Consider the following 56,757-nt stretch of genomic DNA (forward strand, 5'->3'; position numbering starts at 1 on the left):
TGATGGATACTGCGGGTATCGAAAAAATCGTGCCGCTGGTGATTCAGGAGTGCCAGCAGGCACCCAAGGCGACTTTCTGGAGCAAGGTTAAGGCCAGTTGGGCCAAGGTCAAGGCCAGTATGTAAGTGTTTAAAGAGCCGGCGGTGTCCGGCTCTTTAAACTTCAAGCTGCGATGAAATGCGCAGCCTTGTCATTCAAATGCGCGCCATGCTGCGCTTGGGCTTTATGCTTGCTATTTTGTGCCGGCTCATCCGATGAGCGTGCCGGCGACATCGGCCGCGAAATTCGGCCCCTTATCCATTTTTCTGCTGGGGCTGAACACCACCATAGGTTCGGGCATATTCCTGTTGCCAGGTGCCGCCTATGCCGCATTAGGGCCATCCAGTCTGTTGCTGATTATCGCCGGTGCCCTGCTGATGTTGTCGCTGGCACTGTGTTATGCCGAGGCAGCCAGCAAGTTTGATCGTAATGGCTCTTCTTATCTTTATGTGCGCTACGCCTTTGGCGACTATGCCGGCTTTATTGTCGGGCTCTATGGCTGGCTGGGGCTGACCATAGGTATCGCCGCCGGCGTTGCCGGTATTCTGACCGCCCTCAAACCGCTGTTGCCGGTACTAGTCCGCTCGCAACCTTATTACTGGGCCGGCCTGCTAGTTTTGTGCGCCCTATTCGCGATCAGCTTTTTCGGCATCCGGCTGTCGCGCCGCTTCAATGACCTGACCAGCTGGGCCAAGTTGCTGCCCTTGTTGCTGTTTGTCCTGTTCGGGTTGTCATCCATCATTCCCGGTCATTTTCAACCCTTTGTGCCGCCGGCCGAGCATACGCTGCCGCTCTGGAGTGAGCACTTTGGCCATGTATTCGCGACCTTGTTTTTTGCCTATGTCGGCTTTGAGACCGTGCCTATTGCCGCCGCGCATATGCGCGAACCGGAACGCAATCTGCCGCGCACCCTGATTGCGGTGGTGGCTTGCTGTGCCCTGCTTTATCTGCTGGTCACGCTGGTCACGATAGGCGTATTGGGTCCGGCATTAAGTCATAGCAGCACGCCGGTGGCACAGGCGGCGGCAAGGCTATGGGGGGCGCAGGCCTATGTGCTGGTTTCACTTGCAACGGTGGTGTCGATTACCGGTGCGACCTTTGTCGGCGTATTCAAGGCGCCGATACTGGCAGCCGCTCTTGCCCAGAACGGTATCTTTCCTGCGTGGGCAGGCCGTATCAACCGCCATGGCAGTGCCGGCTACGCCCTGGGCGCCACGGCAAGCCTGGCTGCGCTATTGTTTCTGAGTGGCGGCTATCTGTTTTTGGTATCGGTAATGGTGGTTGCGGTGTTCGTGCAATACATTCCGGTGGCGCTGGCCATTCCTCGCCTGCGTCGGGACCCCGGGCTGCCTCAGGGCTGGCGCATGCCGCTTGGGCGGTTTGTTCCGCACTTTGCCGTACTGTTTTCACTGGCGATGCTGGCGCAAGCCGGGTGGCGTACTCTGGCTATTGGCTTGGCCGGTCTTGTGCTGGGTTCGCTGGTGTATTTTGTGCGTCAGCGTTCTTGATTTGAATGGTATGGCGCGTCCTTGTTTTAAGGTGCGCAGGCCTCAGGCCTCAGGCTTCGGGTAGGCGTATATCCATATCTTCGCTGCCCACCGACACATGGCAAGCCAGTCGCCAGGTGTCTGGCCTGTCTGGCCAGACAGGCTCGGTGCTTGCGGCAAAGCCAAAGCGTTTGAGTACATTACGCTCGCGTGCGCAGGGCGTGAACAGGGCGGGTTGCTGAGTGTGTTCGAGCAAAATGCGGCAGGTGCCGCAAGTGCCCTGCCCGCAGCGCCAGTGCAGCGGTAAATCGTGGGAACGTGCCACGTCCAGCAGCAAGGTGCCCGGCATGGCTTCCACACAGGCGAATGCTTCGTCTTGTAGCGCGCGGAAAAAGCGTATGCGAACCATATCCCCTCCTTTGGGCCGCTTAGTCGGCATCCGGCCAGTCAAGCTGGCGTGTGCTGCTGAAGCATTGGGTTTTGCCGCTATAAGGGTCGGTAAAGCGGATGGCGCGAGCCAGGAGCTGTAAAGGAGCTGAAAAATCGTCTGCGGCCTTGTCGTCCAGCAAGTGGGGATACCATGGATCATTGCGTATGGGAATGCCGAGTGCGGCCAGGTGCGCGCGCAACTGGTGCTTGCGCCCGGTGTGCGGTAGCAAGCGGTAGCGCCCCCACTGTCCATGCTGCGCCAGAAGTTCAATACGGGTTTCACTATTGGGTGTGCCCGCGATCTCGCGCATGACAAACCCGCCGGGTTCTTCGCGCAGCAAGCTTTGATGGGTGCGCGGCAAAGCAAGGTTTTGATCAAAGCGGGCAATGGCTTCGTATTCCTTTGCTACCTGCCGGCTTTGAAATAGCGTCTGGTAGCCAGCGCGACAGCCCGGATCGGCGCAAAACAGCATGACGCCGGCCGTTTCCCTGTCCAGACGGTGAATGGGGGTGAGTGCCGGCAGGTCCAGCTGGCTACGCAAACGGGTCAACAAGGTTTGCTGGACATGGCGTCCGCCCGGGATGCAGGCCAAAAAGTGAGGTTTGTCCGCCACCACCAGGCGTGCATCGCGGTAGAGGATGTCCGCTTCGAATGGCACCTCCACTTCCTGCTCGGTTTCGCGGTAATACCAGATGCGGCGATTGGCCGGATAAGGGCTGTCAAGGGTGTGCGGGCAGCCCCGATGGTCAAATACCTCGCCCTTCTCCAGGCGTGAACGCCATGTCTTGGTCGGGATATGTGCAAAGCGTGCACATAAAAAGCTGAGTAAATCAGGCCAGTCGCCGGCGGGCAGTTGCAGAAAACTGGGGGTGACGCCGTGGCGCGCAGGAATGGGAGCAGTGCGTTGGCTCATCATTAACTTTCAGAATGAACCCGTCGATTTTGCCATAAGAAAGCCCGCGCCAAACCATAGGCCGGTCATCATGACTTTCTCGATAAATTTGCCGTTGAAAAAAGTTACCGGCGCCCGGAAGCGGTGTTTGATTGGCCAGAGCAAGGGTACGCCGTAGGGCGTCAACCAGTCACCGATAATATGCGAGGCATAACCCACGCATAAGCCTAAAGCCAAAGGCATCCATAGATCATGGTATGGGCCATCGGCATTCAGGCACATCACACTGAGATAGAAAACGCCGGCCAGTGCCAGCAAACTATGGGTGATGCCCCGGTGACCAAAGACCATGGAAATGGGGGTGGAGATCAGGCGTAAACGCCGTCCCAGCCAGCTTTGCGGGTGGTCGATATCCGGCAGCAAAGAGCCCAGCATGCTGCCCACCAGCAATAAAATGGTGGCAGTCAGTGGTGACTTCAATAGTAAGGCTGCACCCACGCCACTACAGGCGCCGGCGGCAATATGTGTTCCGACCTTCATCTGAGTGCGTATCCTGCCGGAAATGTTAAACGGGCAGGGTTCTGGTTTTGCTTGATGCTCACGCGACGTCTTTCAGCTATTCATTGCGGGTCTGTTGCCCGCGTTCGCAGTTAAGCACCGATTGTAAAAACAAATGGGTATTTTATGTGGGTTTGTAATAAATAATTCGACACAAAAACTAAAGGGCAGGCGTAAAAAAGCCCCGCCAGGCGGGGCTTTTTGAGGCTACATGCAGCGCTGAATTACAGCGGCTGGATGTTGGTTGCCTGTGGGCCTTTTTGGCCCATGCCGGACTCGTAGCTTACTTTCTGGCCTTCTTGCAGGGACTTGAAGCCGCTGGCGCGAATTTCAGAGAAGTGGGCGAACAGATCGTTGCCGCCTGCATCAGGAGTGATGAAGCCAAAGCCTTTAGCGTCGTTGAACCACTTAACGGTACCGGTTTCCATAATGAATTCCTTTAAGATTTTTTAAAAAAGCGGGCGATTGCCCCTATGCATGACGATCAAGGAATAGAGCATGGAACATTACGATGTCGCTATGGTTCTGCTGCTTGAAAATCCTGCAGCGGCGTTTATACGGCACGCACCCTGTTTGGTCAAGCTTTTTATCGGTCGCATGATGCAGTCGCTCACATCGCATGCTAAAAACAGCTCACTTGCCTATGTGTCGTTGAAAGACAGCGCCGACATAGCGACAAGCTGGCGTGAAGATGAACCCGTCGCTGCGCCTTATCTACTCTGCCGGAGCCTGTTATGCCGAAAAAACACAGCCATCCCCTTCCTGAAAACACGGAAGACGAGCCCGAGGTGCCCGTGGTGGCCGCCTACCAGCGCTTCGAAAGCCAGATTACGCTGCGGCAGATTTCCTACTACCTGTCGGGTGAAATCGTAGAGCCTTGCCATTACAGCGAGATGTTTTACGCCTTGAGGACGGCCACCGAGAACGATGTGATCTTTCTGCACCTGAATACGCCGGGCGGGGACTTTGATACCGGTTTGCAGATCATCAACAATTTGCTGGCAACGCGTGCGCGTGTGGTCACCATCTTGGAGGCGCGCGCCTACTCTATGGGTGCGCTGCTGTTTCTGGTCGGAGACGAATTGATCGTGCACGACAATTGCCAGCTCATGTTTCACAACTACACCTCGGCCTTGATCGGTAAAGGCAATGAGCAGCAAGCGCAGGTGTTTGCCATCGGCAAATGGTTCGAGAAGGTGATGCAAAATATCTGCAAGCCATTTTTGACGGTGAGCGAGTTATCGCGCATCTTGCGTGGCGAGGATATCTGGATGGAGTCGGATGAAATCCGGCGCCGCCTGAACCGGATGAACCAGAGTGAGAAGCCGGCCAGCCCCAAGGGCAAGGCGCGTAAAGCCTTGCCCGGTGATTGATGCTCAGGCGATATGCTGCAGGTAAATCTGCAGTTCTTTGCGCCCTTGCCACTCATTCGCCACAATCTGGTACACGGCCTCGATCTCATCGGCCAGCCAGTCGGCGTGATTGAAGTACATGGCGTCAAATTCGGCGCCCTCTTTCCATAACCTGAGCTTCAGGTGCTTTCCACCCAGCACGCGCTGGCTCAGCACCCGGAACCGGTCGCAGAACGCCGGAGCAGGAAAGCCCTGCCCCCACACCAGCGCACCCAACTGCTCGGCAAAATCCAGATCCAGGCAGTCCAGCGGCAGACTGCCGTCGGTTTCTATCTGGCGCGTCAGCTGGGAGGGATCGAGTAATTCATGTGCCACGGTTTCAAAGGCCTGAGTAAACTCATCCAGCCTTAGCTCATCTAGCGTCAGCCCTGCCGCCATGGCGTGACCGCCAAACTTGAGGATTAAGCCCGGATGGCGCTTGAAGACCAGATCCAGCGCGTCGCGTAAGTGAAAGCCGGCAATCGAGCGCCCCGAGCCCTTGATCTGGCCGGCGTCGCCGGGCGCAAATACAATTGTCGGCCGGTGAAAACGCTCTTTCAGCCGCGATGCCACAATGCCGACCACACCCTGATGCCAGTCATCGCGATATAAGGCCAGGGTGTAGCGGTCCGCCGGGTCGATGGCCGACAAGCCCGCCAGCGCCTCTTCCTGCATGCCCGCCTCTATTGTGCGCCGCTCGCGGTTTAAATGATCCAGCTCGCCGGCCAGACGCGCTGCCTGCTCGTCATCGCTAGCCAAGAGGCAGGCAATGCCGACACTCATATCATCCAGACGGCCGGCCGCATTCAGGCGTGGCCCCAGCGTGAAGCCCAAGTCGAAAGTCGTCGCCTTGTGGGAGGCCCGCCCTGCCACGCGAAACAGGGCGGCGATGCCGGGCGCCATACGCCCGGCCCGCATGCGCTTGATGCCGTTCTCGACCAGGATGCGATTATTCTGGTCCAGCCTGACTACATCGGACACGGTGCCCAAAGCGACATAGTCGAGCAGCTCGGCCAAATTGGGTTCATGGCCGGCGGCAAAATCGCCACGCTCGCGCATGCGTGCGCGCAGCGCCATCAGCACATAAAACATCACCCCAACGCCCGCCAGATTTTTGGACGGAAATTCGCAGCCCGGCTGATTGGGGTTCACGATCAGCGCATCCGGCAGCGTATCGCCGGGCAAGTGGTGATCGGTCACCAAAACCTCGATGCCGCGCTTTTTCGCTTCCTCTACCCCGGCTACGCTGGCAATGCCGTTATCGACGGTGATGATAATGCCCGGGCTAAGCTGGGCGGCCAGCGCGACAATCTCGGGCGAGAGCCCGTAGCCGTATTCAAAGCGGTTGGGAACGATAAAGTCGACTACAGCGCCTAGCGCGGCCAAGCCCTTAACCGCGACGGCACAGGCGGTTGCGCCATCTGCGTCGTAATCGGCCACAATCAGCAGTTTTTCCTTGCCGGCGATAGCTTGTGCCAGGCGTTCGGCCATCGCGTCAATATTCTTGAGCAGGCGATAAGGCAGTAAAGCTTTCAGGCTGTAATCCAGCTCGGCGCGCTGGCGGATGCCTCGGGCGGCATACAGGCGTGACAATACGGGATGAATGCCGGCAGCGCTTAGCGTATTGCTTGCTTCTTGCGAAGGCGTACGGGTCAGAATAATCGACATGCTTGCCTTGGTTTGCTCTTTAGTTTTCGTTCAGAAGTTTTTCTAGCGCACATGGCCGGCGCCAGAATTTCCAGGTGTCAGCCCGGCTTAGCTTTGCCTCGAAGCCATTAGGGCCATCCGTTATCAAGCTCAGTTCAGACAGCAGCCCCGAGCGCAGTGCGGCCCATAGCGGCGCAAACCAGTCGGCTTCAAGTTGCTGCACGGCTTCGCGCCAGCCCCATGCGTCGCGATAGCGAGCGGGGGCGAGCAGGCGCTCCAGATGGACTTCAACCCTATTCTGGGCGCAGATCTCCAGTAGAGCTGACCAAGTGTAAGGCACTGCGTCGCAAGGCATGGCCGCATGGCTGGCCATGGCCTGCATTAACGCGTCATCGCTAAACAACAGGTCAATATCACAGAATGCCGGCTTTTGGTCATCGCCCTCGCCCCATAGCCACAGGCTGTTCAGCGCAGGTTCTCCCCGCGCTTCGCGCGCATCATTCACAGGGTGGGCATACAGCAGCATCTGCAACTCATTTAATAAGCGGCACCAGATCAGCCCTTTTTCGCCGCTGGGCAGCAGGCGATTGACATCTTCACCGATCGCGTCCGCCAAAGGAGTAAACGAGGCGGCGGCAGGTGCCGGCATATGCAGGAACCAGCGCGCCGGATGGGGTGCGTAGAGGCGCATTCCATCCTCTTGCAGCAGCGCATTTAAACTGCTCAATAAGGCATCGGCTTCGCTTTGCGTCAAATTCATGATGCCAGAATCAGCCAGATGAGCGCGATCGCGATTCACTCTAAGGTGTGCAGGGTCAGCCAGCAACCAATGCCCCGTGCTCGAGTCCAGTCCATAATCGGCAGCCAGCCAGCGCGCAGGGGCGAGCGAAGACAGGCCGGCGCGCGTGGCCTGAATGCTGGAGAGAGGCTTATTTTTTGCCGTGCGTCTGGCTGCCCCCAGTAATGAAGAAAGCGCAGGCAGGCTCAGACCGCTTAGGACTTCGAGCGCATCATGACGGTCTGGCCAAAATAGCGAAGGGATCAACAGGGTCAGTTTCATGAGGTCATCGGCTATTCAGGCAAAGATGGATAAGTTAACAAAAGCAGGGGATTTGAACGTAAATAAAACCTGCTTCAGACAGGCAAAGTTGCCATCCCATTGTTTTAACTAGGAATTAAGCTTTCGAATAAATTATTTTTTTGATAGCATGACCCACTTTGATACGTGCAGGCTGCCGCAAGTTAGGCTGCCAGCCAGAGATGACAGCGCTTGGCGCACGGAATGCAAGACATGGATTATCACAAACTGCGCGCTTTACCGCAAAAAATGACCCGTTTTTTCATGAGTCACAAATTAGCCTGGATGGGCGCGGCGGCGGCATTGCCGCTATTTGGCATCGTGACCACGGTGGCCGTTGCGGCAGGCCCAGGCAATAACACCGAACCGAGCATTACGGTTGAACAGGTTAGCGAGCGCTTAAGCCTGCCTGAGTTCAAACGCACCAGCATCGATAAGACGCCCTACTGGCGCGAAGCCCAGATGCAACGCGGTGATACCTTGGGCCATGTACTGAGCCGTCTGGGCATTCAGGATGGCGAAGCGCGTAAATTCCTTTACTCCAGCCCCCTGTCCAAGGATTTGCTCAAGCTGAAAGCCGGTGCCACCTTGTCGGTGCAGACCAACGACAACGGCGATCTCTTTACCCTGCGCTTTCTGAACGACGATGAAAACGGCGAGCAGGTACTGGTGTTGCTGGAACAGGTCAATGGTGTGTGGCAGGCTAGCGCTGACCCGTTGCCAACAGAGACGATACAGACCATACGCTCAGCCTCGGTCAGGACCAGTGCGACGGGGGCCTTGGCTCAGGCGGGTGTACCGGTCGAAGTACGGGCGCAACTGGCCGATATTTTCGCCGATCAGTTTGACCTTGATGCCTTGCGCCGCGACGACAAGATCAATCTGGTGTACCAGACTTTGCTGTTTAACGGCATGCCTATCTCCACCGGCAATATCGAAGCGGTTGAGATCATCAAGGACGGCGTCAGCCATCAGGCCTTTTACTTTGCTTTCGACAATGAGTCCGGTGCTTATTTTGATGCGCAAGGCTTGCCGCTGAAAAAAGGCTTCTCGGTACAGGCCGTCAAGAATGCCCGCATCAGCTCGGGCTACGGTTTCCGCTTTCACCCCATACTCAAGCGCATGCGCATGCATAAGGGTATCGATTACGCGGCCGGTAGCGGCACGCCTATCTATGCGCCTTCTGATGCCCGCGTATTGAGCGTCGAGCGTCAAAGTGGTTACGGCAATGTGGTCAAACTGGCTCACAGCCAGAAAATTACTACGCTTTATGCACATATGAGCCGCTTTGCCACAGGCTTGCGTGCCGGCCAGCAAGTCAAGGCGGGCGATGTGATCGGCTATGTGGGCAGCACCGGCCGTTCGACCGGCCCGCACCTGCATATGGAAGTCATGATTGCCGGGCAGACCGTCAACCCATCTACCACGACCTTGCCTGCCCGTGGCCTGAGTGCGGCACAACGCCAATCATTTAAGCGCGACAGCAGTCAACTGGCGATGAACCTTAAGCTGCTGCGCAGCTTGCCGGTCAATGTCGCTCAGCTGGATTAAGCCCTGAGCCAAGGACAAGCCTCGAATATGAGTGAACGCTTTATCGGCCTGATGTCGGGCACCAGTCTGGATGGCGTCGATGCGGTGCTGGTCGCCTTCGATGCCGAAGGCAGGCTTGCGGTACAGGCGGATTTTTTTCTGCCTTATCCGCTTGAAGTGCGAACACAAGTCTTGGCTTTGCAGCCTGCCGGCGCAAACGAACTGGATCGCGCTGCGCGGCTGGGCTGTGTGCTGGCCGGTTACTATGCCGAGGCGGTCAATGGCTTGTTAAACGCTCAGCAACTGGCGCCGGATGCTATTTGTGCCATTGGTTGCCATGGACAGACCATACGCCATGCGCCGCAGGCGGGTTATACCCTGCAAATCGGCAATCTGGCCCGCCTGGCCGAACTCACCGGCATTGATGTGGCCGGTGATTTTCGCAGCCGCGATATTGCGGCCGGTGGCCAGGGGGCGCCGCTGGTGCCCGCCTTTCATCAGCAGCTGTTTGCCGACCCTGATAAGGCGCGCGCCATTGTCAATATTGGCGGCATCAGCAATCTGACGCGCTTGACGCCGGGCGAAGCGGTCGTCGGTTTTGATTGCGGGCCGGGCAATATGCTGATGGATGCCTGGATACGCCGCCATCAGGGCCTTGTTTACGATAAGGATGGCGCTTGGGCGGCACAGGGCAAGGTGAATCCGTCCTTGCTGGCGGCGATGCTGGCAGAGCCTTATTTCGCGGCGCCTATTCCGAAAAGCACCGGGCGTGATCTGTTTGATCTTGACTGGCTGGATGCACTATTGGTCAAGCACCCTACCCTGGCGGTCGATGTGCAAGCGACTTTGCTGGAGCTCACGGCGGCCACCATTGCCGGGGCTTGCCTGCAATACGCCCCTGCCAGTCGCGAACTGTATCTGTGTGGCGGCGGTGCATTCAACCGGGTTTTACGCGAGCGCCTGGCCGTATTATTGCCTGCTGTGTCAGTTAGCGACACGTCGACGCTGGGTTTGCCGGTGCATCAGGTGGAGGCTGCGGCCTTTGCCTGGCTGGCCAGACAGCTGCTACGCCGGCAAAACGGCAGCCTGCCGGAGGTGACCGGTGCCGCCGGTGCGCGGGTGTTGGGTGCACTCTATCCTCGCTGAGATGCAACTTGCCGTTATAATTGCTTCCATAAACGAAACATGATTATTGGAAGATGCGTCTCCTTAAGCGTAAAGCAGCTGTTAAAAACCAGAATACTCCCTTACCCCCTCATCTGACCGGCTTGTTACGCGAAGCATGGTGGCTGTTGATGGCCGCCGCCGCCGTGTATCTGGTGATTGCGCTGGCGAGCTACTCGCCGGCGGATCCTTCCTGGTCGCATAGTACCGAATCAAGCACGCTGCAAAACTATGGCGGCGCTTTTGGCGCTTGGCTATCCGATATTTTGCTCTATCTCTGGGGCTATAGCGCATGGTGGCTGGTGCCGTTCTGCCTGTGTGGCATTGTCTGGGGCTATCGCAAACTCTCCGCCAGCAAGTCGGTGCCGACACCGGTTGCGGGTGCCGCTATCGGCGGCTTCAGTTTGCTGATGCTGGGTAGTGCCGGACTTGAAGCCATGCTGCTGGAAGGCAAGGAGCTGGCATTGCCGCTGGCCGGTGGCGGCTTATTCGGCAAGCTGATCGGCGGTGGGCTTAGCCATGCGCTGGGCCTGACCGGCGGCGGTTTGCTGCTGGTCGTGCTGTTTGCCGCCGGCGTTTCCCTTTCGACCGGATTATCCTGGCTGGAGTTATCCGAAAAGGTCGGCACGGGTCTGGAAAAAGCTGCTTTACGGCTGTGGCACTGGCTATTGGCGCAACAAGCAAGCTTGAGCCGTCGTCAGGCCTCCCGTAAAGCCGAGCCTCAATTGGCGACCCCGCCGGCGGATAAGGACCGTGGCCTGACTCAAGCTGTTCGTGCGCCATCGCCGGTGAGCGCCGCTTCAGCCTCGCCTGCGCCATCCGCGCCAGTTGTCCCCACTTTGGCTGTCGAACCACCGGTGCTGGATATGGCGCTAAGCGAAACGCCGCCCCTCCCCCCTCCCCCTCAAGCCCGGCCGCTACAGCCTTCCTTGTTTTCCGCCGGTGCACACGGAGAGCTACCGGGGTTGGCCTTGCTGGAAGCACCCAAGAGTCTGCAGGAGCCGGTTTCGGCCGAGACGGTTGAATTCAATTCGCGCCTGATCGAGCGCAAGCTTGCCGATTTTGGTGTTGAAGTCAAAGTTATTGCCGCCTATCCGGGGCCGGTCATTACCCGTTACGAGATCGAACCGGCCGTAGGCGTGAAAGGCGCGCAAATCGTCAACCTGATGAAAGATTTGGCTCGTGCCTTGTCGCTGGTCTCGATACGCGTGGTCGAAACCATTCCGGGTAAAACCTATATGGGTCTGGAGCTGCCCAATCCTAAGCGTCAGATTGTGCGCCTGTCCGAAATTATCGGCGCCGATGCCTACCAGAACTCGCCCTCCAAGCTGATCATGGCCATGGGCAAGGATATTTCCGGCCAGCCGGTGGTGGCCGATCTGGCCAAAATGCCGCATATGCTGGTGGCCGGCACCACTGGCTCGGGCAAATCGGTGGCCATCAACGCCATGATTTTGTCGCTGCTCTATAAGGCAACACCGCAGGAAGTCCGCCTGATTATGGTCGACCCCAAAATGCTGGAGCTGTCGATTTACGAAGACATCCCGCATCTGCTGGCTCCGGTCGTGACTGATATGAAGCATGCGGCCAATGCCTTGAACTGGTGCGTGGGCGAGATGGAAAAACGCTACCGCCTGATGTCCAAGCTTGGCGTGCGTAACCTTGCCGGTTACAACCAGAAGGTTAAGGACGCGGAAAAATCCGGCACCAAGCTCAGTAACCCCTTTTCGCTGACGCCGGAAACGCCAGAGCCGCTGGAACATCTGCCGCATATCGTGGTGGTGATAGACGAGTTGGCCGACCTGATGATGGTTGCCGGTAAAAAAATCGAAGAGTTGATTGCGCGTCTGGCACAAAAGGCGCGCGCCGCCGGCATCCACCTCATTCTGGCGACCCAGCGCCCGTCGGTGGATGTGATTACCGGCCTGATCAAGGCCAATATTCCGACCCGGGTGGCTTTCCAGGTTTCCAGCAAGATAGACAGCCGCACCATTCTGGATCAGATGGGGGCGGAAAGCCTGCTGGGTATGGGCGATATGCTGTTTTTGCCGCCGGGTACCGGCTACCCCAATCGCGTGCATGGCGCTTTTGTGGCCGACGATGAGGTACACCATGTAGTCGAATTCCTTAAGACGACCGGTGAGCCTGATTACGTTGAGGGCATGCTGACCGGTGAAAGCGAGGCCGGGGCTGACGGGGGCGAATTTGGCAGTACCGGTAGCGGTGACAGCGAACAGGACGCCTTATACGACGACGCCGTCGCCATTGTGCTTAAGACCCGTAAAGCCTCCATCTCTTCGGTGCAGCGCCATTTGCGCATCGGCTATAACCGCGCGGCGCGCCTGATCGAGCAGATGGAAGCCTCGGGTCTGGTGTCCGCCATGGAAACCAACGGTAACCGTTCGGTACTGGTGCCGGCACGCGAAGACTAAAGGCCGGCGGGGCATGGCGCTATCCGGCAAAACTGCCGGCGCAGCCTGCCCTCTTTTTTCACTCCTGACTCTGCCATCGCCATGATCACCCACTCCCTGCCAGAACCTGCATTTCGTCACGACCAAAGCGCCAAAACCGGTGTATTGCTGATCAATCTGGGTACGCCGGACGCGCCGACCGCCAAGGCCGTCCGTCCCTACCTCAAGCAGTTTTTGTCCGATCCGCGAGTGGTCGAGATCCCGCGCCTGCTGTGGTGGCCGATTTTGAACGGCATCATTCTCAATACCCGGCCCAAAAAGTCGGCCGAAAAATACGCCTCCATCTGGACTAAAGACGGCTCTCCGCTGCTGCTGCACACTCAAAAACAGTGCAAACTGGTCAAGGGGCTGTTGGGCGAGCGCGGGCAGCAGAATCTGGTTGTCGACTACGCCATGCGCTATGGCAATCCTTCGGTGGAAAGCGTGATCTGCCAGATGCGCGAGCGCGGCGTCGACCGTCTGCTGGTGGTGCCGCTATATCCGCAGTATGCCGCCTCCTCCAGCGGTACGGCGCTGGACGCGGTATTCACGACGCTGCTCAAGCAAAGAAATATGGTGGAAGTGCGTACGGTACGTCATTTTCATGACCACCCCGGCTATATCGCCGCATTGGCGCAGCGCGTGTCTTCGTTCTGGCGCCAGAATGGCCGGCCGGACAAGCTGGTCATGAGTTTTCATGGTGTTCCCAAGGCGACGCTCAGCAAGGGCGACCCTTATCACTGCGAATGTCTGAAAACCGGTCGCCTGCTGGCCGAAGCGCTCGAACTTGGTGCAGACGACTATATCGTGACCTTCCAGAGCCGTTTCGGCCGCGCCGAATGGCTGCAGCCCTATACCGCCCCTACCCTTAAAGCATTGGGTAAGGCGGCGACCCGGCGTGTCGATGTGGTATGCCCCGGTTTTGTCGGTGACTGTCTGGAAACGCTGGAAGAAATCGCCATGGAGGGCAAAGAAGACTTCCTGATGGCCGGCGGTGGCGAGTACCGCTATATCGAATGCCTGAACGAAAGTCCGGTCTGGATAGATGCGCTGGCAGACATTATTTGCCACAACTTGCAGGGATGGGAAAGATTCGACGATTTAACTAGCAAAATGCGCATTAATATGGCAAAGGCACTAGGTGCTGCGCAATAATATATTTATACGCCATCCCCTTGAAAGGCAAAGATAAACGGCATTGACAGTGCATAGCTCGTTATCATAATCTTTTGCCATCTGCCGGCAGCTTTATGCGTGGCGGCAGTGACCAAAAGTCTAACTCAGGGGAAACACCAATATGAACCATGTAGCTCGCCTCAGCCTGATTGCAGCAGCCGTAATGTCCTTGGCTGCATGTGGCAAACAAGAAGAAAAAGCGCCGGCCGATGCTTCGGCACCTGCGGTTGCCAGTGGTGAAGTTGTGGTCAAGATCGGCCAGGTTTCGCCGATGACTGGCCCGATTGCCCACTTGGGCAAGGATAATGAAGCCGGTGCCATCCTCGCCATCGAAGACCTGAATGCACAGGGCACTGAAATTGGCGGGCAGAAGATTAAATTCGAACTGGTATCCGAAGATGACCAAGCCGATCCGAAAATCGGCACCCAGGTTGCCCAGCGTCTGGTTGATGCGGGCGTGGTGGGTGTGGTCGGTCACCTGAACTCGGGTACGACGATTCCTGCATCCAAGATCTACTCCGATGCCGGCATTCCGCAGATCTCCCCGTCTGCGACCAACCCTGACTACACCAAGCAGGGCTTTAAGACCACCTTCCGCGTTATTGCCAATGACGTACAGCAAGGCAAGGCACTGGGCGAGTTTGCCGTGGATGGCCTGAAAGCGAAGAAAGTCGCCATCATCGACGATCGTACCGCTTACGGTCAGGGTCTGGCTGACCAGTTCGAAGGTGCCGTTAAAGCCAAGGGCGGCCAGGTGGTCAAGCGCGAATTCACCACCAATACCGCGACCGACTTCAATGCCATTCTGACTTCGATCAAGGGTGCGCAGCCTGATGTGATCTTCTATGGCGGCATGGATGCACAAGCAGGCCCGCTGGCCAAGCAGATGCAGCGCTTGGGCATCAAGGCCAAGCTGATGGGTGGCGATGGCTGGCAGACTCCCGAGTTTGTCAAACTGGCCGGCGAATCGGCTGAAGGCCAGTATGCCGCAAGCCCGGGCCAGCCTAAGGAGAAGCTGCCAGGCTTCGCTTCGTTCAACGACAAGTTCAAGAAGCGTTTCAATGGCCAGGAAATCCAGATTTACGCACCGTATGAATACGATGCGGTAATGGTGCTGGTGGATGCGATGAAGCGTGCCGGTTCGACCGATCCTAAAGTCTACCTGCCGGAAGTGGGCAAAACCCAGCATAAGGGCGTGACCGGCGATGTATCGTTCGATCCGCAAGGCGATGTCAACAACGGCTCGGTGACCGTGTATCAGGTCAAGAATGGCAAGTGGGATGTGCTGACCACGGTAGGCGGCGCCCCTGCTGCTGCGCCAGCTGCCAGCGCTGCCCAGTAAGCAACGCTGCGATGCCTGCAGAAGCGACCCGCTTGGGTCGCTTTTTTATTTTCTCCAGGTTTTAGTGCGTAGACAACATTCAATATCAGGCGTTAACGCAATGTTTTTATTGTAAAAATAATAAAATACCTGCAATAAAATGCCAATAGGGTCTTGACGGGCGGTTTGGCTGCGATAATATGACATTGTCTGTATCTCGATTGTATCCAGTCGATCGTACACAGGCTGCATACTCACCCGCATGTGGCCGACCTGAATGACCAAAAGGCATTTTTGGTGCATGACCCTGGAAAAGTATTTTTAAATCATAATAAAGGGCATCCCATGCAGTTCTTCCGTCTTAGCCTGATCGCAGCCTCCATCATGACCCTCGCCGCTTGTGGCAAGGAGGGTGCAACCCAAAGCGCGGACGCCTCGGCGCCTGCTGCTGAAAGCGAACTGATCGTCAAAATTGGTTCGGCCAATCCGCTGACCGGCCCGTTTGCACACTGGGGGCGCGATAGCGACAATGGCGTGATTCTGGCCGTTGAAGAAGCCAATGCCGAGGGCGTGACTTTAGGTGGGAAAAAAGTCCGCTTCGAAGTGGTATCAGAAGATGACCAGGCCGACCCGAAAACCGCCACCCAAGTCGCCCAGCGTTTTCTTGATGCCGGCGTAAACGGCATTGTCGGTCACCTGACTTCCGGTGCGACCATCCCGGCATCGCGCATTTATTCGGATGCCGGCCTGCCCATGGTGGCGGCCTCGGTCACCAGCCCCAAGTTCACCCAGCAAGGCTATAGCAATACCTTCCGCATTATCGCCAACGATACCCAGCAAGGTGATGCGCTGGCCAAATTTGCGGTTGTCGATCTTAAAGCCAAGAATATTGCCATTATCGACGACCGTACGACTTATGGTCAGGGTCTGGCCGATGACTTTGCCAAAGCAGTGGAAGCGGCAGGCGGCAAGGTGGTTAAGCGCGAATACACCACCAATAGCGCCAGTGATTTCATGGCGATTCTGACCGCCATCAAAGGTGCCAAACCGGATCTGGTGTTCTATGGCGGCATGGATGCGCAAGCCGGTCCCATGGTCAAACAGATGCAGAAAATCGGCATCAAGGCCCCATTTATGGGGGCTGATGGCGTGAATACCGCCGAGTTTATCAAGCTGGCCGGTACTGCCGCCGAGGGGGTTTATTCTTCCAGTGCCGGTGCTTCCAAGGATGTGATGCCAGGCTATGCCAACTTTAATGAGCGCTTTAACGCCCGTTTCAAGGGTGAGGTGCAGGCTTATGCGCCCTACACTTATGACGCAACCCGTGTGCTGATCAGTGCGATGAAGCGTGCGGATTCTGCCGAGCCGGCCAAGTATTTGCCGGAGTTGCCAAAAACCCAGCTTGATGGTGTAACCGGTGCGATCGCCTTCGATGCCAAGGGTGACATCAAGCAGGGCTTGGTTACCTTGTATCAGTTGAAAGGGGGTAAATGGCAGACGGTGGCCACCCCTGTCAAGCCCGCAGCCTCTGCCGCCCAGTAAGCTTACTCTGGCGTCCAGGCTAGCCCTGCCTGTGTTCAGGCAGGGCTTTTTTCATTTTCCCTCCCGTGGCTGCTTCTCCATGGCAGCAATAATTTCCAGAATATGGCGTCCTGTTTCCAGCGGGTGCTCCAGTGGAAACAGGTGTGAACCGGCTTGATGCTCGATACTCAGGCCAAAATGGCGTTGTATCCAGTGCAGGTCACCACGCTTTAATACGCCGGACTGGGTGCCGGCCACAAATACCCCGGGTACTTTAAGCTGGCCGCGATAACGCGGGTGATCGTGTGGCAAGGTCGTGTAAATGGCGTGTTCTATAGCCGGGCGAAATTTCAGCCTCACCCCGCCCTTGTCATGGGCTTCGCTGCCGTGGCGCGCATAATCGGCCAGACATTCCGGATCCCAGCGGGCAAACAAGGTCTTGCGCGCGAAGTAGTCGTACATCATGTCGGATTCGGCCCAGTTATCGCGGCGTTGCAAGGTATTTTTCCCCGGGGTCAGCTTATGGATAAAGCCCAGTTTTTTGGCTAGCCAAATACCGCGTGAGCGCAAGGGCCCCATTAGTGGTGAATCCAGAATCACGATGCCCTTGAATAAATCCGGCCGGGCAATGGCGGCATAAAACAGTAAAAATCCGCCTAGTGAATGGCCCACGCCATAGACGGCCTCCGCATAGTGCTCCTCTATATAGGCAATGGTTTCGCGTACTAAATGCGGCCAGCAGTCGCTAACTGGAAACAGCGGGTTGTGCCCTATCGTATCCAGATAACCGACGTGGTGGTCTTGCTCGAGTACGGCCAGCATTTTGCGGTAAATACTGGCTGGAAAGCTGTTGGCATGAGCAAAGTGTAGGGCTGGCAGAATGATGTCCTTGGTTGTGATGTCGAAGTAGAGATTAATCTATTTACTCATAGTGCATGGCAATGCAAATAAATTTATAATGCGTGGATAGCTCGCCATCCAGACTCGGAAAATTCATGCTTCAAGCCTCAGCCAATACGTCTTCGGCTACCCGATCAAGATTTCATGGTGTACGCGGCAAGATGCTTGCCGTCGCTATCTTGCTCGCACTGGTCATTCTGGCGCTGACGCTAGGGTTTGGTGCATTGCTGATGGAGCGGGTACGCGTACATTTTGCCACCTCTTATATCAGCGGCCACGTCGAATTGAAGCGGCTAAACCTGTTGATTCCTGTCCAGCGCGAGCTGGTTCTGGCGCAAAAAATGGCCGACTCGCCAAGTACCCGTGCATTTCTGCGCGACGATGGCAACCCCGTGCTAAAAAAGCCTTTTTTTGCCGAAGCGGAGTCCTTTCGCAAGCTGTTTAGCGATCATTCTTATTTTGTCAGCAGCGCACAGTCCAAGCACTTCTTTTTTAATGATGGCATCAAGCCTTTTAGCGCAGAACCGCGCTACCAACTCTCCGCGACGACACCCGCCGACTCATGGTTTTTTTCCAGTCTGAAACGAAGCGATGCGCTCAATCTGAATGTAAATCATGATGAGCATATGAAGGTGACCAAGGTCTGGATCAATGTTATGGCCACCGAGGGTGGGCAGCATTTGGGAATCGTCGGTACCGGGCTCGATTTGACCCGGTTTTTACATGATTATGTGCGAAATAGCTTGCCTGGCGTCAGTAGCATCATTATCGACCGTCAGGGGGCGATTCTGGCGCATGCCAACCCTGCGCGCATTGCTTACAACCTTGCCGGCAAAAAGGCGCTGGACAGGCAAACCCTCGCGCATTATCTGACCGGCGATGGCGATATACCGGCGCTGAGCATGGCATTGCAGCGTTTGCAGGCAGGTAGCGCCAAGCTGGTGACCTTACCGGTCACCCTGGATGGCAAGCCGCAGGTTCTGGCACTGGCCATGCTGCCCGAGCTGGGATGGTTCACCGTGTCCGCGATCGACCCGATGGCCGGCCACCTGATCGATAGCAAGCTGCTATGGGGAATGGCGACCGCCATTTTGCTACTGGTGTTGCTGACATTGTTGCTGCTGATGTTGGGTGTGGATCATCTGGTACTCAAACCCATTGCCCGGCTGACCGGCAATGTCAGGCAATTGGCTGCCGGCAATTATGATGTCAAATCTGCCATGGTGCGCAATGACGAGATTGGCGAGCTGGCGCATGTTTTTGACGAGATGGCCCGGCAAGTCCGCACCCATACGCTGGAACTTGAGGACAAAGTCAGCGAGCGCACCTTGCTGCTTAGCCGTGCCAATAGTGAAATGGCCGAGGCACATAAAAAAATCAGCGACAATATCCGTTATGCCAGCCTGATCCAGCATGGCATTTTGCCCGATCGTGCGCTGCAGCAGACTTTGCCTGAGCGGCATGCACTGTTGTGGCTGCCGCGCGATGTTGTCAGTGGCGATTTATATGTGTTTGTGCCGACCCGAAGCGGCTACCTGTTCGGCCTGATCGATTGTGCCGGCCATGGTGTCTCTGCCGCCTTAATGACCATGCTGGCGCATGCCGCTTTTCAAAATGCGCTGGTCGATGCTTCGGCCGATGATCCGGCAGGCCTGTTGATGCGCATGGATGCTTTAGCACGTACGCGCTTCAGTAGCGATGCGGTTGCCACACGCATCAGCAGCACCATGGATGCCGCTTTTTGCCATATAGATAGGCAGGCCGGCAGCCTGACTTTTGCCGGCGCGCATATGGATCTTTATTGCGTCGATGCTTGCGGCGTGCATGTCGTGCGCGGCGCCCGCCGGGCGCTGGGTGAAAAGCGTGTGGTCGAGGCCGTCAACCATACCCTGCCGCTTAGCGCGGGGCTTTCTCTTTACCTGAGCAGTGACGGGCTGCTTGACCAGAATGGCGGCGAAGCAGGCTATGGTTTTGGCCGCCGTCGCTTCGAGGCTGTGCTGGCCCAGTTGCAGGCCCTGCCTTGGGGCGAGCGCAGTACTTATTTGCAAACGGTATTGACTGATTATCAACAGGCCTTGCCGCAAATTGATGATATTGCCGTTTTTGGCGTTGATGCGAGCCTGCCCCTGCCCTTTAAGGACGAAAAATGAAGCCACAAGACCTGCTTGCACTACGCGCGACATTCGATAGCAACGCTATCTTATTGAGTTTTAACGGACTGTTTTCTGCCACATTGATCGAAGAAATCGGTCAGGCGCTGCGCCGCCATCTTGAGGCGCTGGAGGCTTCGTCCTCTTCCATTGCCGATGTATTCAGCATTTACATCGAGCTGACCCAGAATATACGCCACTATTCGCGGCAAAAAGGTCTGCCCGACGCCATGGCCAGCGGCACGGTAGTGATCTCGCATCGCAGCGACGGACACTATGAAGTCTGTGCCGGCAATGTCATCCATCTTGCCGATGGTGAGGCGCTGTGCCGCCATATCGAACAATTGGCCGGCATGGATAAGGCAGAACTGAAAGCCGCTTACAAGTTGCAACTGCGTGCACCACGCGAAGCGGGTGCGACGACCGGCGCAGGACTCGGCCTGATCGATATGGCACGCAAATCCAGCCAGCCGCCGGCAGCGGCCTTGCAAGTGCTGGATGAGCACTATGGTTTTTTCAGCTTGCAGATCGTTATTTGAAACAGGACGGTGATTCATATGCTCGATCTTAATATCCCCGCCACGACATCGACGCCGTGCATCCGTACCGACACCGCCCGTGGCGTGCTGCATATGTCGGGGGATTCTTATCCGGAAAATGCATTCGAATTTTTCCAGCCGGTTCTTGACTGGGTTCAAACCTATCTCGGCGAAAGCAGCCTGCCTTTGCAACTGGATATCGGTTTGCTCTACCTCAATACCAGCAGCATTCGCATCATGATGGATATTTTCGATAGCGCCGAAGAGGCATTTGTCGCCGGACGCGATATCCGTCTGGTCTGGCATTATCAGCCGGACAACGAGCGGGTGGCCGAACTGGCGGAGGAATTCAGCGAAGACTGCAGCTTTCCTTTCGAAATCATGGCGTACACAGGATAAACATCATGGCCAAACCGGCCGATCTGGACGACACCATCCGCGCTTTGCTCGCGGATCCGCAATGGCAGGGTCATCCGCTTTATCAGGCGCTGGATGGACTGTATGGCCTTTACTGCGACCATACCGAGCAGCTGGAGCGGATGACGCGTATTTCCGACCGCTACCAAAAAGCCGAGCACGACCGAGGCATGAGCTACGCCGCGCGCCACGAGCAACAAATGAAGCGGTTGGAGCGCTTGCTGCGCATTTCGGATCGCTACCAGCAGTCGCTGCAGCAGCTGAATGAAGAGTTGCGCCAGCAATCCGAACAGGACGAGCTGACGGGGCTTTATAACCGCCGCTATATGCAGGCGCGGCTACGCGACGAGTTGGCCCGCCAGCAGCGCGGCGGGCGGCCATTTTGCGTAGTACTGGGGGATGTCGACCATTTCAAGCGCATCAATGATGCTGCCGGCCATGAAGCGGGTGATCTTGTGCTGCAGCGGGTGGCCGATTTGCTGCTGTCGCGCCTGCGTCAAACCGATTGCTGCGCCCGCTGGGGTGGCGAGGAGTTTCTGTTGCTCTTGCCTGTGACCAAGGCTGCGGAGGCAGACGTACTGGTGCGCAACATCATGCAAAAAATGGCGGGGATGCACATCACAGGCATGCCGGACGGCACCGTTTTATCGATGAGCTTCGGTATTGCCCAGTCCGACTCGTCCGCCGTTTCAAATGTCGAGTCGTTGATTGCCCTCGCGGATGCGGCTATGTATGCCGCCAAAAATGCAGGGCGCAACCAGTTATTCCATGCCGATTAATGCGCTTGCAAGATAGTCCTCTCAACGAGACAATGCGCGCATGCAAATCTCTCTTTTTTTCCGCCGTTGGCAAGCATTTTTCTTTGCCCTGATTGTTGTGCTGGGCAGCTTGTTCAGCCTGCCCGCCCATGCGCTAAGTCAGGATGATCTGCTTAGTCAGGAAAAGGCCTTTGCGCTCAAAGCCGAGCGTCAGGGCGGCGTGGTCACGCTTAATTTCACCGTGGCACCCGGCTACTACCTGTATCGCGAGCGTATTTCAGTCGCCAGCGAGCCGCCCGGCCTGATCGGTGCGGCGATATTTCCCGATGGCAAGCTCAAGGATGATCCTTATTTTGGCTTGCAGCGCATTTATACCGGCAAAGTTGCGGTCACCGTGCCGCTATTGGCCCATGCGCCCGAAGCGCTGACGCTTAAGGTCAAACTGCAAGGCTGCGCCGATGTCGGTGTGTGTTACCCGCCGGACACGCGCACCATCAAGCTGGGGCAGTCCCTGCTGCCCGACTGGCTGACCAAACCCCAGAGCCCGCCGCCGGCCGACATGGCCGATCAGGATCTGTCGGCGCAAGGCTGGCTGGCGACGCTGTCCATGTTTTTTATCGCGGGACTGGGCATGGCACTGACTGCCTGCATGTATCCGCTGTTGCCGATTATCTCGTCGCTGATTGCCGGCCAGGGCCATACGCTGACCCGAAAGCGCGGCTTTATCCTGTCCTTCGCTTATGTACAGGGTTTGGCGCTGACCTACACCGTGATCGGCGTGATTGCCGGGCTGACCGGTTCGCTGCTGACCGTCTGGCTGCAACAACCGGCGGTGATTTTAAGCGCCAGCTTACTGCTGGTGGCGTTTGCCTTGTCCATGTTTGACCTTTATTCCATCCAGCTGCCTGCTGCCTGGCAAAGCCGCCTAGCCAGCACATCCAACCAGCTGAGCGGCGGCCAACTGGCCACCGTTACGCTGATGGGCATGCTGTCGGCGCTACTGATCGGGCCTTGCGTCGCACCGCCGCTGGCGCTGGCGCTGGGCTATATCGGCGCCAGCGGCGATGCGCTGCTAGGCGGTGCCGCGCTCTATATGATGGCTTTGGGGCTGGGCTTGCCCTTGGTGCTGATCGGCACCTTTGGTGGTCACATTCTGCCGCGCGCAGGCGCATGGATGAAAGCGGTCAAGGCCGGTTTTGGCGTGCTGATGCTGGCCTTGGCGCTTTATCTGGCCACGCCTTTTCTGCCGGCGTTTTTGGTGTTGGGGCTATGGGGGGCGCTGGCCATCGGGTGCGCAGTCTTTCTTAAGACCTTCGAGAGCCTGCCGCCTAATGCCGGCCACCGCAGCAAGCTGGGCAAGGCTCTAGGTATCGTGCTGTTTCTCTTGGGCGCAGCCCAGCTTGTCGGCATGCTGGCAGGCGCCAGCGATCCGCGCCAGCCTCTGGGCTTTCTCGCAGGGCAACAGGCCGCTGCCGCGCCTGCCCAGCCTTGGCAAGCGATTGCCAGCGTGGGCGCGCTGGATCAGGCTCTGGCGGAGGCTCGCCTTGCCGGCAAGCCGGTGATTGTCGACTTTTACGCCGACTGGTGCGTCAGCTGCAAAGAGCTGGAAGAAGTCACCTTTAAAGATCCTGCCGTGGTCGCGAAACTGGCCGGTTTTATGCGCTTGCGCGCCGATGTCACCACCAATAATGCCGAGCATCAGGCTCTGCTTAAGCGCTTTGGCCTGTTCGGCCCGCCGGCACTGATAGTCTTCGATGCCAAAGGCACACAGCAGCCGCTTATCGTTGGTTTTATCGACGGCCCTGCCCTATTGCAGCGTCTACCTTAAGCGGCATGCCGGCCTAGCGAGAACCGGACTTCACATGTCCGGTTTTTTTCTTGCCTGCGTGCCATGATAAATTCATTCCCGATCTGAGCTTGACTGCCATGAATCCCGACAAACAAAGCTTCAATGTGATGGCGGCCATCCGTATTGCCGCGGTACTGCTGCTACTGGCTGCCTGCCTTAAGGTGATCCAGCCTTTTCTTGGTGCGCTGATCTGGGCATCCATCATTTCCATTGCCACCTGGCCTTACTATCGTTGGCTGGCCAGGCATATGGGCCAGCGCGACAAACTGGCTGCCATCGCCATTGTGTTGATACTGATGATTGCCATTGCCGCGCCTATTAGTGTCATGGCGGTCAAGCTGGCGCATAGCCTGCCCGATACCCAGACGCTGGAAACCTTGAGCCACTATCCGGTACCACATGCCCCGGCCTGGTTGGACAGCATTCCGCTGGTTGGCCACAAGCTCAATGCCTTCTGGCTCTCGGTGCAGGCCGATGTGCCCGGCTTTATCGAAAAACTGCGCCCGACCGCCAATAAAGCCGCGTTGTGGATACTGGAGCAAGGCGCCAGCATCGGCTTTAGCCTGCTGGAAATCATTTTGGCCATCCTTATTTCCGGCCTTTTGCTGATTAATGGCGACAAGCTGTGGGATGGCGCCAACTTGACCTTGCATAAGTTGGGCGGCGCCCCGGCCGATGGCCTGGCTGAGGTCATTGCCCGTACCGTGCGCGGCGTATCCAATGGTGTAGTCGGAACGGCGCTGGCTCAAACCATCTTGTGCGTGATCGGCCTGTTGATCGCCGGCGTGCCCGGCGCGCTGGCGCTGGGTTTTCTGTGTTTCGTGTTCGCCGTAGCCCAGCTGCCGACGCTTCTGGTATGGCTGCCGGCCGCTGGCTGGCTGTTTTACATGGGCGACAACAATTACGGCATTTTCCTGTTGCTGTGGGGCTTCTTGCTGGTCAATACCGTCGACAATGTCTTGCGCCCCTTGCTGATCAGCCAGGGCGCCCAAATGCCCTTGTTCGTTATCTTTATGGGCGTGATGGGGGGGCTGCTGGCCTGGGGTGTGATCGGGCTCTTTATCGGGCCGACCCTGCTTGCCGTTGCGCTGACTATCTATCGCCACTGGTTGGGTGAGAGCGACTGATGTTTTTTATGGAAGGTAGCCTATGCGCCCTGTTTACATGGCGTGCTGCGGTATCTTTAGTGATTATTTAAATAAAAACTTCACAATAATACGTCCATTAGATATCATTAGATTAATGATGCTAATTATTGATACCGCAAGTTGTTTTAGGTATTTACACACAACGCCCAAATATATGGGCGTTTTTCTTGTACCTTGCCGGTAGGGCGTCATTCATTAAGCAGGCATGCCCTGCCGTTTTTTTCCAATCAGAAGAGTCGCCTATGAAGACGCTCCCTTTCATTTTTGCCAGCACGCTGGCTCTTGTTGCATGTTCAGGTGGAGGCGGCGGCAGCGACAGTACCGCCAAACCCGCTGCCGCGATGCAGGAGATTTCACCTGAAGCCATCACGCCCCTGCCTGATGAGCCTTCGTCCGTATCTGCCGCACCACAGCCCCAGTCACAGGCAGCGATACACCACGAAAACGGCTTGCCAGCCGTGATCGAGCAGTTCTGAACCTTATAAAAATACGCACGATTCGACCGTGTAAACGCCCGACTAACAGGATATTGCTTTGACCTCTCCAACCCAATTTACCTGCCTGACTATTGCCGGCCTGCTACTGACTGGCAGTGTTTTTGCTCATGGTTATATTTCCGCCCCTGCCGCTCGCGGCTATCTGTGCAAGATTGGAGGCAATAGCCAGTGCGGCGCCGCTCAGTGGGAACCGCAAAGCCTGGAGGCACCATCCGGCTTTCCCGCTGCCGGCCCGGCCGATGGCAAGATTGCCAGCGCCGGCCATATTCAATTTTCCGAACTGGATGCACAAACGGCTGACCGCTGGACCAAGCGCGATATGGAAGCCGGCGAGCAAAGTTTCAGCTGGTTTTTTACCGCGAACCATAAAACTCGCAACTGGCGCTATTACATCACGCGACAGGACTGGGACTCTAACCAGCCGCTTACCCGTGCCGCCTTTGATTTGACTCCTTTTTGCACTGTGGATGGCAGTATGGTTCAACCGCCAAAACAGGTGACGCATCGCTGCATGGTGCCTAAGCGTACCGGTTACCAGGTGATTCTGGGTGTATGGGAAGTGGGCGATACCGTCAATAGTTTTTATAACGTCGTCGATGTGATGTTCAGTGGTGATGGCCAGCCTACACCTCCATGGAGTCAGGGCGGCATGATTCATCCATCGGTGGATCTGAAAGCCGGAGACCGGGTGTACACCCGCGTTTTCGATGCCAGTGGCGAGCGCACCTCTTTGCGTACGACCTTGCAAATAGCCAGCAGTACGCAGGGCCTGCGCAATAATTGGACTCACGCATTGGCTAGCAAGATCAACAAGGAGCAAGCAGATATCCGCGCCGGGCAAAAAGCCGCAGATGGCCAGTTTGGTCCTGCTTACGGGCTCAACCCGATTTATTTGCGCAAAGCCAGTGGTCTGACAAGGGTGGAAATCCAGATCGAACAGCAACAGCCACCGATTCAGAACAGCATTAGCGTGAGCCGCTTGTCGGATAGCTATGTGATCAACCAGGGTAAGGTTGAGCTTGAGTTCAGTGTCGCGGCCCAGGGTAATTTGCTGGTCAGTAATACCGTCTACAACCATGATGGCATTGCTCAGGGTCATGCCGAGGCGCAGCTCAACAATAGCAGCCAGACTTTCCGTATGGCCATTGCTAATGCCAAAGCGGGTCATCATCAGCTTGTCGTCAAGGGAAGCCCCAAAGAAGGTCATGCTGCACCGGTACAGCAGACATTCGACATGATGTTCAAGCAGGCAGGCACGACGCCAGCTTATGACTATATTCACCCTCAGTCGCTCAAATCCTATCAGGCCGGCAGCAGGGTGCTGCAAAGCAAAAATGGCAAGGTTTACCGTTGCAAGCCATTCCCTTATAGCGGTTACTGCAGCCAGTGGTCCGCTTCTGCGACCCATTACGAACCCGGTGTCGGTTCGCACTGGGCTTCGGCATGGGACGAAGTGAAGTAAGCGTTCTTTCTGCATGATGCTAAACAGCCCGGATTTTTCCGGGCTGTTTTTTTATGTCTATGCGCCCGCATGGTGTGGCATCAGCTGAATATTGATCTGCGAAGTGAAGTCTTTTTATAACAAAGCACAAGCGGTCAGTATCTGCACTAGGCATTTCACGCCAATGTGCATGAAACCTAGTTGATAAGACTTAAACGCCTTGTGCTGCTTATCGGTCAGGTTTCAGGTCGGAGAGGTGCGCACGGCGAATATCAAGATTGAGCCTCGACAATGGACTGTTGCCGCTTACCCAAACCATCCCGAGCGAAGAAGTGTGGGGAGCGGCGAATGGATATCCAATTGTCTAGGACCCGACAACTAGGATGGTCGTGCCGGGTGCGGCCAGCCCGGCACTGGCGCAGGTTCGCAAGGTGATGCTGCCAGCGCCTGCTGTAGGGCTTTAATTGCATACGGCATCGCCTCGGGGCTTTCACCCAGCCCGCGCACCACGCACACCGCAGCCGGCCCTGCGCCTGCCGCCCAGCGCACATCGCCCGGCGTCAGCAAGCCGCCAATGGCCACGACCGGTGCCGGCGCATGCGCGACCCACCACGCCAGATTGTCCAGCCCTTGCGCTTGCCACGGCATGGTCTTGGTCGTCGTGGGTTTGACCGGCCCGCAGGCGATATAGCTTGCGCCGCAGCCGGCGCCACGCGCCAGCTCCCACGGGCAATGGCTGGACAAGCCCAGCAGCAAACGCCGTCCTTTTGCCTTAAGCGCCGCCATAGCTGTCGCAGGCAGCGCCGCCAGATCTTCCTGACCCAGATGCAGGCCGGGATGCGCGTCTTCTGTTTCGATGGCTAATAGCGCAGGCCAGTCATCGTTAATCAGCAGTTGGGCACCATGTTTTGCTGCCAGCGCCAGCGCCTGCATCAGTTCCTGCTCTGCCAGGGGGCGCTTGGCACGCAACTGTACCAGGCGCAGGCCAGCGGCCAGTGCGCTTTGCAAACTGTCTGTGTCGGCCACAATGCCGTAAAGCGCACCTTGCGCGCTAAAGGGGGCGAAACGCACGCCCTCGCACGTCCAAGGCAAGGCTTCGCCCAGGCCCAGCTGCGGCAAGCGCCCGCGCACGCTTAGCGAAGCCAGCACCGCCGCATCGGCCATGCCATGCCCCGCCGCCCTTGCCTGTAAAAAAGCACCTTGTAGCGTCTTGATTGTGCCGCCGGCACCTGCGACCAGATAGCCGCTGGCCTCGGGCGTTTGCAGCCAGTCCTGTCCGTTTGCCGTATCGATTAGCCACAGCGCCCTGCCCTGTCGCCTGGCCCAGACAGGCAGCGCTTGTGTTGCTGTCTGCCGTCTGGCCTCGCTCATCTCCAGTATTTGCATGGCTATCCAATCAGGAAGGGGCGGCCGGTGACCGGGGTGCTGGCGACCGCCATCGCCTGTGGCGCCATGATGCCGGCGCGGTAGCCGGCACGCGCCCCCGCTACCACCTGACCGAAAGCCTGTGCCATCAAGGCCGGGTCGGAAGCGTGGGCGACGGCCGAATTCAATAGCACCGCATCGAAGCCCAGCTCCATCGCTGCGGCGGCATGCGAAGGCGCACCGATGCCGGCATCCACGATCAGCACCGTGTCCGGCAGGCGCTCGCGCAAGGTACGCAAGGCCCAGGGATTGAGCAGGCCCTGCCCCGAACCTATCGGTGCGCCCCAGGGCATCAGCACTTCACAGCCGGCATCCAGCAGCCGCTGGCAGGACACCAAGTCGTCGGTGCAATAGGGAAACACTTGGAAGCCTTCCGCGATCAGGATGGTCGCCGCTTCCAGCAGCTGCCACGGGTCAGGCTGCAGCGTGTATTCATCCCCTACTACTTCCAGCTTGATCCAGCGCGTGTCGTAGAGTTCGCGCGCCATGCGCGCAAGCTGGACTGCTTCGCGCGCGCTGCGGCAGCCGGCGGTATTGGGCAGCAAGCGCGCCCCTTGCGCGCGCAGCGTCTGCAGCACGCCTTGCAAAAAGCCGTTATCGCCATCGCCGGCCAGGGTGCGTTTGAGTCCGACGGTCACCACCTGGGTGGCGGAGGCGACAATCGCCTCGGCAAGTACACTGGGCGAAGGGTAGCCGGCGCTGCCGAGCAACAGCCGGCTGTGAAGGTGTGTTCCGTAAAGATGCAGGGTATCCATTCAGCCTCCGACGATGGGCATAAATAAAGTGATTTCGTCGCCGTCGGCCAGCAGACAGGCGCTGCGCGCCGAGCGGGCGACAAATTCGCCATTGCGCGCGCTGGCCATACTGTCTGCGGCGATGTTACGGGACGCCAGTAGTGCGTCTAAGGAACTGCCACGGGCGACTTCGAGCGCCTCGCCATTGAGGCGCACGCTGATTTGATCGGGTTTCATCATGTCCTTTGTGTTTACAGTCCGGCCGCCGCGATCGCATCGTCGACCAGCGCCGGTGCCATCAGCCAGCCATGGCGAAACAGGCCGTTAAGCCTGATCAGGCCCGGCTCGATGTGGGTAAGCGGCAGGTTGTCGGGCAAGGCCGGGCGCAGATTGGTTTCCAGATGCAGAATGCGCGCCTCGGCCAGTGCCGGCATCGCACTGTGGGCCGCGGCCATCAGCTCGACCGCACTTCTAAGACTGACTGGCGAGCGGTCGGCGCTTTCGATCTCGCTGGCACCTACCACGACCACATCGCCCGGGCGTGGCACCATATACACGCGGTGGCGCGGGTGCATCAGGCGCAGCGGGCGATGAAGCGCTACGCCGGGCGCATGCAGCCACAGCACCTCGCCGCGCACGCCGCGTAGCGGCAGCGCATCCGCACTGCTCAGGCCGCGGCTGTCGACCACCCAGTCAAACGCGTGCTCGGCACCATCGGCCAGCGTCAGCCGTCCCGGCGAGAGCCGGCTCACGCGCGCGCCCCAGCACCAAACAGCCTCGCTGGCCGCTGCCAGCGCCGGCAGTAGCGCATAGGGAAACACCTGCCCTTCTCCTGCCAGCAGCCAGGCATGCATGCCCGGTGCCAGTTCGGGCTCCAGCACGCCAAGCTCGGCCGCACTCAAAGCCTGCGGCGAGGCCAGCCGGGGCGCCAGCGCCGGCGCGAGCTTAAGCCTTGCGAGCACGCGCTGAGCTGAGCCCGTGTCGGACGGGTGGGCCAGCAGCAAGGAGCCGGCGCAGCGCAGATAGCTGTCCGCCCGTGTCTCAAGCCTTGCGGCCAGCGCGGCGGCTACCTGCTGCCACAAGGGCAGCGAGCGCGCGCCCAGCTGCGCCACTTCGGGCGGCGCGTGTTCCAGCTCGGCCAGCGGGCTGAGCATCCCTGCCGCGGTAAAGCCGGCGGCGCCGGATCCGTCGCCCACCGGTTCGGGGCCGGCCGCCGGGTCGAATACCGTCACCCTATGCCCGCGTGCCGCCAGCTGGTAAGCCAGCAGCCGGCCGGCAACACCCGCGCCGGCAATGCCAAGCTTTGCCATGGCTCAGTCCTTTGCGATCGGGATGTAGAGCTGGCGCCCCGCCTCCTCGTAACGCTGCGACTCTCCGGCCATGCCGCGTGCGAGCGCCTCTTCGTCGCCGACCCCAAGCTTGGCCGCGTAGTCGCGTACTTCCTGTGTGATTTTCATCGAGCAGAACTTCGGCCCGCACATGCTGCAAAAATGCGCGGTCTTGGCACCCTCTGCCGGCAAGGTGGCATCGTGATAGGCACGCGCGGTGTCCGGGTCGAGCGCCAGCGCAAACTGGTCCTCCCAGCGGAACTCGAAGCGGGCGCGGCTCATTGCGTCGTCGTGCGCGCGCGCGCCGGGGTGGCCCTTGGCCACATCGGCGGCATGGGCAGCAATGCGGTAGGCGATCAGGCCCTGCTTCACGTCATCGCGATCGGGCAGGCCCAGATGTTCTTTGGGCGTGACGTAGCACAGCATGGACGTGCCCATCCAGCCTATCATCGCCGCGCCTATGCTAGATGCGATATGGTCGTAGCCGGGCGACACATCTATCGTCAGCGGCCCCAGCGTATAAAACGGTGCCTCGGCACAGACTTTAAGCTGCTCGTCCATATTGGCCTGGATCATGTGCATCGGCACATGGCCCGGCCCTTCGATCAGGGTTTGTACCTCGTGCTTCCACGCCACCTGGGTCAGCTCACCCAAGGTGCGCAGCTCGGCGAACTGTGCCGCATCGTTGGCATCGGAGAGCGAGCCGGGGCGCAGGCCATCGCCCAGCGAGAAGGTCACGTCATAGGCCTTCATGATGTCGCAGATATCTTCAAAGTGGGTGTAGAGGAAGTTTTCGCGATGGTGGGCGATGCACCACTTGGCTAGGATGGAGCCGCCGCGCGAGACGATGCCGGTGCGCCGGCGCGCGGTCAGCGGCACATAGGCCAGACGCAATCCGGCGTGGATGGTGAAGTAATCGACCCCCTGCTCGGCCTGCTCGATCAGCGTGTCGCGGAAAATGTCCCAGCTCAGATCCTCGGCGATGCCGCCGACCTTCTCCAGCGCCTGATAGATCGGCACGGTGCCGATCGGCACTGGCGAGTTGCGCACGATCCAGTCGCGCGTGGTGTGGATATGGCGGCCGGTGGAAAGATCCATCACCGTGTCCGCGCCCCAGCGTGTCGACCACACCAGCTTTTCCACTTCTTCTTCGATAGACGAGGTCACGGCCGAGTTGCCGATATTGGCGTTGATCTTGACCTTGAAGGCGCGGCCGATCGCCATCGGCTCCAGTTCAGGGTGGTTGATATTGGCTGGGATCACCGCCCGCCCGCGCGCTACTTCATCCCGCACCATCTCGGGGGTGATCTCGCGTGCCATGGCAAAACCCAGTGCATTGCCGGCCAGCCGCGCTTCGCGCTCGGCGTCGCCCAGATACTCGCGCATCCATTCGCGCTTGCCGTTCTCGCGCAGCGCCACGTATTCCATCTCGGGGGTGATGATGCCGCGCCGCGCGTAATGCATCTGGCTGACATTGGTGCCGGCCTTGGCGCGGCGCGGTGTGCGCTGCAGGCCGGCAGAGAGTTCGCGCAAGCGTGCAAGCGATGCTTCGTCGCGCGAACCGTCGTCCCGCGCGTCAGCGATACGCCCGGCGTAAGCTTCGGTGTCGCCACGCGCCGCGATCCACGGCGCACGCATGGCATCCAGGCCATGACGTACATCAATCTGGGCTGCAGGATCGGTATAGGGGCCGGAGGTGTCGTAGAGCGCGATGTTTTCGCCATTGGATAACGCGATTTCGCGCAGTGGCACACGGATATCGGGCTGGCTGCCGGCGGTGTAGCATTTGCTGGAGGCGGGAAGCGGCTCGCAGGTGGCGGCGAGCATGGCGGTAAAACGGTCGGGTGCGTTCATCTGGGCCTCGGCTACGTTGTTGTCAACGCTCCGGAGGCAGGCAAACTGGCGCTACAGCGAACGCAGGCATCGACCCGCCTGTGTTCGCTAGCGGATGCCGACCCTTAGCAGGGTCGGCATCCGCAGCCATTGCTCTTCTTACGCCGGTATTATCCGGATCAAGTCCATCGGGTTCGGTTGTTACCATCTCAGCTAGGCCTTGCGGCCCTGCACCCCGGAGCGAGTTGGCATTCTCTAGTTGTTAGGCATAACCGTCAAGCAAGTTCTAGTGCCAGTGCGGTGGCTTCGCCCCCGCCTATGCACAGGCTGGCTACGCCGCGCTTGCCGCCAGTTTGTTGCAGGGCCGACACCAGCGTGACCAGAATGCGCGCACCGGATGCGCCAATCGGGTGCCCCAGCGCGCATGCGCCGCCACGGATATTGACCTTGTCGTGTGGCAGATCAAGTTCTTGCATCGCTGCCATGGCGACCACGGCAAAAGCTTCATTGACTTCAAACAGGTCGACATCGGCCACATCCCAGCCGGTCTTGGCCAGCAGCTTCTGGATTGCGCCAACCGGTGCCGTGGTAAACCAGGCTGGCTCCTGCGCGTGGGTGGCATGCGCGACAATGCGTGCCAGCGGCTTGAGGCCGCGTGCCATGGCCTCGCTTTGGCGCATCAGTAGCAGCGCGGCCGCGCCATCCGAGATGGAGCTGGCGTTCGCGGCCGTCACTGTACCCTCCTGTTTGAACGCAGGCTTGAGCGTGGCGATTTTGTCGGCGCTGGCTTTTAACGGCTGTTCGTCCACACTCAATACCTGCTCGCCCTTGCGGCTGGCGACGGTGACCGGTGCAATTTCCGCGGCAAAAACACCGGCTTCGACCGCAGCCTGAGCGCGCATCAGCGACTCGATGGCGTAAGCGTCTTGCGCCTGGCGGCTAAAACCGTATTGGTCGGCACACAGCTCGGCAAAGACACCCATCAGCTTACCCTTGTCGTAAGCATCCTCCAGCCCGTCAAGAAACATATGGTCCTTGATTTCGCCATGGCCAAGGCGGAAACCGCTGCGCGCCTTGGGCACGACATAGGGCGCATTGCTCATGCTCTCCATGCCGCCGGCAATCATCACATCGGCCGAGCCGGCCTTGAGCATATCGTGCGCCAGCATCACGGCTTTCATGCCCGAGCCGCACATCTTGTTCAGCGTGGTGCAATTGACGGCGTCCGGCAAGCCGGCGCCGCGCGAGGCCTGCCGTGCCGGTGCCTGGCCTTGGCCTGCGCCCAGCACATTACCCATGATGACTTCGTTTACAGCCTCCGGCGCAAGACCTGCGCGCGCAACGGCCGCACGAATGGCCACTGCGCCCAATTCGCTCGCGCTTTGTCCGGCAAACATGCCCTGAAAGCCCCCCATGGCGGTGCGCGCCATGCCGACTATTACGATAGGGTCTTGCTGCATTGTGGTCTCCTTGTTGTCTTGCGGCCCATGCCGCGCATGATGGTCATAAACCATGAGTAATGCTGGCTTCATCGTCTGTTTGCGGGGCGTCAGGCCGGCACATTACCGGTACGCCGCGCCATAAAGTGTTCGCATTGCGCCTTGAGCTGGCCGATTTCACCCAGCACCAGGCGGATATCGTCTATTTGCGTGCGCAGTTGTTGCTCGCGTTTTTCCAGTTTTTTCACGAATTCCATCAGCTGCGGCTCGTCGTCGCTGGCCGCGTCATACAGGCTGAACAACTCGTGGATTTCCTGTAGCGACAAGCCGATGCGCTTGCCGCGTAGCGTCAGCAACAGTCGCACGCGGTCGCGCCGGGTATAGATGCGCCGCTGCCCGTCGCGCTTGGGGCTGAGCAGGCCCTGATCCTCGTAAAAGCGCAGCGCGCGGGTGGTGATATCAAACTCATCGGCCAGTTCGCTGATGCTGAAGGTGGTCTTGCGTGCCACTTGTTTCATCGGTGCTTTCCCTTTACCCAGGTGTGTATCTAAAACAACAGCGCTTAACGTTAGCGTCAAGATAACACAAAAGCATGTTGACGTTAACGTAAACGGCAATTAATTTGAAGTGGCAAACAGGCAAGCGACCGGAGGAACTCCTAATGAACATCAGCACGGCAGGCGTGATTGGCGCCGGCACCATGGGTAACGGCATCGCCCAGACGCTGGCCATGCACGGCATTGAAGTCAGGCTTTGCGATGTCAGCGAAGACGCCCTCGATAGCGCCCTTGCCACCATACGCCACAGCCTGTCGCGTATGGCGCAAAAAGGCCTGCTGGCCGAATCCGCCATCGATGCGATTCTGGCGCGCATCCATGGCAGTACCGATCTGAATAGCCAGCGTTCGGTCCGGATCGTGATTGAGGCCGCCAGCGAAAATCTGGCGCTGAAAGAGCAGATCTTCCGCCAGCTCGATGCCATCGTGTCGCCACAGACCGTGCTGGCGTCCAACACCTCCTCCATTTCACTCACCCGTATCGCGGCCTGGGTCTCCCACCCGGAGCGGGTCATCGGCATGCACTTTATGAACCCGGTGCCGCTGATGCAGTTGGTTGAAGTGATCCGTGCGCGCCAAAGCAGCGACGCCACGTGTGCCACCGTGATGGAACTCTCGCGCACGCTGGGTAAAACCCCGGTCGAAGTGAAGGACGGTGCGGGCTTTGTCTCCAACCGCATCCTGATGCCGATGATTAATGAGGCGGCGTTCACCGTATATGAAGGCATTGCCAGCGCTGCCGATGTGGATACGGTGATGAAGCTGGGCATGAACCACCCGATCGGCCCCTTGGCATTGGCGGACTTGATCGGGCTGGACACCTGTCTTGCCATCATGGACATCCTGCACGCCGAGTTTCGCGACAGCAAATACCGCGCTTGCCCCTTGCTGGTGCAACTGGTCGCCGCCGGCCAGCTGGGGCGCAAGAGCGGGCACGGCTTTTACCCTTATTAAGCTGTTTTTTCCGCAACCTTCCACCACCCAGAGACCCGCGCCGCCACGTATGCGAGTGGGCATGAGGAGACAAAGACATGGAAATCGCGTCCACCCCGCAGCAGGCGCTGCCGGACACCTTCCCCAAGTATCTGTTGCATCACGCCCGGGTCCGCCCGACGCGCCCGGCCTTAAGGGAAAAGGATCTGGGCATCTGGCAAACGCTGAGCTGGCATGATGTCGAGCAGGAGGTGCGCGCGCTGGCTTTAGGCCTGCAAGCGCTGGGTTTGGGTCGTGGCGACCGCCTGGCCATTATCGGTGACAACCGTCCGCGTCTGTATATGTGCATGCTGGCAGCCCAGTGTCTGGGCGCCATTCCCGTTCCTCTCTACCAGGATGCCATTGCCAGCGAAATGGCCTTTGTACTGGCCGATGCCGGCGCGAAAATTGCCGTGGTGGAAGATCAGGAGCAGGTGGACAAGCTGCTGGAAGTCGAAGCGCAGTGTCCGCAACTGGAAAACATTGTCTATGACGACGCCCGCGGCCTGCGCCATTATCGGAATGACAAGTTGCACGACATCGCCGAAGTGCTGGGCAGTGGCCGGGTGTTGAACGATAGCAGGCCGCAATGCTTTACCGAACTGGTCGCACAAAGCCAGGCTGCGGATATGGCCATCATGCTGTACACCTCGGGCACCACCGGCACGCCCAAGGGCGTGGTGCACACCCATAGCAGCATGGTGACTACGGCACGCAATGCCGCCCTGCTGGAAGGGCTGACCGAAGATGAAGAGGTGCTGGCCTATCTGCCCATGGCCTGGGTGGGCGACAACCTGTTTTCCTATGCCCAGTCGCTGGTCACCGGCTTTTGTGTCGCCTGCCCCGAGTCGTCCGACACGGTGATGACCGATCTAAGGGAAATCGGCCCGACGTATTACTTCGCCCCGCCGCGCGTGTTCGAAAATCTGCTGACCCAGATCATGATACGCATGGAGGATGCCAGCCCGATCAAGCACCGCCTGTTCCACTATTTTATGGAGCATGCGCGCCGGGTCGGCACCGATATTCTGGAGGGCCGGCCGGTGGGCTTCTGGGATCGCGTCGGCTACCGCCTGGGCGAGGCGCTTGTCTATGGCCCGGTCAAGAATGTACTGGGTTTTTCCCGCCTCAAGCTGGCCTATACCGCCGGCGAAGCCATCGGCCCCGAGCTATTCGACTTCTTTCGCGCCATCGGCATCAATATCAAGCAGCTCTACGGCCAGACCGAGGCTTATGTGATGGTCTGCGTACAGGCTAACGACAAAGTCAGGCCGGATACGGTTGGCGTTCCGGCACCCGGGGTCGAAGTCAAGATTTCCGACAGTGGCGAAGTCCTGTTTCGCGGCCCCGGCACCTTCCATAGCTACTGGCAGCGTGCGGATGCGACGGCGGACACACGCACGGCGGACGGCTGGGTGCATACCGGGGATGCCGGCTATTTCGACGATGACGGCCAGCTCAAGATCATAGACCGCGCCAAGGATGTCGGCCGCCTGTCCGATGGCAGCCTGTTCGTGCCCAAGCTGCTGGAAAACAAGCTCAAATTCTTCCAGCACATCAAGGAGGTGGTGGCCTTTGGTGATGGCCGTGATTTTGCCACGGCCTTTATCAATATCGACCTGAGCGCGGTGGGCAGCTGGGCTGAAAAGCGCGGCATGGCTTACACCGGCTACACCGATCTGGCGGCGCAAGCGCCGGTTTATGCGCTGCTGCGCGAGTGCATCGAAAAAATGAACCGCTCTTTGGCGAGCGACCCGCGCCTGGCCGGCTCGCAGATCAAGCGCTTTTTGGTGCTGCATAAAGAGCTGGATGCCGACGATGGCGAGCTGACGCGCACCCGCAAGGTCAAGCGCAAGTTTATTGCCGAACGTTACAGCAGCCTGATCCATGCCCTGTACGACGGCTCGCCTGCGTCGACCATCGATGTCGAGGTCAAGTTCGAAGACGGCCGCAGCGGCCGCATCTGCGCCACCCTCAATATCATGGATGTGGCCACCTTTCCCGAGCACCGTCCCCTGACGGGCCCATCCAGCAAAAACCTGAGCGATGCCAGGGAGGCCGCATGAATCCGCAACACAAGACCGGCGATGTCATTCTGGCCGCCGAAAACATTTCGCTGTCTTTTGGCGGCGTCAAGGCACTGACCGATATCAGCCTGGATGTACGCGAGCATGAGCTGCTGTCCATTATCGGCCCCAATGGCGCGGGCAAAAGCTCGATGCTGAATGTCATCAATGGCGTCTACCACCCGCAGCAGGGTCAGGTGACCTGGCGCGGCAAGCCGCGCGGGGCCATTCATCCGCACGAGGCGGCGCGCATGGGCATCGCGCGCACTTTCCAGAATATTGCGCTGTTCAAGGGCATGAGCGTGCTGGACAACATCATGACCGGCCGCAACCTGAAGATGCATGCCAATTTTTTGCAGCAGGCCTTGTGGTGGGGGCGCGCGCAGCGCGAGGAGATGGCCCAGCGCGAAAAGGTCGAGCACATCATCGACTTTCTCGAGATCCAGGCGATACGCAAGACCCCGGTCGGTCGCCTGCCCTACGGACTGCAAAAACGGGTGGAGCTGGCGCGCGCCATTGCGGCCGAGCCGACCTTGCTGCTGCTGGACGAGCCGATGGCCGGGATGAATGTGGAGGAAAAGCAGGACATGTGCCGCTTCATCCTCGATATCAACGATGCCTTCGGCACCACCATTGTCCTGATCGAGCACGATATGGGGGTGGTGATGGATATCTCCGACCGCGTCATCGTGCTCGATTACGGCAAGAAAATCGGCGACGGCACCCCGCACGATGTACGCAACAACCCCGATGTGATTGCCGCCTATCTCGGCACCCGCCACTAAGGAGACCCGTATGGATTGGCTTTTCTTTACCGAAGTTTTGGTCGGCGGCTTGCTCGCCGGCGTGATGTACTCGCTGGTGGCACTGGGTTTTGTCCTGATTTACAAGGCCTCCGGCGTCTTCAACTTTGCCCAGGGCGCGATGGTGCTGTTCGCGGCACTGACCTTTGTCTCCATTCAGGCCATGGGCGTGCCGTTCTGGCTGACCTTCTTTATCACGCTGGTGGTTATGGTGGCGCTGGGTCTGGCCATCGAGCGCGTCGTGCTGCGCCCCATGGTCAACCAGCCACCGATCTCGCTGTTTATGGCCACCATCGGTCTCGCCTTCTTTCTCGAAGGTCTGGCGCAGATGCTGTGGGGCGCCGATGTGCATGGCCTGAATCTGGGCTTTAACGACGAGCCTTTTGATGTGGGCGGGGTGTTTATCTCCAGTTTCGATGTGTTTGCCGCTGCTATCTGTGCCGTTCTGGTCGGTTCGCTGGCGCTGTTTTTCAACAAAACCCGTCTGGGCCGGGCGCTGCGTGCGGTGGCGGACGACCATCAGGCGGCGATGTCGGTCGGCATTCCGTTAAAACAGATCTGGGCCATCGTCTGGGGTGTGGCCGGCTTTGTGGCGCTGGTGTGCGGCTTGCTGTGGGGCTCGCGTCTTGGCGTGCAGTTTGCGCTGACGCTGGTGGTGCTCAAAGCACTGCCGGTGCTGATTCTGGGCGGATTTACCTCGGTGCCCGGCGCGATTATCGGCGGCCTGATCATCGGTGCCGGTGAAAAACTGGCCGAAGTGTATCTGGGGCCGATTCTGTCCGGCGGTATCGAAAACTGGTTCCCTTATGTGCTGGCGCTGCTGTTTTTGCTGGTGCGCCCCGAGGGTCTGTTCGGCGAAAAACACATCGAAAGGGTCTAAGCCATGTTCTATCGTGAAGCCGGTCAATTCAAGACCTCCTACGCCGCCGATTCGGCCATCCTGCCTATCCGCCAGGACCGCATCTTTATTATTGCCCTGCTGCTGTTCGCCTTTGTGGCCGTACCGGGCCTGGCCAGCGATTACCTGCTGTCCGGCATCCTGATTCCGTTTCTGGTGCTGTCGCTGGCGGCGCTCGGGCTGAACCTGCTCACCGGCTACGCCGGCCAGCTATCGCTGGGTTCGGCGGCCTTTATGGCGGTGGGCGCTTACGCCACATACAACTTTATGCTGCGCGTGCCGGGCATGCCGCTCTTGCTGGCCTTGGTGTTGGGCGGCTTGAGCGCGGCGCTGGTCGGCATTTTGTTCGGCCTGCCCTCTTTACGCATCAAGGGCTTTTATCTGGCGGTTGCCACGCTGGCCGCGCAGTTTCTGGTGGAGTGGGTATTTACCAAGTTCCCCTGGTTCTCCAATGACAGCAGTTCGGGGGTGATCAGTTCGCCGGTACTGTCCGTATTCGGCATGACGCTGGATACGCCGGCCGAGAAATACCTGCTGACACTGGCCATCGTCGCGCAGATGGCACTGGCGGCCAAGAATATGGTGCGCTCAAGCCTGGGCCGGGCCTGGATGGCGATACGCGATATGGACGTGGCAGCCGAGGTGATAGGCATACGCATGCTGCGCACCAAACTGTTGGCTTTTGCCATTAGCTCGTTTTATTGCGGCGTGGCGGGCGCACTGTATGCCTTCGTTTTTCTGGGCACGGTCGATGCGCAGGCCTTCGATCTGAACCGCTCCTTCCAGATCCTGTTCATGATCATTATCGGCGGCGTCGGCTCCATCCTCGGCGCCTTCCTGGGGGCGGCCTTTATCGTGCTGCTGCCGGTGCTGCTCAATCTGGCCGGCCAGCTCTTGCACGGCGCAGTGAGCTCGCAGTTCATGTCCAACCTCGAAATGATGATTTTCGGTGCGCTGATTATTTTCTTTCTGGCGGTCGAGCCTTTGGGGCTGGCCCGCCTGTGGCAGATCAGCAAGGAAAAACTGCGCTTATGGCCCTTCCCGCACTAAGCGGCAAGGCCATCACACCGACTTTGTTTAAGCAGTACCCGCAGGCCCACTACTTAGGAGACAACACATGAAAAAAACCGTACTCGCCGTATCGCTGGCCCTGACGACCCTGTCCGGCTTTGTACTGGCCGCAGGCGAGCAGTTCATTCCGATCCCGAGCTACCGTGTCGGCGCTTATGCCTCGGGTGGTGCCAAGTTCTATGGCGGCATGATCGACTACCTCAATTACGTCAATATGAAGCAAGGCGGCATCGGCGGCGTCAAGCTCAGCTATGAGGAGTGCGAAACCGAATACAAGAACGACCGCGGCGTCGAGTGTTACGAGCGCCTCAAGGGCAAGGGCGGCGGTGCTTCGGCATTTAACTTCATGTCGACCGGCATCACCTACGCCACCATGGAACGTGCCGACAAGGACAAGATTCCGCTGATGACCATGGGCTTTGGCCGCGCCGATGCGCAGGACGGCACGGTGTTCAAATATGTATTCCCGCTGGTGACCTCGTACTGGAGCCAGGCCAGCGCCAAAGTGTCTTTTATCGGCCAGCAGCTAGGCGGCATGGACAAGCTCAAGGGCAAGAAAATCGTCAACCTCTATCACGGCTCGGCCTATGGCAAGGAAACCATTCCGGTGCTGGACGCGCTGGCCAAGAAATACGGTTTCGAGCTGAGCCATATCGAAGTCCCGGCCCCGGGCACCGAGCAGCAGTCGCAATGGCTGGAAATTCGCCGTGCCAAGCCCGATTACGTACTGCTGCGCAGCTGGGGCGTGATGACGCCGTCGGCGCTTAAGTCGGCGCAAAAAGTCGGCTTCCCGCGCGACAAAATCGTTTCCAACTGGTGGGGCGGCTCGGAAGAAGACGCCGTGGCCGCCGGCGATGCCGCCAAAGGCTATATCGCCGGCAGCTTTGCCATGGATGGCAAACAGTTCCCGCTGATTCAGGACATTGAAAAAACCGTCTATGGCGCAGGCAAGGGCAATCTGTCCGACAAGGGTTATATCGGCACCGTCAACTACAACCGTGGCGTGCTCAGCGGCATTTTGATGGCCGAAGCCATCAGCACCGCTCAGAAAAAATATGGCGCCAAGCCGCTGACCGGCGACCAGATCCGCTGGGGCATGGAAAACCTGAACATCGATGCCAAGCGCCAGAAAGAGCTGGGCGTGTCCGATATGTTCCCGCAGATCAAGACCAGCTGCCAGAACCATGAGGGCAGCGGCTATACCCGCTTTATGCAGTGGAACGGCAGCGACTGGAAGCCGGTGTCCGGCTGGATCAAGGCGGACACCAGCGTCGTTGGCCCCATGGTCAAGGCCTCGGCGCAGAAGTATGCGCAGGAAAAAGGCATTGCGCCGCGCAACTGCGCCGCCGAGAAGTAAACGCCTGGCCAGCCGGAGAACAGCCCGCCATGGCTGCTCTCCGGCAGCACTCGTGACACCTTGCTAAAGGCAGATCCATGCAGACAAACACCGCACTGTTGTCGGTCAACAATATCGAAGTCATCTACAACCATGTGATTCTGGTGCTGAAGGGCGTATCGCTGGAAGTGCCGCCGGGGCGGATTGTTGCCTTGCTGGGGGCCAATGGCGCAGGCAAAAGCACCACGCTCAAGGCCATCTCCACCTTGCTGGCCAGCGAGCGCGGCGATATTACCCAGGGCAGCATCGAATTCAAGGGCGAGCGCATAGACCGCGCCACGCCGGACGCGCTGGTCAAGCGCGGCATTGTGCAAGTGATGGAGGGCCGCCATTGCTTCGGCCACCTGTCGGTCGAGGAAAACCTGCTCACCGGTGCCTTTACCCGCAAGCACAGCCGCGCCGAACAAAAAGCCGCGCTGGAACGCATCTACCATTATTTTCCGCGCCTGAAACAGCGGCGCACCAGCCAGGCCGGCTATACCTCGGGCGGCGAGCAGCAAATGACCGCCATCGGCCGCGCCATGATGGCCCAGCCGGAAATGATCCTGCTGGACGAGCCGTCAATGGGGCTGGCGCCACAAATCGTCGAGGAAATCTTCGAGATTGTGAAGGAGCTTAACCAAAAGGAAAAAGTGAGCTTCCTGCTGGCCGAGCAAAACACCCATGTGGCGCTGCGCTATGCCGATTTCGGTTACATCCTGGAGAACGGCCGGGTGGTGATGGATGGCACGGCAGCGGAGCTGGCCGGCAATGAGGATGTAAAAGAGTTTTATCTGGGCTTGGGCGGCGAAGGACGCAAGAGCTTTCGCGACGTCAAACACTATCGCCGGCGCAAGCGCTGGCTGGCTTAAGGAGGCATGCCATGAACCATTGGCCTTGCGATCCGGCCGCCCTGCTTTGGGCGCGCCTGCCGGCACAATTAAGCTATGCGCGCGAACAAGCGCCCGCCTATAGCGCGCTATTGTCGGGTCTGGCGCTGGACGCCATCCATAGCCGGGCGGCATTGGCCCGTTTGCCGCTGACCCGCAAGTCCGCGCTGATTGCCGCCCAGGCCGCTAAGCCGCCGTTTGGCGGTTACGCCGCCGGCAAGGCGCTGCGCGTATTCGCGTCGCCCGGCCCGATCTACGAGCCTATGGATGCAAACAGCTACCGCATGGATGAGGCACTCGTCGCGGCGGGCTTTGGCGCGGACGACATCGTGCATAACGGCTTCTCCTACCATCTGTCGCCTGGCGGTTTTATTTTTGACAGCGCCTTGCAGGCCTTGGGTTGCACCGTGTTTCCCGGCGGGCCGGGCAATCTGGACATTACGCTGGCCGCGCTGGCGAGCCTGAACGTCAATGCCTATGTCGGCACCCCGAGCTTTTTGCAGCTGATTCTGGACAAGGCGGACGAAACCGCCACGCCCTTGCAGCTTGCCAAGGCGCTGGTCAGCGGTGAGGCGCTTAGCGACAGCCTGCGTGCGCGTTGCCATGCACGTGGCCTCGTGATTCGCCAGTGCTATGCCAGTGCCGAACTGGGGCTGATTGCCTATGAAACCGAAGCTGGCCCCGGCATGCGCGTCGCCGGCGGCATCATCGCAGAAGTTTGCAATGCGCACGGCGAGCCTTTGCCTGACGGCGAAACCGGCGAGTTGGTGATTACCTCGTTTTCCCCCGTTTACCCGCTGATCCGTTTTGCCACCGGCGACTTGTCGGCCTTTGAGCCCGGCAGCCAGCAGCAGCGCATCCGGGGCTGGCTTGGACGCGCCGACGACACCGCCAAGGTGCGCGGCCTGTTTGTCCACCCCGAGCAGATCCAAGCGTTGCTGGCACAGCATGGCGAGATTAGCCGCGCCCGTCTGGTGCTGACGCGCGAACAGGATAAAGACGTGATGACGCTGTATATCAATGCCGCGGCACACAGCGACACCCAGGCCATCGCCGCCACGCTCAAGGCACTGACCCGTTTGTCAGGCCGCGTGCTGTTAAGCGATGCCCTGCCCGACGACGGCCGCCTGATCGAAGAGCGCCGCTAAACACCACACAGGAACTGCCATGAATATCCCCAAGGTCAAGCTGCTGATAGGCGGCGAGCTGGTCGAGTCAGAAACCACACAATGGCGCGCAGTCATCAACCCGGCCACGCAAGCCGTGCTGGCCCATGTGCCTATGGCTACCGCTGATGAAGTCGCGGCGGCAGTGGCCAGTGCCCGGCGTGCATTTAACAGCTGGCGCAAGACGCCCATCGGCGTGCGCGCGCGCATCTTTTTGAAATACCAGCAACTGATACGCGAGCATATGGCCGAATTGGCGGCCCTGTTGACCGCCGAGCAGGGCAAGACGCTGGCCGATGCCGAAGGCGATATCTTCCGCGGACTGGAGGTGGTTGAGCACGCCGCCAATATCGGCACGCTGCAACTGGGCGAATACGCACAGAACGTCGCCGGCGGCGTCGACACCCATACCGTGCTGCAGCCTTTGGGCGTGTGCGCCGGCATCACCCCGTTCAATTTCCCGGCGATGATCCCCTTGTGGATGTTCCCGATGGCGATCGCCTGCGGCAATACCTTCGTGCTCAAGCCCTCCGAACAAGACCCCATGGTCACCATGCGTCTGGTCGAGCTGGCGCTGCAGGCCGGCATTCCGGCCGGGGTGCTTAATGTGGTGCATGGCGGCGAAGAGGTGGTCAATGCCTTGTGCGATCATCCCGACATCAAGGCGGTGTCTTTTGTCGGCTCGACCCGCGTTGGCACCCATGTCTACCACCGCGCAAGTCTCGCCGGCAAGCGCGCGCAGTGCATGCTGGGCGCCAAAAACCATGCAGTCGTTCTGCCTGACGCCAACCGCGAGCAGGCGCTCAACCAGCTGCTCGGTGCCGCATTCGGCGCTGCCGGCCAGCGCTGCATGGCCACGTCGGTTGCGGTATTGGTGGGCGAGACGCAAGACTGGCTACCCGAACTGGTCAGCCGCGCGCAAACGCTGAAAGTCGGCGCCGGCGTCGATAACCCGGATCTGGGCCCCTTGATTTCGCCGGCGGCCAAGGCGCGGGTGGAAGGGCTGATTGCCGAGGGGGTGGAGCAAGGCGCATTGCTGTGTCTGGATGGGCGCGGGGTGCGCGTCGAGGGCTACCCTGATGGCAACTTCGTCGGGCCGACCATTCTGGCCGGGGTCACGTCCGAGATGTCGGTTTACCGTCAGGAGATCTTCGGCCCGGTGCTGGTGGTGATGACGGCTGCCACGCTGGACGAGGCCATTGCGCTGGTGAATGCCAACCCCAACGGTAATGGCGTGGCGCTGTTTACCCAGTCCGGCGCCGCCGCACGCCACTTCCAGGAAAATATCGATATCGGTCAGGTCGGCATTAATGTGCCGATTCCGGTGCCGGTGCCGCTATTCTCCTTTACCGGCTCGCGCGCCAGCAAACTGGGCGATCTTGGCCCTTACGGCAAACAGGTGGTGGCGTTTTACACCCAGACCCAGACCGTCACCTGCCGCTGGTTCGACGATGTTGCCAGTGTCGGCCGGGTCAACACCACGATCTCGCTTAAATAGGAGGCGGCATGGACTTTGCACTGAATGAAGAGCAGGTCGCGCTACAGGATGCGGCCCGCGACTTTGCCCGTCATGCCCTCGCCCCGCACGCGGCCGACTGGGACCGTGACGAGCACTTCCCGCTGGCCACCATCCGTCAGGCTGGCGAGCTGGGCTTTCTTGGCCTCTATACCCCCGAGTCCCATGGCGGGCTGGCGCTGCCGCGACTGGATGCCGCCATCGTGTTCGAGGAGCTGGCCTACGGCTGCACCGCCACTGCCGCCTACCTGACCATACACAATATGGTGACGTGGATGATTGCGAGCTTCGCCCAGCCGGCTGTCGCCGCGCGCTGGGTGCCGCGCATGGTCACGGGCGAGCTGCTTGCCAGCTACTGCCTGACCGAGCCGGGCGCAGGTTCCGATGCCGCTTCGCTTAAAACCCGTGCCGAGCGCTGCGCTGATGGCTGGCGCTTGTCCGGCAGCAAGATGTTCATCTCCGGCGCAGGCGCTACCGAAGTCCTGGTCGTGATGGCCCGAACCGGCGGCGCAGGCGCACGCGGCATCTCGGCTTTTATCGTGCCGGCGGATAGCCCCGGCATCGGCTATGGCAAGAACGAAAAAAAGATGGGCTGGAAAAGCCAGCCCACACGCGCGCTAAGCTTCGACAATGTTTTGGTGCCGCATGAAAATCTGCTGGGTGAAGAAGGCCAGGGTTTTGGCTTTGCCATGAAGGCACTGGATGGCGGGCGCATCAATATCGCCACCACGGCGGTCGGCACCGCGCAGGCGGCGCTGGATGCCGCCCGCACCTATGTCGCTCAGCGCGTGCAGTTCGGCGCGCCCATTGCCAGCTTGCAAAGCGTGCAGTTCCGGCTGGCCGATATGGTGACCACGCTGGTGGCTGCGCGGCAGATGGTGCGTCTGGCGGCCTGTAAGCTGGATAGCGGCTCAACCGATGCGTCGGCCTACTGCGCCATGGCCAAGCGTTTTGCCACCGATAGCAGCTTTACCGTTGCCAACGATGCCCTGCAACTGTTTGGCGGCTACGGCTATCTGAACGACTTCCCGCTGGAGCGCCATGTGCGCGACTTGCGCGTACACCAGATACTGGAAGGCACCAATGAAGTGATGCGCATGATTGTAGCGCGCCGCCTGCTGAGCGACGGCGACAGCCTGCTGTAAGCCGGCCTATACGAATAATCCAAGGGGAACACAGCTGATGCAGCCACACTATGCCGGCCTCGCGCTGGAAAAACACGGTACTACTTTGCTGGTGATGATGGACAATCCGCCGGCCAATACCTGGACGGTAGCAAGTCTGGAAGCGCTTTATCGTCTGGTCTGTGATCTTGAGGCCCAGCGCGAGATTCGCGCACTGGTGCTCAGCGGTGCCGGGGGCAAGTTCTTCTGTGCCGGTGCCGATCTTAAGCAGTTTGCCGATGGCTCGCATGCGGCAGCGACCGATTTGTCGCGCCTGTTCGGCCGCGCGTTCGAGGCGCTGTCGGGCTGGCGCGGCGTCAGCATTGCCGCCATTAATGGCTACGCCATGGGCGGCGGTCTGGAATTGGCGCTCGCCTGCGATATCCGCATGGCGGAAGAAACGGCACAACTGGCACTGCCCGAGGCGGCCGTCGGGCTGTTGCCGTGCGCTGGCGGCACCCAGCTCTTGCCCCATCTGGTTGGCGAAGGCTGGGCCAAACGCATGATTTTGCTGGGCGAGCGCGTGGATGCGGCCACCGCCTTGCGTATCGGTCTGGTTGAAGAGGTCGTGGCCACGGGCAGTGTCACCGAGGCGGCGCTGGCACTGGCGGCCAAGGCGGTGCGCCAGTCGCCTGACGCGGTCGCCGCTAGCAAGCTGCTGATTCAGCGTGCCAGGATGAATCCGCCCGCGCTCAATCTGCCTTTGGAGCGCGAACTATTTGTCGGTCTGTTTGATGGTGCCAACCAGCAAGAAGGCGTCGCCGCCTTCCTGGAAAAACGTACGCCGCACTGGCATTAAAAGGACTCTGCATGGACAGCCCTGTTTTATTCGATAGCTTGACCACGGCCAGCGGCCACCGCATTGCGCTGGCTACGCTGAATGCCGAAAAAGCGCTGAATGCGCTCAGTCATGACATGGTCGGCCTGTTGGCCAGCCAGCTCGCCCGCTGGCAGCGCGACCCTTTGGTCGCCTGTGTCGTGCTGCGCGGCGCCGGCGACAAAGCCTTCTGTGCCGGCGGGGATGTGCGCGCCTTGCGCGAGGCCTTGCTGCAAGAGTCGAGCCACCCCAGCCCGGCGGCGCAAAGCTTCTTTACCGATGAGTATCGGCTGGACTACGCCATCCATACCTACCCCAAGCCGCTTATCGTTTGGGGCAACGGCATCGTCATGGGCGGCGGTTTGGGACTGCTGGCCGGAGCGAGCCACCGGGTTCTTACCGAACGCACCCGCATCGCCATGCCCGAGATCGCGATTGGCCTGTATCCGGATGTGGCCGGCAGCTGGTTTTTACAGCGCATGCCGGCCAGGTTGGGGCTGTTTTTGGGACTGACCGGTGCCGCGATCAATGCCCATGATGCGCTGATCGCCAATCTGGCTGACTGTGTGCTGGATCACGCCAGTTGGCCCAAGCTGCTGGATGCCCTGCATCACGCGCGCTGGGATGGCGGCGATGATTTTGCCACCGTCAGCGCCTTGCTCGATGCGCTGGAAGACGCGTGCCCGCATGCCCTGCCCGACTCGCATATCGCGCCAAGACTGATCGCCATCCACCAGTTGATGAACCGCGGCAGCCTGAGTGCCGTCGCCGACGCCTTGCAACAGGTGCATGGCGGCAGCGACGCCTGGCTTGCCGCTGCGGCCAGCGGCTTTGCCGCCGGTTGCCCGATGTCGGCGGCGGTGACCTGGGAGATTTTCCGCCGCGCCCGCCATCTGTCGCTGGCCGAGGCTTTACGCATGGAGCTGGTGCTGTCGGTCAATTTCTGCGCCCGCCCCGACTTTCGCGAAGGGGTGCGCGCATTGCTGGTCGATAAAGACCGGCAGCCGCAGTGGAGTTGCCGCAGTCTTGCCGATATCGATCCGGCGGCCATAGACGCACATTTCACCTCGCCTTGGGCGCGCGATGCGCACCCCTTGGCCGACCTGCTATAGGACAGCGCAAAATGGAAAAAATCGCTTTTATCGGTCTGGGCAATATGGGCAGCCCCATGGCGGCCAATCTGCTACGCAAGGGCTTTGATCTCACGGTTTTCGACCTGTCGGCCAGCGCCATGGACACGCTGGCGGCACTGGGCGCCAAGAGCGCGGCAAGTGCGCAAGATGCCGTTGCCACTGCGGATATTGTGCTGAGCATGCTGCCAGCGGCACACCATGTAGAGAGCCTGTACCGCAACATACTGCCGCGCCTGAAAGCCGGCACGCTGGCCATAGACTGCAGCACCATCGATGCCGCCACGACACGCCGTCTGGCACAAGACTTAAGCGCGCATGGCGTTGCGCTTTTGGACGCGCCGGTGTCAGGCGGCACCGCCGGCGCGGCGGCAGGCACGCTGACCTTTATGGTTGGCGGCACCGCACATGACCTTGCGCGGGCACAGCCGCTATTGGAGGCCATGGGGCAAGCGGTGTTTCATGCCGGCGAAAGTGGAGCCGGACAAAGCGCCAAAATCTGCAACAACATGCTGTTGGGCATACTGATGGCCGGCACGGCCGAAGCGCTGGCGCTGGGGGTGAAAAACGGGCTGGATCCTGCCGTGCTGTCGCACATTATGAGCAAGAGCTCGGGGCGCAACTGGGCGCTTGAAGTCTATAACCCCTGGCCTGGCGTGATGGCCAACAGCCCGGCCAGTCGCGCTTACAGCGGTGGTTTTATGAGCAGCCTGATGCTCAAGGATCTGGGGCTGGCACGCGATAGCGCCCAAGCCGCCCATGCCAATACGCCACTTGGCGCGCTGGCGTATGCGCTATTTGAAAAACATGTAGCTGACGGCAATGGTGCAAAAGATTTTTCCAGCATCCAGCAACATTATGATTGAAGTAAATACCCGGCGAAATTTATAGCTGCAATGCGGGTGGAAGCTTGCCAGTTGCCCGTCTATGCTAGACAAGTCGACAGGCCATGCAACTTTATGCCGCCTGTGCGCCGATATTGTCATTGAGGATACCCGGGTCTATCCAGCAAGCCGGGTATTTACCTAGTCCAGGAGATGTTCACTATGGCTCGCCAGATTACTAATCAAATTTGTATGGTTCGTCCGGTTTCCTTCTATTTCAACCAGGAAACGGCAGCTAATGATTTTTACCAGCACAATCTGGGGGAAAAACGCGACATCGTCCAAGCCAAGGCGCTGATCGAATTCGATAATATGGTGGCCCTGCTGCAAAGCAAGGGCATTACCGTACATGTACTGCAGGATGATAATCAGGTCTGTGATACACCTGACAGCATTTTCCCCAATAACTGGTTTGTTTCGCTGGAGGGCGGCCGTCTGGTGCTATGCCCGATGTTTGCCCACGACCGCCGCACCGAACGACTGAAGTTCCTGGGTGCATTGGTTGAATCCATTGGCCAAAGCAAGCTGGAAGTTGTGAATTACACCCAACATGAGCAAAACGATGTTTTCCTCGAGGGCACCGGTGCCATGGTGCTGGATCGCGCCAATAAAAAAGCCTACTGCTGCCTGTCCATGCGCGCCGATGAGGCGCTGTTCAACACCTTCTGTGCTGAAAACGGCTTCAAGCCGGTTGCCTTTCACGCCTATCAGACCTATCAGAACCGCCGCGCCGCGATCTATCACACCAATGTGATGATGGCACTGGGCGAGAAATTCTGCGTCATCTGCCTGTCGTCGATTGATGATGCGGCCGAGCGTGCACGCGTGGTGCAGGAGCTGGAAGAAAGCGGCAAGGAAATCGTCGATGTCACGGAAGAGCAGCTCAACCATTTCGCCGGCAATGAAATCGAACTGGAAGGCACCGGCGGCAAGCGTTATACGGTGATGACCAAGGCGACCTACGACTGCCTGACTCCGGAGCAGCGTGCCGTGATCGAGAAAAGCAGCGAAATCATTGCGCCTGATGTGAAAACCATTGAAACCTACGGTGGCGGCTCGGTGCGCTGCATGATTTCCGAGCTCTTTATCTGAACGGATAGCGGCTTCGTGTTGTAACAAACGGCCGGGCGCTACGTACACTTGCGTAGCGTCCGGCCGTTGAACGTTTAGAAACGCTCACCCATCATCAGATAGCGCCACTGGCCCTCTTCCAGAGGCCCCAGGGCAATGCGGCCGATACGCTGGCGCTTGACCATCTGAATTTTAAGACCAGCCTCGTCCAGCAGGCGGTGAACCAGATACTCGCGATTTTCGCGCAAGACCAGACGCAGCTGCCGCCCCCCCTGGCGACTGGCCTTGAATGGCAGCAAAGGGCCGTCATCCAGCTCGCGTATGGCATTCAGACGCGCGAGTGCCGCTTCATCCAGCCCACCCTCTACCCATACCAAGTACTCTTGCTCGTAATCGCGTGCGTCCCGTGTCAAGCGGCTCGCCAGCGCATCATCCTGCGTCAGCACCATCAAGCCGCTGCTGTCGGCATCCAGCCAGCCCGCTTCTTGCAAATGGGTACTACAACGGGAAAGCCAGGCCCAGCCGCTGCGGTCCTTGTCGCAGCGTGTGGCCGCTTGCAATAAGGGCAAAGGATTGGCGATGCCGGCGGGCTTATTCAGCAGCAGGGTGATACGGGAAGGCGGCGGCTGAATCTTGCTGCGCTCCAGCGTGATGGTCTGGCTGGCGTTAACGCGGCTACCCAAAGCTTGTACCGTTTCACCATCCACGCGGACAAACCCCATTTCTATGCACTCATCGGCTTCGCGGCGCGAGGCGACCAGACCCAGTTCGGTCAGGCGGCGACTCAGGCGGATATTTTCTGACATAACAACTCCCGGCGGATAAGCCCGCCTCGACTTTATAATGATTAAATTATATATTGTTAGATTGTTTCTAATACTTTGTTTACAAGTAAATCGCGACCATGCCAACAGAACGCTTTAAAGACTTCAACGCCAAACTAGATGAAGCGCAAATGCACTACGCCATCAATCTGGGGGACGCGCTTGTCTGTCTTGAGCATCTGCTGGCGCGTGCCGATGCAGCAGATGCGCCGCGTCTTTTACAGGCGTTGCAATTGCGCGGCCAGATACGGACGACGCAAGGCCACTTCATGGCGGCCATGGAAGACCTGGTGCGTGCCCAGCAGTTAGCCGTTCAGGCTGCCGATAACCAGGCCGAAGCGCGGCTATTGTGTCTGATCGGTAATATCTACATTCTGCAGGGCTTGTATCCGGATGCAATGGGCATTTTGCTGGATGCGGTTCATACCCTGGAAAGCACGGGGGCCAGCCCGTGGCTGGCACGCTCACTCAACAGCTTGGGGTTTACCTATCATTTTCTTGGCCAGCACGGTAAAGCGGTGACTTATCTGGAGCGCAGCATACAGCTTGCCCGGGAAACAGGCGATGTAATGATAGAAAGTCTGGCCTTGGACAGCTTGGCCAATACCAAACTGGCGCTGGGGCAAGGGAGTGAGGCCCTCGTTTATATCCGGCGCAGCATTTTACTGCTACGCAGCTTAGGGCATGAAGAATATCTGGCGGAATACCTGGTTACCCTCGCCAAGGCCGAGGATGGCGTGGGAGAAGACGGCAGCGCCAGTCTAAACGAGGCACTGGCGCTGGCAAGACGCCTGCAGCTACCGCGGCACGAAGCCCAGACGCTCTACTATATGGGGCTGCGTCAAGTCAGATTCGAGTCAGCGCATATGGCTGAAGCGTTGCTGAGCAATGCATTAGATCTTGCTGGCAAGACCGGTGACAGCCGTCTGGTTTATCTTGCCCATCAGCAGTTGTCCATGCTGTTACAGCAACAGGAACGCTATCGCGAGGCGCTGCTGCACTATCAGGGCTTCCATGAAAAAAAGGAAGCTTTGCTGGGCGAAGCGGCAGAACGCCGCCTGCAATACCTGGAAATCCGTCACCGCATTCATGCTGCAGAAGATGCCAAGCATGCCGCGCTCAAGCGTAATGAAACGCTGGAAGAAGAAGTCAGGCAGCGTACCGCGCTACAAAGAAAAGCCGAAAAGCTGGCACGCATCGACCCCTTGACCGGTTTGTACAATCGGCGCCATTTCCGCCATTGCGCGGAGCAGTTGCTGCAGGACGCCTTGCAAAAAGGGCTGCCGCTTAGCCTGGTTATGTTTGATGCAGACCATTTCAAGCAGATAAACGACACTTGGGGGCATGCGGTTGGGGATCAGGCCTTGCAGGCGATCAGCCTGAACTTGCTGGACAGCACCCGACGTGAAGATCTTTTCGGGCGCTATGGCGGTGAAGAATTCATTATGCTGATGCCGAACACGACCACCCGCCAGGCGCTGGAAGCCGCGCGCCGCATGCTGTTCAAGGTCGAGCGCCAGGGTTTATCCTTGGGCGAGGCAACGATCCCGCTCACGCTAAGCGCAGGCATCGCCGGAAGCCTCCATGGTCAGATCTCCAGTTTGGACCAACTCATTCAGAGCGCAGATCAGGCGCTTTATCGGGCAAAAAACAAGGGCCGCAATCAGGCCGTGCTGGCTGAAGACTAAATTTGCCCCCGCTTTTTTGCGGCATGCGACTCAGAGCTGATTCTTGAGCAGGCTGGTTGCCAGCTGACTGAAGCCATCCCACATAATCTGCACCCCCAGGCACAGCAAGATAAATGCCGTCAGGCGCATAAAGACCAACTCGCCGGTTTCGCCCAGATAACGCAACAGCTTCTCGCCATGGCGGTAACACAAAAACACCATCAGGCTGACCAGCGCCACACCAACCAGGCTGGCCGCGGGTGCCAGCGTATATTTGAGCAGGCCATGACCGGACTGGGTCATGGAGGCGCCCAGTGTAATGGCGACAGAAACCGAGCCGGGGCCGACGGTCAGGGGAAACGCCAGCGGATAAAAAGCGTGCTTTTTAAGCTCTTCCTTACTGATATGCTCGCCGCCTTGCATGCTAGCCGGGCTGGCATCGGCGGGCGTATCGTTCAGCAAACGCCAGGCAGAAAAGGTAATCAGCAGGCCGCCACTCAACTGCACCACCGGCAGTGACACCCCGAAAAACCCGAGCACGAAGCTGCCGGTATACATACTGCCCAGTAGCAGCACAAAGCTGCTGATCGCGATGCGCCGAGCCAGATAATGGCGCTGCGCCACCGTATTTCGCGAAGTTTGGGCCAGAAAAATCGGCACCATGCCCGGCGGGTTCATGATGGGCAGCAAGGCGGCCATGACAAAAAATACTTTGCTGGTAAAAAACATCAAAGTGGCAAGCATCGCTAATTCTTTCGCGAAATATTATCGCCGATCTTAGCATTTTATGCCGGTCAAGAGGATGCCATCATCGTGTTGATGACCCACTCTTTCCATGGCGCGCCGGTCAAATAGCTGCGCTAGTCCGTTATCCGTCAAGTGGAGAGCCGTGCGCCCTCCTCTGCCCTGCTTAACGGCTCAGCCAAGTGTTGAAGCGTGCTTCCAGCGCTTGGCCATGCTTGACCCAGAAGGCGCTGTCTATCGGTGTGGCATGGGCCAGATTGGCAGGCGCGGTCGGCATGCGCGCAGCCGTCTCCGCGGGGAGTAATTGCAGCGCCGATAAGCGAGTCGGGCCGTAATCGATATAGCTGGCGTAGTTTTTCTGGTTTTCCGCCTGGCTGGCAAAAGCGATAAAACGGATTGCCTTCTCGGTGTCTGCCCCCTTAGGGATGGCCCAGTAGTTGAGGTTATAAATATTGTCGTTCCACACTACGCGCAGCTTGGGCCAGTCTTTCTGTGCGGCTGAGATGCGGCCGTTATAGGCCACACTCATTACCACCTGATCGTAAGCCAGCATATTGGCCGGTTGTGCCGGCGACTCCCACCAGACAATATGCGGCTTGAGCTGTGACAGCTTTTTAAACGCACGGTCTACGCCGGCAGGTGTTGCCAGCACTTGGTACACATTGTCCGGGGGGACACCATCGGCCATCAGCGCAAACTCCAGCGTGTAGCGTGCGCTTTGGTGCATGCCGCGTTTGCCGGGTATCCCTTTTACATCCCAAAAGTCCTGCCAGTTTTGGGGGGCGCGCGCCACATGGTCGGCGTTGTAGGCCAAGACCACGGACCAACTGAAGATGCCGACACCACAATCGGTGACGCTGCCATTAACGAAATCTGCCGGTTTTCCTATGCGACTCCAGTCCAGCCGGCTCAGCCGCCCTTCACTACATGCACGGGTAAGCTCCGGAGAGGAAAGCTCGACCACATCCCATTGCCGGCTAGGCTTTTTAGCCTGAATTATCTCGCGATAATAGTCACCGTTGTAGTCGCCACTATTGACGGCAATGTCACTGTGATTGCGAAAAGGCTGATAAAAAGCAATTTCCTGTGCCGCCTTGTTGGCACCACCGAATGACAGTATGTTAAGTTCCGCAGCTTGCGCATGGCTCGCCCATGCGCTGGCCAGCATCAGAATCAGGCCTCGAATATGCATATACTCTCCTAGCTTGCGGTTGCTTTATGGTTTAAGCATTTTTAAACGAAGTGAGCCGGAGCAGCAAGTAAATTAAACAGCCATCGCCGCAGCATGCCCCGCTCGCAGCGCGCCTTCGATAAAGCCCAGTGCGGCCGCATCGCCTGCCAGCCTGACATCCAGACCAGATTGCTCCAGTTCCAGCGCCAGCGTGTTGTCGGTCTGCGCCCCGGTTGCCAGTACCACCGAGTCGGCTTTTAGTCTCGCCTCGCCTTGTGCGGTATGGTAAATGAGGGTGTGGCCATCAATCAGCGACACGGTCGCGCCGGCGATCAGGGTGGCGTTATGTTCATTGAGTTCATGCAGCACACGCCAGCGGCGCACGATGGACAACTCCTGACCGAAGTAGTCCTTTTCCTCCAGCACGGTTACCTTGCGTTTGCGCGCCAGCAAAAATTCGGCCAGCTCCAGCCCGACCAGACCGCCTCCGATAATGGCGACATGTTCGCCCAGAGGCATCCACAGATGACTGAGCTTTTGCAGCGCGGCACTGCTGTCGGTCACGCCGGACAAGTTGCCGGCCTTCATCATCACGCGCTGCGGCAGCGATAGCTTGCGTTTGGCCACTTCTTCCGCGCCATCGCCGGTTAGCAGCGCCCGAAGTTCATCGCCACTGAACACATGAGGCTGATCGACGCCGGCAAGAGCAGGCGCAGCGCGGCGTGCGCCGCTGGCGACTATCACGGTGTCCGGCTGCAAGGCGGCTACCGTCTTGGCCGTGGCCTCGAACTCCAGGCGGATATCGATGGGCAAGCTGCGCACTTCGTGCAGCAGATAATCCAGCAGTTTGCCGTTCTCCGGATAAGCCAGCGCGGCAAAGAACAAGGTGCCGCCCAAACGTTTGGCTTTTTCCAGCAGCGTGACGCGGTGGCCACGCAAAGCGGCGCTGCGCGCCGCTTCCAGTCCGGCAGGACCGCCGCCGATCACGACAATATGGCGCGCCTGCTTGGCAAGTGCACCGGATAGCTGATACTCGTGGCCGGTTTGCGGATTGACCGCGCATTTAACGCGCTCGTTAATGAAAATCTGGCTGACGCAGGCATAGCAGTAGATGCAGGGACGGATGGCTTCTGCCCTGTTTTCGATCAGCTTGATTGGCAAGTCGGGGTCGGCCAGCAGCTTGCGCCCCATGGCGACAAAATCGCACAAGCCGGCTTCGATCGCGCTATTGGCTGCATCGGGCTCCAACCTGCCAACTGCAATCACCGGAATATTGATGGCGGCTTTGATTTTTCCGGCCAATGGCAGCAAGGCGGCAGGGCTTTGCATCAGCGGCGCGATCGTGAAATTGGCGCCCTTGCGGGTGGACGCATAGGCCGAGACATGTACGGCATCGGCCCCCGCCTCCTCGGCCAGGCGCGCGGCAGCGACCGCATCTTCCGGGCTGATGCCGCCATCAAAGTCTATCTCTTCACCATCCAGCCGTACCCAGACCGGAAAGTCTGCACCGCAGCGTGCCTTGACGGCGCGTATCACTTCGCACATCAGGCGGGCTCGCTTGGGCAAGCTGCCGCCGTAGTCGTCGTCGCGCGAATTGGTATAGGAAGAGAGAAAGCCGGCAATGATATAAGTGTGGCCGGCGTGAATTTCGACGCCGTCAAAGCCGGCCTGTTTGGCGCGTAGTGCCGCCGCAGCAAACCACTCTATCATCTGGGCAATATCGGCGTGATCCATCACGCGTATCTTGGGCGCGCTCTTGATCTGGTTGCTGATAAAGCCGGCTTTTTCTGCCGGGGTGAGCGCCGCCATCATGTCGGAGTTTTGCTGTCTGGGCATGGCGGGCACCCATAGCTCGCGCCCATCGACCAGATCGCGAATGGCCGTTTTGCCTGCATGCTGCAGTTGCACTGCAATCTTGCCGCCATGGCGATGCACGCGCCGGGCGATTTCGGCCATACCCGGAATAAAACGATCGTCAGACAGGCCTACCTGATAGGGCTCGGCCGTTCCTGCCGGAAAAGCCACCGACACCACACCCATCACCAACAGCCCGGCCCCGCCTTTGGCGCGCGCCTCGTAATACGCCTGAATGCGCTCACCGCAACTGCCGTCCTGCTCGGCAAAATTGGAACCCATGGGTGCCATCATAATGCGGTTTTTCAGTTGCAGCGTACCGATACGGGCTGGCGAAAGTAAGGCTGGATAGGCACTCATCGAGGGCTCCTGGCTTGGGTCTGGACGCGCCGGCTTGGGGTCGGCAATATTGTAAGGCAATGTCGTCCTTAGCCAGATGCCATACATCGTCCATATGGAGGGTGTCACCCGTCTGGCACGCTTACAAAATGACCCGGCATCCAAACAAAAGGGGACAGCATGAAAACCATCGTGATTACCGGTAGCGCCTCGGGTATCGGCGCGGCAACGGCACAGCACTTCAGTGCGGCAGGCTGCCGCGTCATCGGCATCGACCTTAAGGGTGCCGACATCGAGGCCGACTTGTCTACAGTGGCCGGACGGGACAAAGCGATCAGCGAAGTGCTGCAAAGAAGCAACGGCCATATCGACAGCCTGATTTGCTGTGCCGGTCTGGGCGGCAATCACCCCCCTGCTTTGGTCGCCTCGGTCAATTACTTCGGCGTCACCGCCTTGCTGGACGGTCTATTCGAGGCCTTGCGCGTCTCGGGGGGCAATGCCGTGGTGGTGGCTTCTGTCGCGGCAACACAGGGTAGCTGGGATGGGCATCCGCTACGCGAGGCTTTTCTGGCCGGCAATGAAGCGCAGGCCCGCACTTTGGCCGCCGATGCCGGACATGGCATGCTGGCCTATGCCGC

General features: G+C 59.0%; 51 protein-coding genes and 1 riboswitch (2 of these 52 only partly in view). Of the genes, 33 read left to right on the forward strand and 18 right to left on the reverse strand.

Going from position 1 to position 56,757, the window contains the following annotated elements; translation table 11 throughout:
* Positions 1-125: the 3' portion of an acid-activated periplasmic chaperone HdeA gene (gene hdeA / locus M3P88_RS07420; protein WP_249615404.1), read on the forward strand. Its footprint begins 187 nt before the window's first position; the window shows 125 of its 312 coding nt (coding positions 188-312); its start codon lies off the left edge, out of view; it ends in the stop codon at positions 123-125.
* A 129-nt stretch (positions 126-254) separates the two neighbouring features.
* The gene (locus M3P88_RS07425; RefSeq protein ID WP_249615405.1) at positions 255-1,547 is read left to right on the forward strand and encodes an APC family permease; all 1,293 of its coding nucleotides are present in this window, start codon (positions 255-257) and stop codon (positions 1,545-1,547) included.
* Positions 1,548-1,596: 49 nt separating this feature from the next.
* Here the strand turns inward: M3P88_RS07425 and M3P88_RS07430 are convergent, their stop codons facing one another.
* From M3P88_RS07430 to M3P88_RS07445, 4 genes are all read right to left on the reverse strand, one after another.
* Positions 1,597-1,935 carry a 2Fe-2S iron-sulfur cluster-binding protein gene (locus M3P88_RS07430; protein ID WP_249615406.1) on the reverse strand — a complete coding sequence of 113 codons (339 nt, stop codon included), beginning with the start codon at positions 1,933-1,935 and terminating at the stop codon, positions 1,597-1,599.
* A gap of 19 nt (positions 1,936-1,954) precedes the next feature.
* Positions 1,955-2,869: a pseudouridine synthase gene (locus M3P88_RS07435; protein ID WP_249615407.1), complete on the reverse strand. Its 915-nt coding sequence runs from the start codon at positions 2,867-2,869 to the stop codon at positions 1,955-1,957.
* 9 nt (positions 2,870-2,878) lie between these two features.
* Complete coding sequence (locus M3P88_RS07440; RefSeq protein WP_249615408.1) at positions 2,879-3,388, reverse strand: metal-dependent hydrolase; 510 nt, start codon at positions 3,386-3,388, stop codon at positions 2,879-2,881.
* A 242-nt stretch (positions 3,389-3,630) separates the two neighbouring features.
* Entirely contained in the window at positions 3,631-3,834 is a 204-nt protein-coding gene (locus tag M3P88_RS07445; protein ID WP_124733979.1) for a cold-shock protein, read from the reverse strand.
* 306 nt (positions 3,835-4,140) lie between these two features.
* On the opposite strand from M3P88_RS07445, the gene M3P88_RS07450 reads away from it, so the two are divergent.
* Positions 4,141-4,779, forward strand: a complete 639-nt coding sequence (locus M3P88_RS07450) for a Clp protease ClpP (protein WP_249615410.1) — start codon at positions 4,141-4,143, stop codon at positions 4,777-4,779.
* A 3-nt stretch (positions 4,780-4,782) separates the two neighbouring features.
* Here M3P88_RS07450 and recJ read toward each other — a convergent pair whose 3' ends face one another.
* Both recJ and M3P88_RS07460 read right to left on the reverse strand, forming a co-directional pair.
* Positions 4,783-6,465, reverse strand: a complete 1,683-nt coding sequence (recJ, locus tag M3P88_RS07455; RefSeq protein WP_249615412.1) for a single-stranded-DNA-specific exonuclease RecJ — start codon at positions 6,463-6,465, stop codon at positions 4,783-4,785.
* Between the two features lie 19 nt (positions 6,466-6,484).
* A complete protein-coding gene (locus tag M3P88_RS07460) occupies positions 6,485-7,504 on the reverse strand; it encodes a hypothetical protein (protein WP_249615414.1) in 1,020 nt (339 codons plus the stop codon).
* 282 nt (positions 7,505-7,786) lie between these two features.
* On the opposite strand from M3P88_RS07460, the gene M3P88_RS07465 reads away from it, so the two are divergent.
* The 6 genes from M3P88_RS07465 (at position 7,787) to M3P88_RS07490 (ending at position 16,705) form a co-directional block, all read left to right on the forward strand.
* Positions 7,787-9,073 (forward strand): M23 family metallopeptidase, encoded by a 1,287-nt coding sequence (locus M3P88_RS07465; protein WP_249615415.1) that lies wholly within the window; start codon positions 7,787-7,789, stop codon positions 9,071-9,073.
* Positions 9,074-9,100: 27 nt separating this feature from the next.
* A complete protein-coding gene (locus M3P88_RS07470; protein ID WP_249615417.1) occupies positions 9,101-10,198 on the forward strand; it encodes an anhydro-N-acetylmuramic acid kinase in 1,098 nt (365 codons plus the stop codon).
* A gap of 53 nt (positions 10,199-10,251) precedes the next feature.
* On the forward strand, positions 10,252-12,648 hold the full coding sequence (locus M3P88_RS07475; RefSeq protein ID WP_249615419.1) for a DNA translocase FtsK: 2,397 nt from the start codon (positions 10,252-10,254) through the stop codon (positions 12,646-12,648).
* Between the two features lie 81 nt (positions 12,649-12,729).
* A complete protein-coding gene (hemH, locus tag M3P88_RS07480) occupies positions 12,730-13,821 on the forward strand; it encodes a ferrochelatase (protein ID WP_249615420.1) in 1,092 nt (363 codons plus the stop codon).
* 142 nt (positions 13,822-13,963) lie between these two features.
* Positions 13,964-15,184: a branched-chain amino acid ABC transporter substrate-binding protein gene (locus tag M3P88_RS07485; protein WP_249615421.1), complete on the forward strand. Its 1,221-nt coding sequence runs from the start codon at positions 13,964-13,966 to the stop codon at positions 15,182-15,184.
* A gap of 324 nt (positions 15,185-15,508) precedes the next feature.
* Entirely contained in the window at positions 15,509-16,705 is a 1,197-nt protein-coding gene (locus M3P88_RS07490; RefSeq protein ID WP_249615422.1) for a branched-chain amino acid ABC transporter substrate-binding protein, read from the forward strand.
* A gap of 51 nt (positions 16,706-16,756) precedes the next feature.
* Here the strand turns inward: M3P88_RS07490 and M3P88_RS07495 are convergent, their stop codons facing one another.
* Positions 16,757-17,602 (reverse strand): alpha/beta fold hydrolase, encoded by an 846-nt coding sequence (locus M3P88_RS07495; protein WP_349629046.1) that lies wholly within the window; start codon positions 17,600-17,602, stop codon positions 16,757-16,759.
* Between the two features lie 77 nt (positions 17,603-17,679).
* On the opposite strand from M3P88_RS07495, the gene siaA reads away from it, so the two are divergent.
* From siaA to gbpA, 8 genes are all read left to right on the forward strand, one after another.
* Positions 17,680-19,734 carry a biofilm regulation protein phosphatase SiaA gene (siaA, locus tag M3P88_RS07500; RefSeq protein WP_249615424.1) on the forward strand — a complete coding sequence of 685 codons (2,055 nt, stop codon included), beginning with the start codon at positions 17,680-17,682 and terminating at the stop codon, positions 19,732-19,734.
* Positions 19,731-20,273, forward strand: coding sequence for a biofilm regulation protein kinase SiaB (gene siaB / locus M3P88_RS07505; protein WP_249615425.1), 543 nt, complete (start codon positions 19,731-19,733; stop codon positions 20,271-20,273). Before siaA ends, siaB begins: the two co-directional genes overlap by 4 nt.
* Before the next feature lie 18 nt (positions 20,274-20,291).
* On the forward strand, positions 20,292-20,672 hold the full coding sequence (gene siaC / locus M3P88_RS07510) for a biofilm regulation phosphoprotein SiaC (RefSeq protein ID WP_249615426.1): 381 nt from the start codon (positions 20,292-20,294) through the stop codon (positions 20,670-20,672).
* Between the two features lie 5 nt (positions 20,673-20,677).
* On the forward strand, positions 20,678-21,469 hold the full coding sequence (gene siaD / locus M3P88_RS07515) for a biofilm regulation diguanylate cyclase SiaD (RefSeq protein WP_249615427.1): 792 nt from the start codon (positions 20,678-20,680) through the stop codon (positions 21,467-21,469).
* A gap of 40 nt (positions 21,470-21,509) precedes the next feature.
* Positions 21,510-23,276, forward strand: coding sequence for a protein-disulfide reductase DsbD (gene dsbD / locus M3P88_RS07520; protein WP_249615428.1), 1,767 nt, complete (start codon positions 21,510-21,512; stop codon positions 23,274-23,276).
* 98 nt (positions 23,277-23,374) lie between these two features.
* Positions 23,375-24,424 carry an AI-2E family transporter gene (locus M3P88_RS07525; RefSeq protein WP_249615429.1) on the forward strand — a complete coding sequence of 350 codons (1,050 nt, stop codon included), beginning with the start codon at positions 23,375-23,377 and terminating at the stop codon, positions 24,422-24,424.
* Between the two features lie 263 nt (positions 24,425-24,687).
* The gene (locus tag M3P88_RS07530; protein ID WP_249615430.1) at positions 24,688-24,921 is read left to right on the forward strand and encodes a hypothetical protein; all 234 of its coding nucleotides are present in this window, start codon (positions 24,688-24,690) and stop codon (positions 24,919-24,921) included.
* 58 nt (positions 24,922-24,979) lie between these two features.
* A complete protein-coding gene (gene gbpA, locus M3P88_RS07535; RefSeq protein WP_249615431.1) occupies positions 24,980-26,404 on the forward strand; it encodes an N-acetylglucosamine-binding protein GbpA in 1,425 nt (474 codons plus the stop codon).
* A 357-nt stretch (positions 26,405-26,761) separates the two neighbouring features.
* Here the strand turns inward: gbpA and M3P88_RS07540 are convergent, their stop codons facing one another.
* The 7 genes from M3P88_RS07540 to M3P88_RS07570 form a co-directional block, all read right to left on the reverse strand.
* Positions 26,762-27,769: a thiamine phosphate synthase gene (locus M3P88_RS07540; protein ID WP_249615432.1), complete on the reverse strand. Its 1,008-nt coding sequence runs from the start codon at positions 27,767-27,769 to the stop codon at positions 26,762-26,764.
* Between the two features lie 2 nt (positions 27,770-27,771).
* The gene (locus M3P88_RS07545) at positions 27,772-28,563 is read right to left on the reverse strand and encodes a thiazole synthase (protein WP_249615433.1); all 792 of its coding nucleotides are present in this window, start codon (positions 28,561-28,563) and stop codon (positions 27,772-27,774) included.
* Positions 28,564-28,782 (reverse strand): sulfur carrier protein ThiS, encoded by a 219-nt coding sequence (gene thiS / locus M3P88_RS07550; RefSeq protein ID WP_249615434.1) that lies wholly within the window; start codon positions 28,780-28,782, stop codon positions 28,564-28,566.
* 11 nt (positions 28,783-28,793) lie between these two features.
* Positions 28,794-29,852, reverse strand: coding sequence for an FAD-dependent oxidoreductase (locus M3P88_RS07555; protein WP_249615435.1), 1,059 nt, complete (start codon positions 29,850-29,852; stop codon positions 28,794-28,796).
* A 3-nt stretch (positions 29,853-29,855) separates the two neighbouring features.
* A complete protein-coding gene (gene thiC, locus M3P88_RS07560; RefSeq protein WP_283773148.1) occupies positions 29,856-31,724 on the reverse strand; it encodes a phosphomethylpyrimidine synthase ThiC in 1,869 nt (622 codons plus the stop codon).
* A 118-nt stretch (positions 31,725-31,842) separates the two neighbouring features.
* A riboswitch (TPP riboswitch) is annotated at positions 31,843-31,951 on the reverse strand.
* Between the two features lie 27 nt (positions 31,952-31,978).
* Positions 31,979-33,163 (reverse strand): acetyl-CoA C-acyltransferase, encoded by a 1,185-nt coding sequence (locus M3P88_RS07565; protein WP_249615436.1) that lies wholly within the window; start codon positions 33,161-33,163, stop codon positions 31,979-31,981.
* Between the two features lie 89 nt (positions 33,164-33,252).
* Positions 33,253-33,660 carry a MerR family transcriptional regulator gene (locus M3P88_RS07570; RefSeq protein ID WP_249615437.1) on the reverse strand — a complete coding sequence of 136 codons (408 nt, stop codon included), beginning with the start codon at positions 33,658-33,660 and terminating at the stop codon, positions 33,253-33,255.
* Positions 33,661-33,803: 143 nt separating this feature from the next.
* Here M3P88_RS07570 and M3P88_RS07575 point away from each other — a divergent pair, with 143 nt between their 5' ends.
* The 14 genes from M3P88_RS07575 to ctlX all read left to right on the forward strand — a co-directional run bounded on the left by M3P88_RS07575 (position 33,804) and on the right by ctlX (position 49,541).
* On the forward strand, positions 33,804-34,652 hold the full coding sequence (locus M3P88_RS07575) for a 3-hydroxybutyryl-CoA dehydrogenase (protein ID WP_249615438.1): 849 nt from the start codon (positions 33,804-33,806) through the stop codon (positions 34,650-34,652).
* 77 nt (positions 34,653-34,729) lie between these two features.
* Entirely contained in the window at positions 34,730-36,736 is a 2,007-nt protein-coding gene (locus M3P88_RS07580; protein ID WP_249615439.1) for an AMP-dependent synthetase/ligase, read from the forward strand.
* Complete coding sequence (locus M3P88_RS07585; RefSeq protein ID WP_249615440.1) at positions 36,733-37,521, forward strand: ABC transporter ATP-binding protein; 789 nt, start codon at positions 36,733-36,735, stop codon at positions 37,519-37,521. Before M3P88_RS07580 ends, M3P88_RS07585 begins: the two co-directional genes overlap by 4 nt.
* A 10-nt stretch (positions 37,522-37,531) precedes the next feature.
* The gene (locus M3P88_RS07590) at positions 37,532-38,419 is read left to right on the forward strand and encodes a branched-chain amino acid ABC transporter permease (RefSeq protein WP_249615441.1); all 888 of its coding nucleotides are present in this window, start codon (positions 37,532-37,534) and stop codon (positions 38,417-38,419) included.
* Positions 38,420-38,422: 3 nt separating this feature from the next.
* Positions 38,423-39,487 carry a branched-chain amino acid ABC transporter permease gene (locus M3P88_RS07595; RefSeq protein ID WP_249615442.1) on the forward strand — a complete coding sequence of 355 codons (1,065 nt, stop codon included), beginning with the start codon at positions 38,423-38,425 and terminating at the stop codon, positions 39,485-39,487.
* A 67-nt stretch (positions 39,488-39,554) separates the two neighbouring features.
* Positions 39,555-40,865 (forward strand): ABC transporter substrate-binding protein, encoded by a 1,311-nt coding sequence (locus M3P88_RS07600; protein WP_249615443.1) that lies wholly within the window; start codon positions 39,555-39,557, stop codon positions 40,863-40,865.
* Positions 40,866-40,942: 77 nt separating this feature from the next.
* Positions 40,943-41,755, forward strand: coding sequence for an ABC transporter ATP-binding protein (locus tag M3P88_RS07605; protein WP_249615444.1), 813 nt, complete (start codon positions 40,943-40,945; stop codon positions 41,753-41,755).
* Between the two features lie 11 nt (positions 41,756-41,766).
* The gene (locus tag M3P88_RS07610) at positions 41,767-42,921 is read left to right on the forward strand and encodes a phenylacetate--CoA ligase family protein (RefSeq protein WP_249615445.1); all 1,155 of its coding nucleotides are present in this window, start codon (positions 41,767-41,769) and stop codon (positions 42,919-42,921) included.
* Between the two features lie 19 nt (positions 42,922-42,940).
* Positions 42,941-44,437 carry a CoA-acylating methylmalonate-semialdehyde dehydrogenase gene (locus tag M3P88_RS07615; protein ID WP_249615446.1) on the forward strand — a complete coding sequence of 499 codons (1,497 nt, stop codon included), beginning with the start codon at positions 42,941-42,943 and terminating at the stop codon, positions 44,435-44,437.
* An 8-nt stretch (positions 44,438-44,445) separates the two neighbouring features.
* Positions 44,446-45,600 (forward strand): acyl-CoA dehydrogenase family protein, encoded by a 1,155-nt coding sequence (locus M3P88_RS07620; protein ID WP_249615447.1) that lies wholly within the window; start codon positions 44,446-44,448, stop codon positions 45,598-45,600.
* A 37-nt stretch (positions 45,601-45,637) separates the two neighbouring features.
* The gene (locus M3P88_RS07625) at positions 45,638-46,417 is read left to right on the forward strand and encodes an enoyl-CoA hydratase (protein ID WP_249615448.1); all 780 of its coding nucleotides are present in this window, start codon (positions 45,638-45,640) and stop codon (positions 46,415-46,417) included.
* 11 nt (positions 46,418-46,428) lie between these two features.
* Positions 46,429-47,547, forward strand: a complete 1,119-nt coding sequence (locus M3P88_RS07630; RefSeq protein WP_249615449.1) for an enoyl-CoA hydratase/isomerase family protein — start codon at positions 46,429-46,431, stop codon at positions 47,545-47,547.
* Between the two features lie 11 nt (positions 47,548-47,558).
* On the forward strand, positions 47,559-48,431 hold the full coding sequence (mmsB, locus tag M3P88_RS07635) for a 3-hydroxyisobutyrate dehydrogenase (protein ID WP_249615450.1): 873 nt from the start codon (positions 47,559-47,561) through the stop codon (positions 48,429-48,431).
* Between the two features lie 210 nt (positions 48,432-48,641).
* Positions 48,642-49,541: a citrulline utilization hydrolase CtlX gene (gene ctlX, locus M3P88_RS07640; protein WP_249615451.1), complete on the forward strand. Its 900-nt coding sequence runs from the start codon at positions 48,642-48,644 to the stop codon at positions 49,539-49,541.
* A 74-nt stretch (positions 49,542-49,615) separates the two neighbouring features.
* Here ctlX and M3P88_RS07645 read toward each other — a convergent pair whose 3' ends face one another.
* Positions 49,616-50,326, reverse strand: a complete 711-nt coding sequence (locus M3P88_RS07645; RefSeq protein WP_249615452.1) for a pseudouridine synthase — start codon at positions 50,324-50,326, stop codon at positions 49,616-49,618.
* 98 nt (positions 50,327-50,424) lie between these two features.
* Here M3P88_RS07645 and M3P88_RS07650 point away from each other — a divergent pair, with 98 nt between their 5' ends.
* A complete protein-coding gene (locus M3P88_RS07650) occupies positions 50,425-52,032 on the forward strand; it encodes a tetratricopeptide repeat-containing diguanylate cyclase (protein ID WP_249615453.1) in 1,608 nt (535 codons plus the stop codon).
* A 30-nt stretch (positions 52,033-52,062) separates the two neighbouring features.
* Here M3P88_RS07650 and M3P88_RS07655 read toward each other — a convergent pair whose 3' ends face one another.
* The 3 genes from M3P88_RS07655 to M3P88_RS07665 form a co-directional block, all read right to left on the reverse strand.
* Positions 52,063-52,755 (reverse strand): MarC family protein, encoded by a 693-nt coding sequence (locus M3P88_RS07655; protein WP_249615454.1) that lies wholly within the window; start codon positions 52,753-52,755, stop codon positions 52,063-52,065.
* Between the two features lie 166 nt (positions 52,756-52,921).
* Entirely contained in the window at positions 52,922-53,947 is a 1,026-nt protein-coding gene (locus tag M3P88_RS07660) for an ABC transporter substrate-binding protein (RefSeq protein WP_249615455.1), read from the reverse strand.
* A gap of 72 nt (positions 53,948-54,019) precedes the next feature.
* A complete protein-coding gene (locus M3P88_RS07665; protein ID WP_249615456.1) occupies positions 54,020-56,140 on the reverse strand; it encodes an FAD-dependent oxidoreductase in 2,121 nt (706 codons plus the stop codon).
* A 159-nt stretch (positions 56,141-56,299) separates the two neighbouring features.
* On the opposite strand from M3P88_RS07665, the gene M3P88_RS07670 reads away from it, so the two are divergent.
* On the forward strand, positions 56,300-56,757 hold the 5' portion of the coding sequence (locus M3P88_RS07670; protein WP_249615457.1) for an SDR family oxidoreductase. 304 nt of this gene lie beyond the right edge of the window; 458 of the gene's 762 nt are visible here — the first part of the coding sequence; it begins with the start codon at positions 56,300-56,302; the stop codon falls past the right edge of the window.

Origin of the sequence: Craterilacuibacter sp. RT1T (assembly GCF_023502145.1) — a bacterium.
Taxonomy (GTDB): Bacteria; Pseudomonadota; Gammaproteobacteria; order Burkholderiales; family Chromobacteriaceae; genus Craterilacuibacter.

What these genes read in the sequence shown, in the direction of transcription:
- M3P88_RS07425 (WP_249615405.1), top strand. Translation starts at nt 255, where the DNA reads ATGAGCGTGCCGGCGACATCGGCCGCGAAATTCGGCCCCTTATCCATT.
- M3P88_RS07430 (WP_249615406.1), bottom strand. Translation starts at nt 1,935, where the DNA reads ATGGTTCGCATACGCTTTTTCCGCGCGCTACAAGACGAAGCATTCGCC.
- M3P88_RS07435 (WP_249615407.1), bottom strand. Translation starts at nt 2,869, where the DNA reads ATGAGCCAACGCACTGCTCCCATTCCTGCGCGCCACGGCGTCACCCCC.
- M3P88_RS07440 (WP_249615408.1), bottom strand. Translation starts at nt 3,388, where the DNA reads ATGAAGGTCGGAACACATATTGCCGCCGGCGCCTGTAGTGGCGTGGGT.
- M3P88_RS07445 (WP_124733979.1), bottom strand. Translation starts at nt 3,834, where the DNA reads ATGGAAACCGGTACCGTTAAGTGGTTCAACGACGCTAAAGGCTTTGGC.
- M3P88_RS07450 (WP_249615410.1), top strand. Translation starts at nt 4,141, where the DNA reads ATGCCGAAAAAACACAGCCATCCCCTTCCTGAAAACACGGAAGACGAG.
- recJ (WP_249615412.1), bottom strand. Translation starts at nt 6,465, where the DNA reads ATGTCGATTATTCTGACCCGTACGCCTTCGCAAGAAGCAAGCAATACG.
- M3P88_RS07460 (WP_249615414.1), bottom strand. Translation starts at nt 7,504, where the DNA reads ATGAAACTGACCCTGTTGATCCCTTCGCTATTTTGGCCAGACCGTCAT.
- M3P88_RS07465 (WP_249615415.1), top strand. Translation starts at nt 7,787, where the DNA reads ATGAGTCACAAATTAGCCTGGATGGGCGCGGCGGCGGCATTGCCGCTA.
- M3P88_RS07470 (WP_249615417.1), top strand. Translation starts at nt 9,101, where the DNA reads ATGAGTGAACGCTTTATCGGCCTGATGTCGGGCACCAGTCTGGATGGC.
- M3P88_RS07475 (WP_249615419.1), top strand. Translation starts at nt 10,252, where the DNA reads ATGCGTCTCCTTAAGCGTAAAGCAGCTGTTAAAAACCAGAATACTCCC.
- hemH (WP_249615420.1), top strand. Translation starts at nt 12,730, where the DNA reads ATGATCACCCACTCCCTGCCAGAACCTGCATTTCGTCACGACCAAAGC.
- M3P88_RS07485 (WP_249615421.1), top strand. Translation starts at nt 13,964, where the DNA reads ATGAACCATGTAGCTCGCCTCAGCCTGATTGCAGCAGCCGTAATGTCC.
- M3P88_RS07490 (WP_249615422.1), top strand. Translation starts at nt 15,509, where the DNA reads ATGCAGTTCTTCCGTCTTAGCCTGATCGCAGCCTCCATCATGACCCTC.
- siaA (WP_249615424.1), top strand. Translation starts at nt 17,680, where the DNA reads ATGCTTCAAGCCTCAGCCAATACGTCTTCGGCTACCCGATCAAGATTT.
- siaB (WP_249615425.1), top strand. Translation starts at nt 19,731, where the DNA reads ATGAAGCCACAAGACCTGCTTGCACTACGCGCGACATTCGATAGCAAC.
- siaC (WP_249615426.1), top strand. Translation starts at nt 20,292, where the DNA reads ATGCTCGATCTTAATATCCCCGCCACGACATCGACGCCGTGCATCCGT.
- siaD (WP_249615427.1), top strand. Translation starts at nt 20,678, where the DNA reads ATGGCCAAACCGGCCGATCTGGACGACACCATCCGCGCTTTGCTCGCG.
- dsbD (WP_249615428.1), top strand. Translation starts at nt 21,510, where the DNA reads ATGCAAATCTCTCTTTTTTTCCGCCGTTGGCAAGCATTTTTCTTTGCC.
- M3P88_RS07525 (WP_249615429.1), top strand. Translation starts at nt 23,375, where the DNA reads ATGAATCCCGACAAACAAAGCTTCAATGTGATGGCGGCCATCCGTATT.
- M3P88_RS07530 (WP_249615430.1), top strand. Translation starts at nt 24,688, where the DNA reads ATGAAGACGCTCCCTTTCATTTTTGCCAGCACGCTGGCTCTTGTTGCA.
- M3P88_RS07540 (WP_249615432.1), bottom strand. Translation starts at nt 27,769, where the DNA reads ATGCAAATACTGGAGATGAGCGAGGCCAGACGGCAGACAGCAACACAA.
- M3P88_RS07545 (WP_249615433.1), bottom strand. Translation starts at nt 28,563, where the DNA reads ATGGATACCCTGCATCTTTACGGAACACACCTTCACAGCCGGCTGTTG.
- thiS (WP_249615434.1), bottom strand. Translation starts at nt 28,782, where the DNA reads ATGATGAAACCCGATCAAATCAGCGTGCGCCTCAATGGCGAGGCGCTC.
- M3P88_RS07555 (WP_249615435.1), bottom strand. Translation starts at nt 29,852, where the DNA reads ATGGCAAAGCTTGGCATTGCCGGCGCGGGTGTTGCCGGCCGGCTGCTG.
- thiC (WP_283773148.1), bottom strand. Translation starts at nt 31,724, where the DNA reads ATGAACGCACCCGACCGTTTTACCGCCATGCTCGCCGCCACCTGCGAG.
- M3P88_RS07565 (WP_249615436.1), bottom strand. Translation starts at nt 33,163, where the DNA reads ATGCAGCAAGACCCTATCGTAATAGTCGGCATGGCGCGCACCGCCATG.
- M3P88_RS07570 (WP_249615437.1), bottom strand. Translation starts at nt 33,660, where the DNA reads ATGAAACAAGTGGCACGCAAGACCACCTTCAGCATCAGCGAACTGGCC.
- M3P88_RS07575 (WP_249615438.1), top strand. Translation starts at nt 33,804, where the DNA reads ATGAACATCAGCACGGCAGGCGTGATTGGCGCCGGCACCATGGGTAAC.
- M3P88_RS07580 (WP_249615439.1), top strand. Translation starts at nt 34,730, where the DNA reads ATGGAAATCGCGTCCACCCCGCAGCAGGCGCTGCCGGACACCTTCCCC.
- M3P88_RS07585 (WP_249615440.1), top strand. Translation starts at nt 36,733, where the DNA reads ATGAATCCGCAACACAAGACCGGCGATGTCATTCTGGCCGCCGAAAAC.
- M3P88_RS07590 (WP_249615441.1), top strand. Translation starts at nt 37,532, where the DNA reads ATGGATTGGCTTTTCTTTACCGAAGTTTTGGTCGGCGGCTTGCTCGCC.
- M3P88_RS07595 (WP_249615442.1), top strand. Translation starts at nt 38,423, where the DNA reads ATGTTCTATCGTGAAGCCGGTCAATTCAAGACCTCCTACGCCGCCGAT.
- M3P88_RS07600 (WP_249615443.1), top strand. Translation starts at nt 39,555, where the DNA reads ATGAAAAAAACCGTACTCGCCGTATCGCTGGCCCTGACGACCCTGTCC.
- M3P88_RS07605 (WP_249615444.1), top strand. Translation starts at nt 40,943, where the DNA reads ATGCAGACAAACACCGCACTGTTGTCGGTCAACAATATCGAAGTCATC.
- M3P88_RS07610 (WP_249615445.1), top strand. Translation starts at nt 41,767, where the DNA reads ATGAACCATTGGCCTTGCGATCCGGCCGCCCTGCTTTGGGCGCGCCTG.
- M3P88_RS07615 (WP_249615446.1), top strand. Translation starts at nt 42,941, where the DNA reads ATGAATATCCCCAAGGTCAAGCTGCTGATAGGCGGCGAGCTGGTCGAG.
- M3P88_RS07620 (WP_249615447.1), top strand. Translation starts at nt 44,446, where the DNA reads ATGGACTTTGCACTGAATGAAGAGCAGGTCGCGCTACAGGATGCGGCC.
- M3P88_RS07625 (WP_249615448.1), top strand. Translation starts at nt 45,638, where the DNA reads ATGCAGCCACACTATGCCGGCCTCGCGCTGGAAAAACACGGTACTACT.
- M3P88_RS07630 (WP_249615449.1), top strand. Translation starts at nt 46,429, where the DNA reads ATGGACAGCCCTGTTTTATTCGATAGCTTGACCACGGCCAGCGGCCAC.
- mmsB (WP_249615450.1), top strand. Translation starts at nt 47,559, where the DNA reads ATGGAAAAAATCGCTTTTATCGGTCTGGGCAATATGGGCAGCCCCATG.
- ctlX (WP_249615451.1), top strand. Translation starts at nt 48,642, where the DNA reads ATGGTTCGTCCGGTTTCCTTCTATTTCAACCAGGAAACGGCAGCTAAT.
- M3P88_RS07645 (WP_249615452.1), bottom strand. Translation starts at nt 50,326, where the DNA reads ATGTCAGAAAATATCCGCCTGAGTCGCCGCCTGACCGAACTGGGTCTG.
- M3P88_RS07650 (WP_249615453.1), top strand. Translation starts at nt 50,425, where the DNA reads ATGCCAACAGAACGCTTTAAAGACTTCAACGCCAAACTAGATGAAGCG.
- M3P88_RS07655 (WP_249615454.1), bottom strand. Translation starts at nt 52,755, where the DNA reads ATGCTTGCCACTTTGATGTTTTTTACCAGCAAAGTATTTTTTGTCATG.
- M3P88_RS07660 (WP_249615455.1), bottom strand. Translation starts at nt 53,947, where the DNA reads ATGCATATTCGAGGCCTGATTCTGATGCTGGCCAGCGCATGGGCGAGC.
- M3P88_RS07665 (WP_249615456.1), bottom strand. Translation starts at nt 56,140, where the DNA reads ATGAGTGCCTATCCAGCCTTACTTTCGCCAGCCCGTATCGGTACGCTG.